General features: G+C 39.4%; 54 protein-coding genes, 1 pseudogene and 1 riboswitch (2 of these 56 running past the window's edge). Of the genes and pseudogenes, 42 read left to right on the top strand and 13 right to left on the bottom strand.

What is annotated here, in order from left to right; all coding sequences use genetic code 11:
• From DB729_RS06205 to DB729_RS06180, 6 genes are all read left to right on the top strand, one after another.
• Positions 1–1,764 carry the 3' portion of a peptide ABC transporter substrate-binding protein gene (locus DB729_RS06205; protein WP_109289968.1) on the top strand. It extends 213 nt beyond the left edge of the window, so only the last 1,764 of its 1,977 coding nucleotides appear in the window; its start codon lies beyond the left edge, outside the window; the stop codon is at positions 1,762–1,764.
• Between the two features lie 116 nt (positions 1,765–1,880).
• Positions 1,881–3,047 carry an AI-2E family transporter gene (locus DB729_RS06200; RefSeq protein ID WP_109289969.1) on the top strand — a complete coding sequence of 389 codons (1,167 nt, stop codon included), beginning with the start codon at positions 1,881–1,883 and terminating at the stop codon, positions 3,045–3,047.
• Positions 3,037–4,266 carry a tetratricopeptide repeat protein gene (locus DB729_RS06195; RefSeq protein ID WP_165442228.1) on the top strand — a complete coding sequence of 410 codons (1,230 nt, stop codon included), beginning with the start codon at positions 3,037–3,039 and terminating at the stop codon, positions 4,264–4,266. Before DB729_RS06200 ends, DB729_RS06195 begins: the two co-directional genes overlap by 11 nt.
• A 137-nt stretch (positions 4,267–4,403) precedes the next feature.
• Entirely contained in the window at positions 4,404–5,045 is a 642-nt protein-coding gene (locus DB729_RS06190; protein ID WP_000121156.1) for an amino acid ABC transporter permease, read from the top strand.
• A gap of 10 nt (positions 5,046–5,055) precedes the next feature.
• Positions 5,056–5,685, top strand: a complete 630-nt coding sequence (locus DB729_RS06185; RefSeq protein ID WP_109289970.1) for an amino acid ABC transporter ATP-binding protein — start codon at positions 5,056–5,058, stop codon at positions 5,683–5,685.
• 15 nt (positions 5,686–5,700) lie between these two features.
• Positions 5,701–6,540, top strand: coding sequence for an amino acid ABC transporter substrate-binding protein (locus DB729_RS06180; protein ID WP_109289971.1), 840 nt, complete (start codon positions 5,701–5,703; stop codon positions 6,538–6,540).
• A gap of 74 nt (positions 6,541–6,614) precedes the next feature.
• On the opposite strand, the gene lysS is transcribed toward DB729_RS06180, so the two are convergent.
• The 5 genes from lysS to DB729_RS06155 all read right to left on the bottom strand — a co-directional run bounded on the left by lysS (position 6,615) and on the right by DB729_RS06155 (position 11,094).
• Complete coding sequence (gene lysS / locus DB729_RS06175; protein ID WP_109289972.1) at positions 6,615–8,105, bottom strand: lysine--tRNA ligase; 1,491 nt, start codon at positions 8,103–8,105, stop codon at positions 6,615–6,617.
• Positions 8,106–8,241: 136 nt separating this feature from the next.
• Positions 8,242–8,865 (bottom strand): histidine phosphatase family protein, encoded by a 624-nt coding sequence (locus DB729_RS06170; protein WP_109289973.1) that lies wholly within the window; start codon positions 8,863–8,865, stop codon positions 8,242–8,244.
• Positions 8,865–9,347, bottom strand: coding sequence for an aminoacyl-tRNA deacylase (locus DB729_RS06165; protein WP_109289974.1), 483 nt, complete (start codon positions 9,345–9,347; stop codon positions 8,865–8,867). Before DB729_RS06165 ends, DB729_RS06170 begins: the two co-directional genes overlap by 1 nt.
• Entirely contained in the window at positions 9,347–10,204 is an 858-nt protein-coding gene (locus tag DB729_RS06160) for a DUF368 domain-containing protein (protein WP_483025167.1), read from the bottom strand. The genes DB729_RS06165 and DB729_RS06160 overlap by 1 nt, the downstream gene beginning before the upstream one ends.
• A gap of 89 nt (positions 10,205–10,293) precedes the next feature.
• The gene (locus DB729_RS06155; RefSeq protein WP_109289976.1) at positions 10,294–11,094 is read right to left on the bottom strand and encodes a glycoside hydrolase family 25 protein; all 801 of its coding nucleotides are present in this window, start codon (positions 11,092–11,094) and stop codon (positions 10,294–10,296) included.
• A gap of 155 nt (positions 11,095–11,249) precedes the next feature.
• Between DB729_RS06155 and glmU the strand changes: the two genes are divergently transcribed.
• The 7 genes from glmU (at position 11,250) to DB729_RS06120 (ending at position 17,231) form a co-directional block, all read left to right on the top strand.
• A complete protein-coding gene (gene glmU / locus DB729_RS06150; RefSeq protein WP_084851941.1) occupies positions 11,250–12,629 on the top strand; it encodes a bifunctional UDP-N-acetylglucosamine diphosphorylase/glucosamine-1-phosphate N-acetyltransferase GlmU in 1,380 nt (459 codons plus the stop codon).
• A 9-nt stretch (positions 12,630–12,638) separates the two neighbouring features.
• A complete protein-coding gene (locus DB729_RS06145) occupies positions 12,639–13,184 on the top strand; it encodes an NUDIX hydrolase (RefSeq protein WP_033584165.1) in 546 nt (181 codons plus the stop codon).
• Positions 13,185–13,195: 11 nt separating this feature from the next.
• Positions 13,196–13,507 (top strand): cell wall synthase accessory phosphoprotein MacP, encoded by a 312-nt coding sequence (gene macP, locus DB729_RS06140; protein WP_000517856.1) that lies wholly within the window; start codon positions 13,196–13,198, stop codon positions 13,505–13,507.
• Between the two features lie 16 nt (positions 13,508–13,523).
• Complete coding sequence (locus DB729_RS06135) at positions 13,524–14,216, top strand: 5'-methylthioadenosine/adenosylhomocysteine nucleosidase (protein ID WP_033584167.1); 693 nt, start codon at positions 13,524–13,526, stop codon at positions 14,214–14,216.
• A gap of 76 nt (positions 14,217–14,292) precedes the next feature.
• Positions 14,293–14,787, top strand: coding sequence for a chromosome segregation protein RocS (gene rocS / locus DB729_RS06130; RefSeq protein WP_000021249.1), 495 nt, complete (start codon positions 14,293–14,295; stop codon positions 14,785–14,787).
• 81 nt (positions 14,788–14,868) lie between these two features.
• Positions 14,869–15,459, top strand: a complete 591-nt coding sequence (locus tag DB729_RS06125; RefSeq protein WP_057489057.1) for a 3'-5' exonuclease — start codon at positions 14,869–14,871, stop codon at positions 15,457–15,459.
• An 8-nt stretch (positions 15,460–15,467) separates the two neighbouring features.
• Positions 15,468–17,231 carry a glycerophosphoryl diester phosphodiesterase membrane domain-containing protein gene (locus DB729_RS06120; protein ID WP_109289977.1) on the top strand — a complete coding sequence of 588 codons (1,764 nt, stop codon included), beginning with the start codon at positions 15,468–15,470 and terminating at the stop codon, positions 17,229–17,231.
• A 38-nt stretch (positions 17,232–17,269) separates the two neighbouring features.
• Here the strand turns inward: DB729_RS06120 and DB729_RS06115 are convergent, their stop codons facing one another.
• The gene (locus DB729_RS06115; protein WP_049550401.1) at positions 17,270–17,569 is read right to left on the bottom strand and encodes a YbaB/EbfC family nucleoid-associated protein; all 300 of its coding nucleotides are present in this window, start codon (positions 17,567–17,569) and stop codon (positions 17,270–17,272) included.
• 439 nt (positions 17,570–18,008) lie between these two features.
• On the opposite strand from DB729_RS06115, the gene DB729_RS06110 reads away from it, so the two are divergent.
• The 17 genes from DB729_RS06110 to lacG all read left to right on the top strand — a co-directional run bounded on the left by DB729_RS06110 (position 18,009) and on the right by lacG (position 33,517).
• Positions 18,009–18,716, top strand: a complete 708-nt coding sequence (locus DB729_RS06110) for an IspD/TarI family cytidylyltransferase (protein ID WP_109289978.1) — start codon at positions 18,009–18,011, stop codon at positions 18,714–18,716.
• A gap of 4 nt (positions 18,717–18,720) precedes the next feature.
• Entirely contained in the window at positions 18,721–19,743 is a 1,023-nt protein-coding gene (locus tag DB729_RS06105) for a ribitol-5-phosphate dehydrogenase (protein ID WP_000609905.1), read from the top strand.
• A 16-nt stretch (positions 19,744–19,759) separates the two neighbouring features.
• Positions 19,760–20,617 (top strand): phosphotransferase family protein, encoded by an 858-nt coding sequence (locus DB729_RS06100; protein ID WP_000413083.1) that lies wholly within the window; start codon positions 19,760–19,762, stop codon positions 20,615–20,617.
• Between the two features lies 1 nt (position 20,618).
• The gene (locus DB729_RS06095; RefSeq protein ID WP_109289979.1) at positions 20,619–21,497 is read left to right on the top strand and encodes a DMT family transporter; all 879 of its coding nucleotides are present in this window, start codon (positions 20,619–20,621) and stop codon (positions 21,495–21,497) included.
• 11 nt (positions 21,498–21,508) lie between these two features.
• Positions 21,509–22,198 carry a sugar phosphate nucleotidyltransferase gene (locus DB729_RS06090; protein WP_000643950.1) on the top strand — a complete coding sequence of 230 codons (690 nt, stop codon included), beginning with the start codon at positions 21,509–21,511 and terminating at the stop codon, positions 22,196–22,198.
• Between the two features lie 190 nt (positions 22,199–22,388).
• Positions 22,389–22,865: a PTS sugar transporter subunit IIA gene (locus tag DB729_RS06085; RefSeq protein WP_165442227.1), complete on the top strand. Its 477-nt coding sequence runs from the start codon at positions 22,389–22,391 to the stop codon at positions 22,863–22,865.
• A 37-nt stretch (positions 22,866–22,902) separates the two neighbouring features.
• A complete protein-coding gene (locus tag DB729_RS06080; RefSeq protein WP_000590551.1) occupies positions 22,903–23,208 on the top strand; it encodes a PTS sugar transporter subunit IIB in 306 nt (101 codons plus the stop codon).
• A 55-nt stretch (positions 23,209–23,263) separates the two neighbouring features.
• Positions 23,264–24,739 carry a PTS galactitol transporter subunit IIC gene (locus DB729_RS06075; protein WP_000382525.1) on the top strand — a complete coding sequence of 492 codons (1,476 nt, stop codon included), beginning with the start codon at positions 23,264–23,266 and terminating at the stop codon, positions 24,737–24,739.
• A gap of 102 nt (positions 24,740–24,841) precedes the next feature.
• Complete coding sequence (locus DB729_RS06070; RefSeq protein WP_109289981.1) at positions 24,842–25,738, top strand: aldose 1-epimerase family protein; 897 nt, start codon at positions 24,842–24,844, stop codon at positions 25,736–25,738.
• A 275-nt stretch (positions 25,739–26,013) separates the two neighbouring features.
• On the top strand, positions 26,014–26,439 hold the full coding sequence (gene lacA / locus DB729_RS06065; protein ID WP_084873018.1) for a galactose-6-phosphate isomerase subunit LacA: 426 nt from the start codon (positions 26,014–26,016) through the stop codon (positions 26,437–26,439).
• Between the two features lie 30 nt (positions 26,440–26,469).
• A complete protein-coding gene (gene lacB, locus DB729_RS06060; protein ID WP_001216921.1) occupies positions 26,470–26,985 on the top strand; it encodes a galactose-6-phosphate isomerase subunit LacB in 516 nt (171 codons plus the stop codon).
• Positions 26,986–26,995: 10 nt separating this feature from the next.
• Positions 26,996–27,925 carry a tagatose-6-phosphate kinase gene (locus tag DB729_RS06055; RefSeq protein WP_049501489.1) on the top strand — a complete coding sequence of 310 codons (930 nt, stop codon included), beginning with the start codon at positions 26,996–26,998 and terminating at the stop codon, positions 27,923–27,925.
• A gap of 1 nt (position 27,926) precedes the next feature.
• Positions 27,927–28,907 carry a tagatose-bisphosphate aldolase gene (lacD, locus tag DB729_RS06050; RefSeq protein ID WP_109289982.1) on the top strand — a complete coding sequence of 327 codons (981 nt, stop codon included), beginning with the start codon at positions 27,927–27,929 and terminating at the stop codon, positions 28,905–28,907.
• A gap of 235 nt (positions 28,908–29,142) precedes the next feature.
• Positions 29,143–29,979: a PRD domain-containing protein gene (locus DB729_RS06045; RefSeq protein ID WP_109289983.1), complete on the top strand. Its 837-nt coding sequence runs from the start codon at positions 29,143–29,145 to the stop codon at positions 29,977–29,979.
• A 35-nt stretch (positions 29,980–30,014) separates the two neighbouring features.
• Positions 30,015–30,332, top strand: a complete 318-nt coding sequence (locus tag DB729_RS06040) for a PTS lactose/cellobiose transporter subunit IIA (protein ID WP_109289984.1) — start codon at positions 30,015–30,017, stop codon at positions 30,330–30,332.
• A complete protein-coding gene (locus tag DB729_RS06035) occupies positions 30,332–32,026 on the top strand; it encodes a lactose-specific PTS transporter subunit EIIC (protein ID WP_084918455.1) in 1,695 nt (564 codons plus the stop codon). Before DB729_RS06040 ends, DB729_RS06035 begins: the two co-directional genes overlap by 1 nt.
• A gap of 84 nt (positions 32,027–32,110) precedes the next feature.
• Positions 32,111–33,517: a 6-phospho-beta-galactosidase gene (gene lacG, locus DB729_RS06030; RefSeq protein WP_109289985.1), complete on the top strand. Its 1,407-nt coding sequence runs from the start codon at positions 32,111–32,113 to the stop codon at positions 33,515–33,517.
• Between the two features lie 39 nt (positions 33,518–33,556).
• Here lacG and DB729_RS06025 read toward each other — a convergent pair whose 3' ends face one another.
• From DB729_RS06025 to nrdH, 4 genes are all read right to left on the bottom strand, one after another.
• The gene (locus DB729_RS06025) at positions 33,557–34,324 is read right to left on the bottom strand and encodes a DeoR/GlpR family DNA-binding transcription regulator (protein ID WP_109289986.1); all 768 of its coding nucleotides are present in this window, start codon (positions 34,322–34,324) and stop codon (positions 33,557–33,559) included.
• A gap of 139 nt (positions 34,325–34,463) precedes the next feature.
• Positions 34,464–35,426 (bottom strand): class 1b ribonucleoside-diphosphate reductase subunit beta, encoded by a 963-nt coding sequence (gene nrdF / locus DB729_RS06020; RefSeq protein WP_000451372.1) that lies wholly within the window; start codon positions 35,424–35,426, stop codon positions 34,464–34,466.
• A 194-nt stretch (positions 35,427–35,620) separates the two neighbouring features.
• On the bottom strand, positions 35,621–37,780 hold the full coding sequence (gene nrdE / locus DB729_RS06015) for a class 1b ribonucleoside-diphosphate reductase subunit alpha (RefSeq protein WP_109289987.1): 2,160 nt from the start codon (positions 37,778–37,780) through the stop codon (positions 35,621–35,623).
• A gap of 80 nt (positions 37,781–37,860) precedes the next feature.
• The gene (gene nrdH, locus DB729_RS06010) at positions 37,861–38,079 is read right to left on the bottom strand and encodes a glutaredoxin-like protein NrdH (protein ID WP_102210164.1); all 219 of its coding nucleotides are present in this window, start codon (positions 38,077–38,079) and stop codon (positions 37,861–37,863) included.
• Between the two features lie 360 nt (positions 38,080–38,439).
• Between nrdH and DB729_RS06005 the strand changes: the two genes are divergently transcribed.
• From DB729_RS06005 to DB729_RS05985, 5 genes are all read left to right on the top strand, one after another.
• The gene (locus DB729_RS06005; RefSeq protein ID WP_000146948.1) at positions 38,440–38,703 is read left to right on the top strand and encodes a phosphocarrier protein HPr; all 264 of its coding nucleotides are present in this window, start codon (positions 38,440–38,442) and stop codon (positions 38,701–38,703) included.
• A 5-nt stretch (positions 38,704–38,708) separates the two neighbouring features.
• Positions 38,709–40,442 (top strand): phosphoenolpyruvate--protein phosphotransferase, encoded by a 1,734-nt coding sequence (gene ptsP, locus DB729_RS06000; RefSeq protein ID WP_109289988.1) that lies wholly within the window; start codon positions 38,709–38,711, stop codon positions 40,440–40,442.
• Between the two features lie 258 nt (positions 40,443–40,700).
• Positions 40,701–43,259: a pneumococcal-type histidine triad protein gene (locus DB729_RS05995; RefSeq protein WP_061588157.1), complete on the top strand. Its 2,559-nt coding sequence runs from the start codon at positions 40,701–40,703 to the stop codon at positions 43,257–43,259.
• A gap of 195 nt (positions 43,260–43,454) precedes the next feature.
• The gene (locus DB729_RS05990) at positions 43,455–44,372 is read left to right on the top strand and encodes a metal ABC transporter substrate-binding protein (RefSeq protein WP_109289989.1); all 918 of its coding nucleotides are present in this window, start codon (positions 43,455–43,457) and stop codon (positions 44,370–44,372) included.
• A gap of 7 nt (positions 44,373–44,379) precedes the next feature.
• Entirely contained in the window at positions 44,380–47,430 is a 3,051-nt protein-coding gene (locus DB729_RS05985; RefSeq protein ID WP_109289990.1) for a pneumococcal-type histidine triad protein, read from the top strand.
• A gap of 36 nt (positions 47,431–47,466) precedes the next feature.
• On the opposite strand, the gene pepT is transcribed toward DB729_RS05985, so the two are convergent.
• Positions 47,467–48,690, bottom strand: coding sequence for a peptidase T (gene pepT, locus DB729_RS05980; RefSeq protein WP_033584188.1), 1,224 nt, complete (start codon positions 48,688–48,690; stop codon positions 47,467–47,469).
• Positions 48,691–49,048: 358 nt separating this feature from the next.
• Between pepT and pitA the strand changes: the two genes are divergently transcribed.
• The 6 genes and pseudogenes from pitA (at position 49,049) to hemH (ending at position 56,579) form a co-directional block, all read left to right on the top strand.
• The gene (pitA, locus tag DB729_RS05970) at positions 49,049–51,601 is read left to right on the top strand and encodes a PI-2 pilus tip adhesin PitA (protein ID WP_109289991.1); all 2,553 of its coding nucleotides are present in this window, start codon (positions 49,049–49,051) and stop codon (positions 51,599–51,601) included.
• Positions 51,601–52,152 (top strand): annotated as a pseudogene (gene sipA / locus DB729_RS05965) (PI-2 pilus system signal peptidase SipA). Before pitA ends, sipA begins: the two are co-directional and overlap by 1 nt.
• Before the next feature lie 8 nt (positions 52,153–52,160).
• Positions 52,161–53,441, top strand: coding sequence for a DUF7601 domain-containing protein (locus tag DB729_RS05960; RefSeq protein ID WP_279633965.1), 1,281 nt, complete (start codon positions 52,161–52,163; stop codon positions 53,439–53,441).
• Between the two features lie 18 nt (positions 53,442–53,459).
• The gene (gene srtG1 / locus DB729_RS05955; RefSeq protein ID WP_109289993.1) at positions 53,460–54,461 is read left to right on the top strand and encodes a PI-2 pilus system class B sortase SrtG1; all 1,002 of its coding nucleotides are present in this window, start codon (positions 53,460–53,462) and stop codon (positions 54,459–54,461) included.
• Between the two features lie 73 nt (positions 54,462–54,534).
• Complete coding sequence (gene srtG2 / locus DB729_RS05950) at positions 54,535–55,407, top strand: PI-2 pilus system class B sortase SrtG2 (protein WP_081730796.1); 873 nt, start codon at positions 54,535–54,537, stop codon at positions 55,405–55,407.
• A 77-nt stretch (positions 55,408–55,484) separates the two neighbouring features.
• Complete coding sequence (gene hemH, locus DB729_RS05945; RefSeq protein ID WP_109289994.1) at positions 55,485–56,579, top strand: ferrochelatase; 1,095 nt, start codon at positions 55,485–55,487, stop codon at positions 56,577–56,579.
• A 41-nt stretch (positions 56,580–56,620) separates the two neighbouring features.
• On the opposite strand, the gene mscL is transcribed toward hemH, so the two are convergent.
• Positions 56,621–57,001 carry a large conductance mechanosensitive channel protein MscL gene (gene mscL / locus DB729_RS05940; RefSeq protein WP_033584199.1) on the bottom strand — a complete coding sequence of 127 codons (381 nt, stop codon included), beginning with the start codon at positions 56,999–57,001 and terminating at the stop codon, positions 56,621–56,623.
• A 79-nt stretch (positions 57,002–57,080) separates the two neighbouring features.
• Entirely contained in the window at positions 57,081–57,518 is a 438-nt protein-coding gene (locus tag DB729_RS05935; protein ID WP_109290212.1) for a GtrA family protein, read from the bottom strand.
• A gap of 28 nt (positions 57,519–57,546) precedes the next feature.
• Positions 57,547–57,643, top strand: a riboswitch (PreQ1 riboswitch).
• Here DB729_RS05935 and DB729_RS05930 point away from each other — a divergent pair.
• Positions 57,641–57,671, top strand: the 5' end (the start) of a protein-coding gene (locus tag DB729_RS05930; RefSeq protein ID WP_109289995.1) for a QueT transporter family protein. The gene runs 479 nt beyond the window's last position; the window shows 31 of its 510 coding nt (coding positions 1–31); its start codon is at positions 57,641–57,643; its stop codon lies beyond the right edge, outside the window. Its footprint overlaps the riboswitch before it by 3 nt.

Below are 57,671 nucleotides of genomic sequence, written 5' to 3'. Positions count from 1 at the left end.
CAATATGGAAATCTTGTACCGTCTGTAGCAGAGGACTGGAGTGTTTCTAAAGATGGTTTGACTTACACCTATAAAATCCGAAAAGGGATTAAGTGGTACACTAATGAAGGCGAAGAATATGGTGAAGTAAAGGCTCAGGATTTCGTGACAGGTTTGAAACATGCTGTCGCTAAGAAATCACAAGCCCTCTATCTCGTACAGGATTCAATCAAAGGGTTGGATGATTATATTAACGGGAAAACAAATGATTTTTCTACTGTTGGAATTAAGGCGACAGATGATTATACACTCGTTTATACGCTTAATAATCCTGAATCTTTCTGGAATTCCAAGACAACGATGGGTGTTTTAGCACCAATCAATGAAGACTTTTTAGCCTCTAAAGGGGATGATTTTGGTAAACCTACTGATGTTACAAGTATTCTATACAATGGTCCTTACCTTCTGAAAGGTCTCACATCGAAATCTTCAATCGAGATGACAAAAAACCAAAACTATTGGGATAAAGGAAATGTCTTCATTGATGATATAAAATTGACCTTCTTTGATGGTCAAGATGCAGACTCTCTTGGTCGTGGTTTTGATGAAGGCCACTACCCAGCAGCTCCGCTCTTTAAGAATTCTGCAAACTATGAGCGATTCAAAGAAAAATACAAAGACAACATTGTGTATGGTCAACAAAGAGGAGGTAGCTACTACATTTCAACTAATATTGACCGTGTAGCCTATAACCATACTTCTAAAACAACGGACGAAGAAAAGACATCTACTAAGAAAGCTTTGTTGAACAAAGATTTCCGCCAAGCCTTGGCTTTTGGAGCAGATCGTAAGGCTGCTGTCTCTCAAGTATTTGGTGATGAAGTTGCCCCTCGTAAATTACGTACTAGCTTTACACCTCCAACATTTGTTCAAATTGGAGATCAATCTTTTGGTCAAGTAACAAAAGCAGAACTTGACAAGTTGGATACTGCTTGGAGCGATGTTAGCCTAGATGATGCACAAGATTCACTTCATAATGTAGATAAAGCTAAAACTAAACTTGAAGCGGCTAAGAAAACTCTTCAAGCTGACGGTGTTCAGTTCCCTATTCATTTGGACTTGCCAGTTTCCTCTACTCAAACAGATTTTGTACGTCAAGCTCAATCGTATAAACAATCAATAGAGGAAGCTCTTGGAGTTGAAAATGTCGTGGTTGATATCCAACAAGTTTCTGATGATGAATTGGGAAGTATGACCGTTCTTGCAACTTCAAAAGACAATATCGACTGGGATATCAATCCAAACAGTGGATGGAGCCCAGACTATGCAGATCCATCAACCTATCTTGATGCATTTGATCCAACATCTGGACCAACTCTTCTTGGAGCACTTGGTATTGCACCAGGATCAGATAGTTCAGCCATTAAGGCAGTAGGATTGGATAAATACAAAGAATTACTTGATGATGCAAACGGTGAGAAAACAGATCTCGAAAAACGCTATTCAAAATATGCTAAAGCTCAAGCATGGTTGACAGATAGTGCTCTAGTTATTCCTGTACACTCAGACGGTGCCCAAATGCTTGTTACAAAGAAAGTCCCAGGAACAGGAGCAGATGGTTGGGTCGGTGATAAAACAGGTGAAAACAGTTATAAATATCTGAAGATTCAAGATAAGATTGTGACAAGTAAAGAAATGGAAGAATTCCGCAAGAAATTTGCTGAAGAAAAAGCAAAATCAAACGAAGAATACCAAAAACAACTATCAAGTCATATTAAAGATTAAATAAATCTCCTCAATAGAGGAGATTTTTCTTTTTGTCTATTCATGTAAGCACTTTAAAAAAGAGTTATTTTAGTCTAAAAATGGTATAATGAGAGAATGACAGAAAGGATGTATTTATGGAACATAAAGAGAAACATTTTAGCCTATCTTGGTTCTTCAAGTGGTTTTTAGATAATAAAGCTATTACTGTATTCTTGGTGACCTTGTTATTGGGCTTGAATCTTTTCATTCTAAGTAAGATTAGTTTTATTTTTTTACCAGTTTTAGATTTTCTAGGAGTTGTCATGTTGCCAGTTATTTTATCTGGTTTACTTTATTACCTCCTCAATCCGATTGTTGACTGGATGGAGAAACACAAAATCAATCGTGTTCTTGCCATTAGTATTCTCTTTGTTATAATTGGCCTCTTTATCATTTGGGGGCTGGCTGTTGCTATTCCAAATCTGCAACGTCAGATCTTAAATTTTGCGAAGAATGTGCCAACATACCTGGAAGACGCTGATAAGGTGATCAATGATCTTGTAACCAAACGTTTACCAGATGATTTTAGACCGCAATTGGAGCAGGTTCTTGCGAATATTTCTACTGAGGCGACCATGTGGGCGAGCAAAATCTCTTCCCAAGCCGTTAACTGGGTGAGTGCCTTTGTCAGCAGTGTATCCCAGGTTATTGTAGCGGTCATTATCGTACCTTTCATGCTCTTTTATCTTTTACGCGATGGGAAAGGTTTGCGAGATTATTTGACTAAGTTTATTCCCACGAAGTTAAAGGAACCAGTAGGACAAGTTTTGTCAGATGTTAATAAACAGTTATCAAACTACGTTAGAGGACAGGTTACAGTTGCTATTATAGTGGCGATTATGTTTATTATCTTCTTTAGGATTATTGGTCTCAGATATGCTGTGACCCTGGGGATTACGGCTGGTATCCTCAATCTAGTACCTTACCTGGGTAGTTTTCTAGCGATGTTGCCTGCTTTGGTTTTGGGCTTGATTGCAGGACCTGTCATGCTTTTAAAAGTAATTATTGTCTTTATTGTTGAACAAACGATTGAGGGTCGCTTCGTTTCCCCACTTATTTTAGGTAGTCAGCTAAATATCCATCCGATCAATGTCCTCTTTGTTCTCCTAACTTCAGGGTCTATGTTCGGTATTTGGGGAGTTTTGCTGGGAATTCCTGTCTATGCCTCTGCTAAGGTCGTTATCTCAGCTATCTTTAACTGGTATAAAAAAGTCAGCGGTTTGTATGAAGAAGAAGGGGAGGAAATCAAGAGTGAACAATAGTCAACGCATGCTCCAAGCTTTGGATGACCAAGATTTAAGCAAAGCGGATCAGTATTTTCACAAAGCCCTTGAAACAGATTCAAGTGAGGTTCTCTATGAACTAGCAAGCTATCTAGAGGGAATTGGCTTTTATCCTCAAGCAAAAGAAATTTACCAAAATATCGTTACAGAATTTCCAGAAGTGAATCTGAACTTAGCTAGCATTGCTAGCGAGGATGGCAATGTTGAGGAAGCCTTTGCTTACCTTGAGGAAATCAAACCTGAAAGTGACTGGTATGTATCGGCCTTGGCCTTGAAGGCAGACCTCTATCAGTTGGAAGGATTGACAGATGTAGCACGAGAAAAGTTACTGGAAGCCTTAAATTACTCAGACGATCCCTTATTAGTTTTTGGTTTGGCTGAATTGGATAGCGAGTTAGGGAACTATCAGGAAGCTATTCAGGGTTATGCTCAATTAGACAATTGCTCTATCTATGAGCAAACGGGCGTCTCAACTTATCAGCGAATTGGCTATGCTTATGCCCAGTTAGGTAAGTTTGAAGCTGCAACAGAATTCTTAGAAAAAGCTTTAGAATTAGAATATGATGACCAAACTGCCTTTGAACTGGCTAGTCTTTACTTTGACCAAGAAGAGTATCAAAAATCTGTTCTTTACTTTAAGCAGATTGATACCATTTCACCAGATTTTGAAGGATATGAATATGGTTATAGTCAAGCCTTGCATAAGGAACATCAGGTGGAAGAGGCCCTTCATATCGTTAAAAAAGGACTGGAGAAAAATCCATTTGAGACTCGGCTCTTACTAGCTGCTTCTCAGTTCTCGTACGAATTGCATGATACTAGTGCTGCAGAGCAGTTTCTCCTTACTGCTAAGGATGATGCAGAGGATACAGAAGAAATTTTCCTTCGCCTTGCAACTATTTATATGGAACAAGAGCGGTATGAAGATATCATTGCTCTCCAAAGTCAAGAACCTGAAAATCTCTTGACTAGGTGGATGATTGCCCGTTCTTACCAGGAAATCGAGGATTTAGATAAGGCCTATGAGCTCTATCAGGAACTATCGTCTGACCTCAAGGATAATCCTGAGTTTCTGGAGCAGTATAGCTATCTATTGCGTGAATTAGGATATTTTGAAGAGGCCAAGATACAAGTTGAAGCTTATTTAAAACTCGTTCCAGATGATGTTCAGATGCAAGAACTCTTAGAAACACTTTAAAAGTTATCTCTCTAAAAGAACGTATCCGTCAATTTGGCAGATACGTTTTTTTTGAAAAATAGAATTTTTTTACAAAAAGACTTGCTAAATTGTTTATTTATGCTATAATAGGAACAATTATTTTTAGGAGGTGCAGTATGTCTTATATGTTTGAGATATTACCAAGTTTGTTAAACGGTGCAAGTATGACACTTCAAGTCTTTGCTCTGGTTTTAATTTTTTCAATTCCCTTAGGTATTGTCGTTGCCTTTGCTTTGCAAGTCCGTTGGAAACCCCTCCATTATCTCATTGACCTTTATATTTGGGTAATGCGAGGAACTCCCTTGCTTTTGCAATTAATCTTTATTTACTATGTTCTTCCTAGCATTGGGATACGTTTAGATCGTTTGCCTGCTGCTGTGATCGCTTTTGTATTGAACTATGCAGCCTACTTTGCTGAAATCTTTCGTGGAGGGATTGAAACCATTCCAAAAGGGCAGTACGAGGCTGCTAAGGTCTTGAAGTTTAGTCCTTTTGACACAGTGCGCTATATTATTTTGCCTCAGGTTACAAAGATTGTCTTACCGAGTGTTTTTAATGAGATTATGAGTTTGGTCAAGGATACTTCTTTGGTCTATGCTTTGGGGATTTCAGATTTGATTTTGGCAAGTCGGACAGCAGCTAATCGAGATGCCAGCCTTGTGCCTATGTTTTTAGCTGGAGCAATTTATTTAATCATGATTGGTCTTGTAACCATTGTAGCGAAAAAACTTGAGAAGAAGTACAGTTATTACAGATAGGAGGATTGCTATGTTAGAATTACGAAATATCAACAAGGCCTTTGGTGGCAAACAAATCTTAACCAATTTCAGTCTATCAATTCCTGAAAAGCAAATCCTCGCAATCGTAGGTCCATCAGGAGGAGGCAAGACCACCTTGTTACGTATGCTAGCTGGATTGGAAACCATCGATTCTGGAGAAATCCACTATAACGGCGTATCGCTAGCTATAGACGAACTAGAAAAGCGCAATCTTCTGGGATTTGTTTTCCAAGATTTTCAACTCTTTCCGCATTTGTCAGTTCTAGATAACTTAACCTTGTCGCCCATAAAAACGATGAGCATGGAGAAGGAAATTGCTGAGAAGAAGGCGCGTGGTTTGTTAGAACAACTTGGGTTAGCTGGGCATGCAGATGCCTTTCCTTTCTCACTTTCAGGTGGGCAAAAACAACGGGTGGCCTTAGCACGCGCTATGATGATAAACCCAGAAATTATTGGATATGATGAGCCTACATCAGCCTTAGACCCAGAATTGCGATTAGAAGTAGAAAAACTTATCCTTCAAAATAAAGAGCGTGGGATGACTCAGATTGTTGTGACCCACGATCTTCAGTTTGCGGAAAACATTGCTGATCAGATCCTTAAGGTTGATCCAAAGTAGGAGTAGGAGGTGCCTATGAAGAGAAAGAAAATTGCCCTTGTACTTGCTCTGTTCTTTAGCTTCTTCCTGACGGCTTGTACTCAGAAGGCAAGTGATCCAAATCAGGATAATTGGGCCAAATATCAGAAGCAGGGAAGCATTACTATTGGCTTTGACAATACCTTTGTTCCCATGGGATTTGAGGAAAAGAATGGCCAGTATGCGGGTTTTGATATTGATCTAGCCCAAGCTGTTTCTGAAAAGCTAGGAATTCAGATTAAATTTCAACCCATCGACTGGGATATGAAAGAAACCGAACTACAAAATGGTACCATTGATGCCATCTGGAATGGCTATACAGCTACAGATGAACGGAAAGAGAAGGTTGCTTTTACCATTCCTTACATGGAAAATCAACAAGTTTTGGTCTCTAAAAAGTCTCAAAATATTCACTCAGTTCAGGATATGACTGACAAAGTTTTAGGGGCCCAGGCTGGATCTTCTGGTTATTTGAATTTTGAAGGACAACCCGAACTACTCAAGAATCGAGTAAAAGACCAGAAGGCCAATCAATACCAAAGTTTCAATGAAGCCTTAATTGATTTGAAAAACGATCGGATTGATGCCTTGTTGATTGACCGGGTATATGCCAATTATTATCTCCAGTCTGAAGGAATATTAAATGACTACAATGTCTTTTCAGATGGATTTGAAAGTGAAGCTTTTGCAGTGGGTGTTAGACCTGCTGATAAAACTTTGTTAGCCGCTTTGAACCAAGCCTTTATCTCACTATACCAAGAAGGAAAATTCCAGGAAATCAGCCAAAAATGGTTTGGGGAAGATGTAGCCACCAGTCAAGTTAAAAATCAAGAATAAGAAAAGAGATTGAGGAGAAACTCAATCTCTTTTTGCATCAAAAAATCCTCTGGCAAGTACCAGAGGATAAGAGTTTATTTCATTGTTGGGAAGAGCAATACATCACGGATAGTAGTTGTATCAGTGAGGAGCATGCAGAGACGGTCGATACCGATACCCAAACCACCTGTTGGTGGCATACCGTATTCAAGAGCCTCGATGTAGTCGTAATCGATACCTGTTGCTTCATCGTCCCCAAGTTCTTTAGCTTTGGCTTGAGCTTCGAAACGGCTAAGTTGATCGATTGGGTCGTTCAACTCAGAATAGGCATTACCGTACTCCTTAGTCATGATAAAGAGCTCAAAACGGTCAGTAAAGCGCTCGTCTTCAGGGTTTTTCTTAGCAAGTGGAGAGACAGCTACTGGATGCCCATAAACGAAGGTTGGTTGGATCAAGGTTTCTTCGACAAATTCTTCAAAGAAGGCATTGATGATGTGACCAACTTCAGTGTAGTGTTTCTCAACTGGAACTTTCTTCTCAGCAGCGATAGCTTTGGCTTCCTCGAAAGTCATATCTTTCCAGAAGTCTACACCAGTAATTTCTTTGATAGCATCCACCATGTGAACACGTTTAAATGGTTCATTGATTTTGATTTCAGTACCTTGGTAGTTGACTGGACCATCACCTTTGACAGCCTTTGCAGCATGCTGGATAATACCTTCTGTCAAATCCATAATATCATGGAAATCGGCATAAGCTTGGTAAACCTCAATCATAGTAAATTCAGGATTATGAGTTGCATCCATTCCTTCGTTACGGAAGATACGGCCAATCTCATAGACGCGTTCCATACCACCGACAATTAGACGTTTGAGATGAAGTTCTAGAGCTATCCGAAGCACCATGTCAATATTTTGAGCATTGTGGTGTGTAATAAATGGTTTGGCAGCAGCACCACCGGCCTCGTTGTGAAGTACAGGTGTTTCCACTTCAAGAAAATCATGTCCATCTAGATAACGACGAATTTCAGAGATGATTTTTGAACGAGTGACAAAACGTTCAAAGCTTTCACGATTAGAAATCAAGTCAAGGTAACGTTTACGATAAATTGTTTCAACGTCAGTCAAACCGTGGAATTTCTCAGGAAGCGGGCGAAGTGCTTTAGACAAGTGTGTAATGTGAGTTGCCTTGATAGAGAGCTCTCCCATATCTGTACGCATGACTTCACCTTCGACACCGAGGAAGTCACCGAGATCAGCCTTCTTAAAGATTTCATAGTTTTCTTCACCAACAGCATCTTTACGAACGTAGATTTGGATTTGACCTTCTCGGTCTTGAAGATGGGCGAAGCCGACTTTACCTTTACCACGTTTACTAACTAAACGTCCAGCGATAGTAGCAGTTTCGTTTAATTCATGTAATTGTTCTTTATCGAGTTCTGCAAATTTGTCTTTTAGTTCTTGAGAGTTAGCAGTACGTTCAAAACGTTTTCCGAAGGGATCAATTCCTTGTTCACGAAGCGCAGCCATTTTTTCACGGCGAACGATCTGCTGGTCATTTAGTTCTTCCATATGTTCTGTAGACATGAAATCCTCCTAATTTTACTCAAAATTTGATACGATGAGTCTTTTTGCGATACTCCCATTTTATCATAAATAGTCAAGAAATTCACGGATATTCTTTGAAAACTAAAAAGAACTTGACCATTAAGATCAAGTTCCATTATTTTCCTTGATAGGAAGTGTCATTCCACCTTTCCAGAGTGAAAGTTTCAAAATCCTCGGTTTCTAAAATTGTTAGACTAGCATTTGCTAAACCACCATCTTTTCGAAGAAGGGGCTCTTTATAACCTAGAAGGGTACGAAGACTAGCAGTGAGATTTGCACCATGACCAACGATTAGAACTCTCTTAGCCTGACTCCCCTTCAGAGATTTGATAAATTGAATGGTACGTTGAGTTGTACTGTAGAGGGATTCCGCTTCAAACATTCTTGTATCGAACTTAGCTAAGTTTGTACGAAAAGCCTCGATTTGTTGTGGGTAGATGGCCTCTAATGTTGCAATTTTTAATCCCTCTAGTTTTCCGAGATGCCATTCACGCAGGTCAGGAATAGTCTCTAAAGGACATTGCGTCTGGAGTTGACTTTGGATAATTTCAGCAGATTTGACCGCTCTTGGTAAATCACTTGAATAAATCTCATCGAAAGGAATATTGCTGAGATATTGACCGAGCACCTTTAAGGTATCAATAGACTCAGGAAGAAGAGGTGAGTCCCCTCCGGCACCTTGGAAACGTCCTTCAAGATTCCAGATAGTTCGGCCGTGACGCACAAAATAGAGTTTCATCAGTTGTTTTCCTCCAAGATATCTGCAAAATCTGCTTTCACAAAGCTAGCCAAGTCCTGTGGAGCAATAATGATACTATGCCCGACTTCCCCAGCAGAGACGATTATTTTGTCTAAATCTAAAGCTGTTTTATCAATAAAAATAGGATAGTTGTGTTTTTGGCGAATGCCGACGGGGTTATTTGCCCCATGAATATAGCCTGTCGTTTTTTCTAGGTCTTTTTGTGGAATCATACTCACTTTTTTATTACCAGAAACCTTTGCTAGTTTTTTTTCAGCGAGGTGTTCTGTTATGGGAACGATTCCGATAATTGGGCCTGTCTTGTCCCCCAGCAGAGCCAAGGTTTTAAAGATATGTGTTCGATCATATTCCGAAGGAAGTTCTCCCTCAAGCGCATTGATTTGAATCCCTGTGTTCTCAATTCCTGCTTTGGTCAAGATTTGTTCGACCAAGGTTTTCTTAATCTTAACTTTCTTTGCCATTATTTATACTTATCCTCCAATTGACTCATCCAGATACCAAGCCAAATGCCAAGTGCAAAGAAGAAGGCGATGAGAACATAGCTTACGATGGAAAGTCCAGTGTATTGGATACTTTCAGCACTTCCAGCATTTGGAATCAAAATCAAGAGGGTACTTGATAGCACAATTCCAATAATAAAGTGATAAACACGGGAGTGGTAGTTGTTCAAGGCATGGTCCATTAATTTTGAAAAGATAATAAGAGTTGCTCCTGCACCAATCCCGATAGGAAGGAAGGTACCAAATAAATCGAAGGTCTTAAAGCCAGTTAGCATTGGAGCGTACAGTCCCAAAATCAAGAGTAGATTTGATGGACTTAAACCAGGCACCAAGACACCTAGAGCTAAAAGAACACCTGCCAAGATGAAACTAGCGAAACTGGCGCTGAGAGAACCAACAACAAAGTTTAGCGCGTAGAGCCCTAGACCTGAAAGGATAAAGGTAGCCCAGAACCAGGCTAGGTCAACCTTGTCACGATCAGATTCTCGAGTAGATTCTCTAAGGAGGCTAGGAACTGTACCGATGATAGCTCCAGCAAAACTCCACAAAACATAGACTTGGTAATTTTCTAGCAAATACTCAATCGGATAAGAAAATAAACCAATACCTAGCAACATCCCGATGGCTACTGGGATAAAGTATAGGACATTCTCTTTAAAATCTTTAAAGGGATGAGCAAGAAAGCCAATCATTCGCTCGTAGATCCCCAAAATCGCTGCTAGAACACCACCAGAAATTCCAGGTAGGATAAATCCTAAGGCGATGACGATTCCTTTAATAACTCTTGCAATCCATGAAAACATATTAGACTCCTCAATTTCATAAATTTCTTTCTCTGTCTTATCATTATAACACAGACAGCAAAAAAATGAAAAAGCAAGTGAAAAAGTTGCGATTTTCACTTGCTTTATGGTCTTAAAAATAGCTTTCTGAAGGTTTCTTCTTTTTCCTTATCAGTAGAAATGAGATTGATGTCTAGGTGATGTTCAAATCCTGCAATTTTTCCTTTGGAAGTATACTGATGGAGGTCATAGTCTAAATCAGTATTGGGTGTGGACTCAAGGTAGCCTGAGTTTGTCCCATAAGAAGGAATCCAGACGGCAGAGAAATTCTTCGTATTGATGCTATGTTCTTGCATGAAATAAACACCAATGTAAATCCCGATATTTTTAGCGCCCAGCGATTCAAGTTTAGCTCGAAAAGCTTCGACTCCGTCATTCATATCTGCCATTGTTTTTTCCTCAACGTCAAGCCAGTAATAACTAGGATTGTATGGAGAAGCAGAATTGTAGAAAACTTCAGCCGCTTTTTCCATTTCTTCTTTGTTCGTACCAGCTAGATAAGCATAAACGGCTACGGGGACATTGCGCTTTTGAAATTCTGAAATGTGATTTTTATAGGATTTATCGACCCCGTTGATAAAGGCTGCATCATTTGCTTCCGTGTGTTGAGTACCACTGTGCACACGAACAATAGCTCCAGAAATATTTTGAGATAAAATATCGTAGTTTATCTCCTCCGGTCTTTGCCAGCCAGAAATGTCAATAATGGGTTTATCAAGATTATGCAAGGCCTGGTTTTCAACTTGGACAGTGTTGCTTTTTGACTTGACTGAATGGTCCTCATAAGCTGGTTTATTAAAGATTAAAATAGCTATAACAATGGTGAATAGACTAAAAATAATAGCTGGATGAATCTTTTTTCTCATATCTAATTAGTTTAACGTAAATAGATAAAAAAATCAAAGAAAACGTTGAAAAGATGAATGAACTAGCATGTTTTCCCCTCTTTCTCTGTTTGTTTACTCCTAAGGAAGTAAATTATGGTATAATATAAGGGAATTTTTACAGAAAAGAGAATAGTATGTCAAATTATGCCATTATCTTAGCAGCGGGTAAAGGTACTCGCATGAAATCAGATCTTCCAAAGGTACTTCATAAGGTAGCAGGAATTTCGATGTTGGAGCATGTTTTTCGTAGTGTTGGTGCTATTCAACCTGAAAAAACAGTCACTGTTGTGGGACACAAGGCGGAGCTAGTTGAGCAAGTCTTGGCTGGACAGACAGACTTTGTCACCCAATCGGAACAACTAGGAACTGGGCATGCTGTCATGATGGCAGAACCCATTCTCCAAAACCGCTCTGGCCACACCTTGGTTATTGCTGGGGATACTCCTCTGATTACAGGTGAAAGCTTGAAAAACCTCTTGGATTTCCATATCAATCACAAAAATGTGGCGACGATTTTAACAGCTGAAGCAGCTGATCCTTTTGGGTATGGTCGTATTGTCCGTAACGATAACGCTGAAGTTCTTCGCATTGTGGAGCAGAAAGATGCCACAGACTTTGAAAAGCAAATTAAGGAAATCAATACAGGAACATATGTATTTGACAATGAACGTCTTTTTGAGGCTCTTAAAAACATCAACACCAACAATGCCCAAGGTGAATACTATATTACTGATGTGATTGGTATTTTCCGTAATGCGGGTGAGAAGGTTGGCGCCTATACTCTCAAGGATTTTGATGAAAGTCTTGGGGTAAATGACCGTGTAGCTCTTGCTACTGCGGAAGCAGTGATGCGCCGTCGTATCAACCAAAAGCATATGGTTAATGGTGTTAGCTTTGTCAATCCTGAAGCAACATACATCGATGTTGATGTTGAGATTGCTCCTGAAGTCCAAATCGAAGCCAACGTTACCTTGAAAGGTCAAACGAAGATTGGGGCGGAAACTGTTTTAACAAATGGAACTTATATCGTGGATAGTGCTATCGGAGCTGGAGCTGTGATTACGAATTCCATGATTGAGGAAAGTACAGTTGCAGATGGTGTGACAGTCGGTCCGTATGCTCATATTCGTCCAGGCTCAAGTCTAGCTTCCCAAGTTCACATTGGAAACTTTGTTGAAGTAAAAGGATCTTCAATCGGTGAAAATACCAAGGCAGGTCATTTGACCTATATCGGAAACTGTGAGGTAGGTAGCCATGTTAACTTTGGCGCAGGCACGATTACAGTTAACTACGACGGGAAGAATAAGTACAAGACTGTCATTGGTAACAATGTCTTTGTTGGATCAAACTCAACTATCATTGCTCCAGTGGAACTTGGTGATAATTCACTAGTTGGAGCTGGTTCAACGATTACAAAAGATGTTCCAGCTGACGCCATTGCTATTGGACGTGGACGTCAAGTTAATAAAGATGAATATGCATTACGTTTGCCTCATCATCCTAAGAATCAGTAGGAGTCTATCATGGAATTTGAAGAAAAAACGATTAGCCGGAAGGAAATCTATCAAGGTCCTATTTTTAAGCTAGTGCAAGATCAGGTGGAACTACCCGAAGGGAAGGGAACTGCCCAACGTGATCTGATTTTTCACAATGGAGGCGTATGTGTTCTAGCTGTGACAGCTGAGGATAAAATCGTCCTTGTTAAGCAATACCGGAAAGCTATTGAAGCTATCTCTTATGAAATTCCTGCTGGTAAACTGGAAATTGGTGAAAATGCAGATCCCATGTCGGCGGCTCTTCGTGAATTGGAGGAGGAAGTTGCCCATACGGGTAAGTTAGAGCTTCTATATGATTTCTACTCTGCTATTGGTTTTTGTAATGAAAAATTAAAACTCTATCTTGCAAGAGATTTAACTAAGGTGGAAAATCCTCGTCCGCAAGATGATGATGAAACCTTGGAAGTTCTAGAGGTCAGCCTTGAGGAAGCAAAAAACTTAATTCAGTCTGGCCATATCTGTGATGCTAAGACGATTATGGCAATCCAGTACTGGGAATTGCAAAAGAAATAGAGGAGTAGCCCATGGGAAAACCTTTGTTAACAGATGAAATAATCGAACGTGCCAATCGTGGGGAGAAAATCTCTGGGCCACCTCTTCAAGATGATGAGGAAACTAAAATTTTATCAACTTCTTCACAAAACTTTGGTTATTCACGTTCTAGAGACTATAATTCTATTCAAGATACTTTAACAATTGAAGTAGAGCCAACGATTCATAAGAGCCGTCGCATTGAGAATACTAAGAGGAATGTTTTTAACTCGAAACTAAACAGAATCTTATTTACAGTCATCCTTCTCTTGATTTTACTTGTGTTGGCGATGAAACTTTTGTAATAGAAAAGGAAATAAAATGAAAATTGGAATCATTGCAGCAATGCCAGAAGAGCTCCTACACTTGACTCAGAATTTAGATCGAGCGCAAGAAGTCCAAGTCCTCGGAAATACTTACTACACTGGCACTGTTGGCAAGACAGAAGTTGTTCTGGTTCAGAGTGGGATTGGAAAGGTCATGTCAGCTATGAGTGTAGCGGTGTTAGCTGACCATTTCCAAGTGGATGCCGTTATCAATACAGGATCAGCAGGTGCAGTTGCAGAAGGGATTGCCGTTGGAGATGTAGTGATTGCGGATAAATTGGCTTACCATGATGTGGATGTAACTGCTTTTGGCTATGCTTATGGTCAGATGGCTGGTCAACCTCTTTACTTTGAATCCGATAAGAACTTTATCGCTAGGATTAAAGAGAATTTATCTCAATTAGAACAGACCTGGCACCTAGGATTGATTGCCACAGGGGATAGCTTTATAGCTGGAGATGATAAGATTGCTAGTATCAAATCCCACTTTCCGGATGTTTTAGCAGTTGAAATGGAAGGGGCAGCGATTGCACAGGCAGCTCAGGCTCTTGGCCTACCTTTCCTAGTCATTCGTGCCATGAGCGACAATGCCAATCACGAGGCTTCTATCTCTTTTGATGAGTTTATCATTGAAGCTGGACGTCGTTCTGCCCAAGTTTTACTGGCCTTTTTAAAGGTTATGGATTAAGCGGAAATTTGACAGTTTATCTAGCTTATGATAAGATTTAAGTAAAGAAAAGCTAGAAAACGTTTCAGAGGATATTATGAGTATTGAAATGACCGTCAGTGAGATTGCAGAGGTCCTAGGACTCTCTCGTCAAGCAATCAACAATCGTGTCAAAGAACTTCCAGAAGAGGACACGAAAAAAAATGACAAAGGTGTAACTGTAGTTACTCGAAGTGGCTTGATTAAGCTAGAAGAAATCTATAAAAAAACGATTTTTGAAGATGAACCAGTCAGTGATGATGTCAAACAACGCGAACTGATGGAAATCTTAGTCGATGAGAAAAATGCTGAAATTCTTCGTTTATATGAGCAGCTCAAGGCCAAAGACCAGCAGTTGGCAGAAAAAGATGAACAGATGCGTGTTAAAGATCGACAGATTGCTGAAAAGGACAAACAATTGGACCAACAGCAACAATTAACTCTTCAAGCTATGAAGGATCAAGAAAGTTTGAAACTAGAGTTGGACCAAGCAAAAGAAGAAGTTCAAGCTACCAAAAAAGGCTTTTTTGCTCGCTTATTTGGAGGAAAATAAAGAAGCTGTTTGGGTTATTCACTAACCTGATAGCTTCTTTTATTATTTATGGTTTAAATTGAGTCGGAACTGAGGTAAAAGATGGAAAAATTAAGAGATTACATTGCCTTTGATTTGGAGTTCAATCAATACGAAGGGGTTACCCATTTGATTCAAGTATCAGCAGTTCGCTTTCAAAATGGTCAAGAAATAGGTGCCTTTGATTCTTATGTTCATACTACAGCACCTTTGAAGAGTTTTATCAATGGCTTGACTGGAATCACAGCTGAAACCTTAAAAGATGCGCCAATGGTGGAGCAAGTTTTAAGGGATTTTCAGATTTTTGTTGGTAATTTACCTATGGTTGGATACAATGCGGCCAAAAGTGATCTGCCTATTCTCTTGGAGCACGGTATTGATTATCATGACCAGTATAAGGTTGATTTATATGATGAGGCTTTTGAACGGCGTAGTTCTGACTTACACGGCATAGCCAATCTTAAATTACAAACTGTTGCGAATTTTTTAGGTTTTCATGGGAAGTCTCATAATAGTTTAGAGGATGCCCGCATGACGGCGCGTGTTTACGAAGCATTTTTGGAATCGGATGAAGGAAAGCTATTATTAGAAGACCAGAGTAGTTTTTCTATGAATCCCTTTAATAGCTTAGACTTATCTCAATTTTTAGACTAGGAGTGCCTATGAAACCTGAAAAACCTAAAAAGCTAGGTTTTAGGAAGATTTACTATAACCTAGATAAGATTTTATTTCTATTTTTCTTGATTTTCATGATGGTAGAGTTTGTTTGGTTGCCATTGAATTCATGGATAGCTGGCATACTTCTAAGACAAACAGGTTACTTGTTTATCTCCTACAATAACTTTTGGGCGATTATACAAGGCTCGCCCTTTGTCAGTTTAGCCTTTCTCATTTTAATAGCAATCAATCTTTTAGTGGCTTATTTTCAAATCTGTCTTTTGTTTATCGGGGCGCGTCACCTTCTCTACCATGAAAAGAGAACCCTGATTGAATATAGTCGAAAAGTCTTTCACCAGAGCTTTCTATTTGTCAAACGATTGAGCTTTTGTAAGATGGCCTTTGTCTTCTTTTATGTAGCTCTACTTTTTCCTTTTATTAGGAAAATTTTAAAAATCTACTATCTCAATAAGATTATTATCCCTGATTTTATCGTTACATACCTAGAAGATAAGAACTGGCTGGTAGGGCTGTTGATCATAGCATCCGCTTGGATCTTTCTCTACATTTCTGTTCGTTTCATGTTTGCCCTTCCTAAGGTTCTCTTTGAAAGAAAGACAGTAAGAGAAAGTGTGAAATATAGTCTCCAAAAGACGAAGAAAAACGTCCTTTTCTTCTCTTGGCATCTCCTACTCATTATCATTAAAACCTATCTCTTCTTCTTTGTCTTGTTAATTCCCTTGCTCTTTGCTCAGGCGGTAATGGATAACTTTACTCAAAAAGAATCCTTGATTCTTGGTGTGATTAATTTTATCTTGATTAAAAACCTCCATTACATGACTCTGACTTATTTCCTAGTGAAGTTTGTTTCCTTCCTGACGGGAGAAGAGTTGGAGATCATGCCAAGGCGAAAAAAAGATCATCTGATGAGATGGGGTGTCATGGGGTGTGCAAGTATCTTTTTTGCTTTAGAAGGTTATATCTATCTGGAGTCTCCGGACACCAATACACCTTTAGTGATTTCACACAGAGGAGTAAGTAATAAAAATGGTGTTCAAAATACGGTACAGTCTTTAGAAAAGACAGCCCAACTAAAACCAGACCTCGTCGAGATGGATGTGCAAGAAACGAAAGACGGTCAGTTCGTGATGATGCACGACGCTAACCTTAAATCGCTAGCAAGAATTAATGCTGCACCGCAAGACTTAACTCTGGATGAATTAACAAATACAGATATTTACGAGAATGGTTATCAAACAAAGATTTCAAGTTTTGATGATTATTTAGAACGTGCAAATACATTAAACCAAAAATTGCTGATTGAGATTAAAACCAGTAAAAAAGATAGCCCACAAATGATGGACCATTTTCTCGAAAAGTATGGAGCTACTATCAAGAAATATGGTCACCAGATGCAGTCACTAGACTATCATGTGATTGATAAGGTCTTGGCTTATGATTCTGAAATTCCAGTGTACTTCATTCTGCCATATAATAGTGTGTTTCCGAGAACCAAGGCGACTGGTTATACCATGGAATATTCAACTTTGGATGAATACTTTGTCAATAAACTCTGGACAACTGATCAGAGACTCTATGTTTGGACAGTAAATGGTTCGGAGGCATTTGATAAAGCCGTTCGCCTCGGCGCAGATGGCATGATTACTGATGATCTTGAAATGGTCCAGTCACAAGTCACAATGGCTCAAGACGATCCGGAATATACGGAATTACTCTTAAAGAAAGCAATGGAATTCTTTGATTTCTAAGAAAAAAAGAGAAACATCTGTTTCTCTTTTTTTGTGGATTAGAAAGGCAATTTTCCAGCGAAAGCTCCTAGTTTCTTCTTAGTCGTTTCATCAATTTGTTCAAGAGCAGCGTTAACTGCTTGAACAGTCATATCTGAAAGTGTTTCGAGATCTTCTGGATCTACAACTGCTGGGTTGAAGTCAATGCTGACAACTTTTTTGTCTCCAGTCAAAGTTGCTTGGACAAGGTCCTGAGCTGATTTTCCAACAAATTCCATGGCAACGAGTTCTGCTTGGCTTTGTTCCATTTGTTTTTGAAGTTTTTGTGCTTGGCGCATCATGTTTTGCATGTTCATCATGGCGGTTTACAGTTTCCTTTTTCTATTATTTTCTTTTTTATTTTATCAATTTTAGGGGCAAAAGTCTATTATTTGTTTAATTCATGAGATATATAACCTTTTATAATGAGTCTCTCAAACAACTTTTAAGAAATTTACTATGCACACCTAGTATTCTTTGATAAACAAATAATTTCATTTAAGCTTTCTTTAAGGTTTCTATTATATCCTAAAGAACTCTATATTAACCGAACGTTGAGAGGAGAATATAGAGGATAACCTATTTTTATTTCTTAATTTGTTATGGTCTTTCCAAATTTAGTAAGGCATTGTTCACTTTTTGCCTTAAATGGTGTGTTGATTAGACTAAATGACACTCTGTCTTTTCTTCATGATGGAGACAGATTGTGATATAATAGATGGTAATGAGTTTTTTAGAATAAACTAAAGGAGAATATAAATGATCTATGCAGGAATCCTAGCCGGAGGAACTGGCACACGCATGGGAATCAGTAATTTACCAAAACAATTTTTGGAGTTGGGTGATCGACCTATTTTGATCCACACAATTGAAAAATTCGTCTTAGAACCAAGTATTGAAAAAATTGTAGTTGGAGTTCATGGAGATTGGGTGTCACACGCTGAGGACCTAGTTGACAAGTATCTTTCTCTCCACAAGGATCGCATCATCATTACCAAAGGTGGGGCTGATCGCAATACCAGTATCGAGAAGATTATTGAAGCTATTGATGCCTATCGTCCAATCACTCCAGAAGATATTGTGATTACCCACGACTCTGTTCGTCCATTTATCACACTTCGCATGATTCAGGACAATATAAAACTGGCTCAAAATCATGATGCGGTTGATACAGTAGTAGAAGCAGTTGATACCATTGTTGAAAGTAATAATGGTCAGTTTATCACTGATATTCCAAATCGTGCTCACCTCTATCAAGGTCAAACGCCTCAGACTTTCCGTTGCAAGGATTTCATGGATTTGTATGGTTCCCTATCTGATCAAGAAAAGGAAATCTTGACGGATGCATGTAAGATTTTTGTTATCAAAGGAAAAGACGTTGCACTAGCTAAAGGGGAATATTCAAATCTTAAAATCACAACTGTGACAGACCTGAAAATCGCGAAAAGTATGATTGAGAAAGACTAAGGCTATGATTAATCAAATTTATCAACTGACCAAACCAAAGTTTATCAATGTAAAATATCAAGAAGAGGACATTGATCAGGAGAATCATATCCTGATTCGTCCAAATTATATGGCGGTTTGTCATGCAGATCAACGTTACTATCAAGGGAAACGCGATCCAAAGATATTGGCTAAAAAGCTTCCTATGGCCATGATTCACGAGTCTTGTGGAACTGTTATCTCAGATCCAACTGGTACTTATGAAGTCGGTCAAAAGGTAGTTATGATTCCCAATCAACCGCCTATGCAGAGTGACAAGGAGTTCTACGAGAACTACATGACAGGGACCTACTTCCTATCTAGTGGTTATGATGGCTTTATGCGAGAATTTGTCTCTCTTCCAAAAGACCGAGTCGTTTCTTATAATGAGATCGAAGATACAGTTGCAGCCATTACTGAGTTTGTGAGTGTTGGAATGCATGCTATGGATCGATTCCTGCATCTCGCTCATAGCAAGCGAGAGCGCATCGCTGTCATCGGAGATGGTAGTTTGGCCTTTGTGGTTGCCAATATTATCAATTACACTCTACCAGAAGCAGAGATTATCGTTATTGGTCGCCATTGGGAAAAATTGGAGCTCTTCTCTTTTGCAAAAGAGTGCTACATCACGGATAATATCCCAGAGGATTTGACCTTTGATCATGGATTTGAGTGTTGCGGTGGTGATGGTACAGGACCAGCTATCAATGACCTGATTCGCTATATTCGTCCACAGGGAACGATTCTCATGATGGGAGTGAGTGAATACAAGATCAATATCAATACGCGAGATGCTTTGGAAAAAGGATTGTTATTAGTAGGCTCATCTCGTTCAGGACGCGTCGATTTTGAGAAGGCTATTCAAATGATGGAAGTCAAAAAGTTTGCGAATCGTCTGAAGAATATCCTTTATGTTGAAGAACCTGTGAGAGAAATCAAGGACATTCACCGTGTCTTTGCTACAGACCTAAATACTGCTTTCAAAACAGTATTTAAGTGGGAAGTGTAGAAGATGGAGGTTAATTGTGGAGAAACTCATCAAAGAAAAAATTTCTTCTTTACTATCTGATGAAGAGGAAGTACTCAGTGTTGAACAGCTGGGAGGCATGACCAATCAAAACTATTTGGTTAAAACAACCAACAAACAGTATATTGTGAAATTTTTTGGTAAAGGGACTGAAAAACTCATCAATCGTCAAAATGAAAAGTACAATCTTGAACTTTTAGAGGATTTAGATTTAGATGTCAAAAATTATCTCTTTGATATTGAGTCAGGGATTAAAGTAAATGAATACATCGAATCAGCAGTAACTCTTGATTCAACATCAATTAAGTCCAAGTTTGAAAAGATTGCACCAATTTTACAAACCATACACGCTTCAGGGAAAGAATTAAGAGGAGAATTTGCTCCTTTTGAGGAAATCAGCAAATATGAATCCTTGATTGAAGGACCTATCCCTTATGAAAACTATGAAGCTGTAAGAAAAGATGTATTTTCACTAGAAAAGAGATTGGCTGATTTGGGTGTTGATAGAAAGTCCTGTCACATCGATTTGGTACCAGAAAACTTTATCGAGTCACCACAAGGTCGTTTGTATTTGATTGACTGGGAATACTCTTCTATGAATGACCCGATGTGGGATTTGGCAGCTCTCTTTTTGGAGTCTGACTTTACAAATCAGGAAGAAGAAGATTTCCTTGCTTATTATGAGAGTGACAAAACTCCTGTATCACGTGAGAAGATTCGTATCTATAAAATCTTGCAAGATACTATATGGAGTTTGTGGACAGTGTACAAAGAAGCTCAAGGGGCTGATTTTGGAGATTACGGTGTCAATCGTTACCAAAGAGCTGTCGAAGGTTTGACTTATTATGGAGGTTAGGATGAAGAATAAAAATGGTGTTTCCTTTGGTCTGCTCTCTGGTATCTTCTGGGGATTAGGTCTAACAGTTAGTGCTTATATCTTTTCAATTTTTACAAATCTTTCACCTTTTGTGGTGGCTGCTGCTCATGATTTCTTGAGTATCTTTATCTTGTTAGCTTTTCTTTTGGTAAAAGAAAGAAAAGTTCGTCTTTCGATTTTCTTAAATATTCGAAATGTAAGTGTAATTATCGGGGCTTTACTAGCAGGACCAATAGGTATGCAGGCCAATCTTTATGCGGTTAAATATATCGGTAGTTCACTAGCTTCATCTGTATCAGCTATTTACCCAGCAGTTTCAGTTTTGCTAGCCTTCTTCATTTTGAAACACAAGGTTTCAAAGAATACAGTATTCGGTGTTTTCTTGATTATTGCAGCTATCATTGCTCAAACCTACAAGGTTGAACAAGTAAACTCGTTTTACATTGGGATTCTTTGTGCCCTTATCTGTGCCATTGCCTGGGGGAGTGAAAGTGTTCTCAGCTCCTATGCTATGGAAAGTGATTTAAGTGAAATTGAAGCCTTGTTAATTCGACAAGTAACCTCATTCTTGTCCTATCTAGTGATTGTGCTCTTTTCTCACCATTCATTTGCAGAAGTGGCAGATGGGCAATTATTCGGCCTCTTGATTGTCTTTGCGGCCTTTGATATGATTTCCTACTTAGCTTATTATATCGCTATTAATCGTTTGCAACCTGCGAAAGCGACAGGTTTGAATGTGAGCTATGTAGTTTGGACTGTCTTATTTGCAGCTATTTTCTTAGGTGCACCGCTAGATATGCTGACAATTATCACTTCACTTATTGTTATGGCTGGTGTTTATATTATTATTAAAGAATAAAGGAGATTCATGTGAAAGCGATTATTTTAGCAGCGGGATTAGGAACTCGTCTGCGCCCTATGACTGAAAATACCCCAAAAGCTTTGGTTAAGGTTAATCAAAAACCTTTGGTAGAATACCAAATCGAGTTTTTGAAAGAGAGAGGAATTGATGAGATTATCATCGTTGTCGGTTACCTCAAAGAACAATTTGACTACCTAAAAGAAAAATATGGTGTCCGTTTAGTCTTTAACGACAAGTATGCTGATTACAATAACTTTTACTCACTTTATCTAGTAAAAGAAGATTTGGCTAACAGCTACGTCATCGATGCAGATAACTATCTTTTCAAAAATATGTTTCGAAACGATCTTAAACGTTCTACCTATTTTAGCGTTTATCGTGAAGATTGTACGAACGAGTGGTTCTTGGTTTACGGTGATGACTACAAGGTTCAAGATATTATTGTTGACAGCAAAGCTGGTCGCATTCTGAGCGGAGTTTCATTCTGGGATGCACCAACTGCTGAGAAGATTGTTGGCTTTATTGACAAAGCTTACGAAAGTGGTGAATTTGTTGATCTCTACTGGGACAATATGGTTAAGGATAATATCAAAGAATTGGATGTCTATGTCGAAGAATTAGAAGGCAATAGCATTTATGAAATTGATAGTGTAAAAGATTACCATAAGTTAGAAGAGATTTTATCTACTATTGAGTAAGGAAAGAGAAGAAGGCTTGAGCCTTCTTTTTTTGTAGATTTTAAAACAGAAATGTTTGATATTGATTATATTCTTGAAACAAAACAAAAATTACAAAAAAATGAACAAAATGAAACAAAAAATATTGACAACGATTTCATATAGTGTTATACTTATACCATAAAAGATAATTGAAAGAAGGGAAAAGGTTATGGGATTAGATCATTTCTTTGACAAAAACCTGGTGTTTTGCTTAGAAGCGGATAATCAAGAACAACTTTTTAATCAGGTGGCAACCTTATTGGAAGAACGAGAAATCGTTACTCCAACTTATCGTGAAGCCTTGATCGCGCGTGAGAAGTCATTTCCAACTGGTTTAGATATGGAATTTTTGGGGAAAGATTTACCAAATGTGGCTATTCCTCATACAGATATTGTTCATAATCTAGCTGAGAAAGTAGTGGTTGTTCGATTAGAAAAACCAGTAACTTTTCACAACATGATTGCTCCTGATAGAGAGGTTGAAGTTTCACTGATCTTCTTTATCATTAACAACTCAAGTTCAAGTCAAACGAATATTCTGGCTCAGTTGATGGATTTCTTTACAGGGAAGGATCATCTAGAAGATTTATCAAAAATTTCTGAACCAGAAAAACTTTATGCTTATATTGCTGAAGCAACAGCTTAATCTTGTCTATTAAAATATAAAATCGGAGGAAATCCAAATGATTAAAATTCTTGCTGCCTGCGGTGCAGGTGTTAACTCAAGTCACCAAATTAAAAGTGCTCTAGAAGAAGAACTCTCAAATCGTGGTTATGACGTTCACTGTGATGCAGTCATGGTGAAAGATGTAAACGAAGACCTTATCAAGGGCTACGATATCTTTACTCCAATCGCTGCAACTGACCTTGGTTTTGAACCAGGAATTCCAGTAATTGAAGCTGGACCAATCTTGTTCCGTATTCCAGCGATGAGTGCTCCAGTATTTGACAATATTGAAGCAGCTATCAAAGAACATGGACTAAGCTAATTCATTCTTTATCTTGTTAACATTCATATAACTTAGAAAAACGGGAGGAACTATTATGGATGTCATTATCAATCTGGCCAACGATATCTTCAAACCTATCTTGGCTATGGGTGGCCCTATCATCATGCTGATCATTTTGACAGTATTGGCCCTACTTTTTGGAGTGAAATTCTCCAAAGCGCTTGAAGGTGGTATCAAACTTGCTATCGCCCTTACTGGTATCGGTGCTATTATCGGTATGCTCAACGGAGCTTTCTCAGCATCACTTGCAAAATTCGTTGAAAACACTGGTATTCAATTGAACATCACTGACGTTGGTTGGGCACCACTTGCTACCATCACTTGGGGTTCTGCCTGGACACTTTACTTCTTGCTTGTGATGTTGATTGTCAACGTTGTGATGCTTGCAATGAAGAAAACTGACACACTTGACGTTGATATCTTCGATATCTGGCACTTGTCAATCACTGGTCTTTTGATCAAATGGTACGCAGACAACAATGGAGTTAGCCAAGGGGTTTCACTTTTCATCGCAACTGCAGCAGTTGTCCTTGTAGGTATTTTGAAAATCATCAACTCTGACTTGATGAAACCAACATTCGACGACCTTCTTAACGCACCAAGTTCATCTCCAATGACTTCAACTCACATGAACTACATGATGAACCCAGTTATCATGGTTTTGGATAAGATTTTTGATAAAGTATTGCCTGGTCTTGATAAATACGACTTTGACGCTGCTAAATTGAACAAAAAAATCGGTTTCTGGGGATCTAAATTCTTCATCGGTTTCATCCTTGGTATCGTTATCGGTTTGATGGGAACTCCACATCCAGTTGCTGGAGTAGAAGAAGCAGCATCTTGGGAACTTGTTATTAAAGGTTGGTTGAGCCTTGGTTTGACAGCTGGTGTCTCCTTGGAGCTCTTCTCACTTATCGGATCTTGGTTCATTGCAGCCGTAGAACCACTTTCACAAGGTATTACAAACGTTGCTACTAAACGTCTCCAAGGACGTAAATTCAACATCGGTCTTGACTGGCCTTTCATCGCTGGTCGTGCTGAAATCTGGGCTTGTGCCAACGTACTTGCTCCAATCATGCTAGTAGAAGCTGTACTTCTTTCTAAAGTCGGAAATGGTATCTTGCCACTTGCAGGTATCATCGCAATGGGTGTAACTCCAGCTCTCTTGGTAGTTACTCGTGGTAAATTGCTCCGTATGATCATCTTTGGAACTCTCTTGTTGCCACTCTTCCTTCTTTCAGGTACACTTATTGCACCATTTGCAACTGAACTTGCTAAAGGTGTAGGTGCCTTCCCAGAAGGTGTGAGTCAAACTCAATTGATTACTCACTCAACTCTTGAAGGACCAATCGAAAAACTTCTTGGTTGGGCAATTGGTAATGCCACAACAGGTGATATCAAAGCAATCCTTGGTGCAGTAGTCTTCCTTGTATTCTATGTAGGTATCTTTGCTTGGTATAGAAAACAAATGATTAAACGTAACGAAGAATATGCAGCAAATGCTAAATAATTCGCTCCTATAAAATGTAAATTGTGAAAACTAGGTTGTCAGTTTCCTAATGGGGAGTGACAGCCTAGTTTTTTATAAACTATCAAGAAATCGGAGAAAATAATGGTAATTGAAATAAAATCAGAGCAATTGACGGTCCAATCTAAAACTTTTGGTGGTGCCTTGTCGTCAATCAAGGATCGAGATGGCGTTGAGTACTTGTGGCAAGGAGATGCCACCTATTGGAGTGGGCAAGCTCCAGTACTTTTTCCAATCTGTGGCTCTTTAAGAGAGGATACAGCCTTCTACAGTCACGCAGATGGACCTGAGACGAAAGGAACTATTCCTCGACATGGTTTGGTTCGCAAAAAAGAATTTGAATTAGTTGATCAAACAGAAAACAGCGTAACCTTTGCTATCGAAGATGATGAGAATACTTATCAGAACTATCCTTATCATTTCCGCCTTGAAATCACTTATAAGGTTACTGGCAAGACAGTTCGTACTCAATACAAGATTTTCAATAAAGAAACCAATAAAGTAATGCCATTCTTTATAGGAGGACATCCAGGATTTAATTGTCCTCTTCTAGATGGCGAAACTTATGAAGATTACTATTTAGAGTTTGAGAAAGAAGAGACTTGCTCTGTTCCGCGTTCATTCCCAGAAACAGGTATGTTGGATTTTCAGGATAGAAGTCCATGGTTGGATTCACAAAAGGAAGTGGATCTCAGTTACGATTTGTTTCGTGTTGATGCAGTGACTTTGGATGAGTTGCAATCCAGAACAATCGCCCTTCGTTCTCGTAAGCATGAGAAGGGATTAAAAGTACACTTCCAAGAGTTCTCAAATCTCATCATTTGGTCAACTTTGAATAAGGGACCTTTCATCGCTTTTGAACCCTGGTCAGGCTTATCAACTTCACTTGAAGAAGGAAATCATTTAGAAGATAAGAAGAATGTTCGTCTCTTAGAACCAGGTCAAGTTGATCAGATTGGTTTTGATATTGAAATATTTTAGATAAAAAACCACAAAAACAAACATTTACTGTTGACTTTTTCTATAAATAGGAGTATATTATGTTTGTAAACAACAAATGGTGTTTGTAACAAACAAATAATCACTTGTTATGTTCTCTTTGACGGAGAAAGTTTGTTTCCAGGAGATTGATTTCCTGGACTTGGATAAGGTGTTATTCATCTCATTCAATAAAATTTGTCACTAAACTGCTAGAAAGTCTTTTATAGGTTATAAAAGTCTTTACTAGCCTAGAAAAGTAAAAAGGAGTAAACAATATGTCTATTGTTATCGGTGCAGATGCTGCAGGTTTGAGATTGAAAGAGGTTGTGAAAGACTTCTTGGAAAAAGAAAACTTCCACGTTGTGGATGTTACAGCTGAAGGTCAAGACTTTGTTGATGTGACTCTTGCTGTTGCTACAGAAGTAAACAAAGAAGAACAAAATCTTGGTATCGTGATTGATGCTTATGGTGCTGGTCCATTCATGGTCGCAACTAAAATCAAAGGAATGGTTGCTGCAGAAGTTTCAGATGAACGTTCAGCATATATGACTCGTGGACACAACAACTCACGTATGATCACTATGGGTGCAGAAATCGTTGGTGATGAATTGGCTAAAAATATTGCTAAAGGCTTTGTTAACGGTAAATACGACGGTGGCCGTCACCAAATTCGTGTTGATATGTTGAACAAAATGTGCTAATTAGATTACAGTAAGAAAGGTAAGTTAAAAATGAGAATTGCAATTGGATGTGACCACATCGTAACAGATGAAAAAATGGCGGTTTCAGAATTTTTGAAATCAAAAGGATATGAAGTCATCGACTTTGGTACCTATGACCACACACGTACTCACTACCCAATCTTTGGTAAAAAAGTTGGTGAAGCCGTTACAAGCGGTCAAGCTGATCTTGGGGTATGTATCTGTGGTACTGGTGTTGGTATCAACAACGCTGTAAATAAAGTTCCAGGAGTTCGTTCTGCCTTGGTTCGTGATATGACAACAGCTCTTTATGCAAAAGAACAATTGAACGCTAACGTTATCGGTTTTGGTGGTAAAATCACTGGTGAATTGCTTATGTGCGATATCATTGAAGCTTTCATCAATGCTGAATACAAACCATCAGAAGAAAACAAAAAATTGATTGCGAAAATTGAGCACGTTGAAACTCACAATGCTCATCAAGCAGATGCAAACTTCTTTACAGAATTTCTTGAAAAATGGGATCGCGGTGAATACCACGACTAAGAGGTGACGCATGATTTTAACAGTCACAATGAATCCATCCATTGATATTTCTTATCCTTTGGATGAATTGAAAATTGACACTGTCAACCGTGTGGTGGACGTGACCAAGACAGCTGGTGGTAAAGGGCTCAATGTTACACGAGTTCTTTCAGAATTTGGTGATTCTGTTGTTGCTACTGGTTTGGTCGGTGGTAAACTTGGTGAGTTTTTAGTAGAGCATATCGATGATAAAGTAACGAAACGTTTCTTCTCCATTCAAGGAGAGACTCGTAACTGTATCGCTATTCTACACGGAGACAATCAAACAGAAATCCTTGAAAAAGGTCCCGAAGTTCTTGAACAAGAAGGGCAAGATTTCTTGGCTCATTTCGAAAATCTTCTTGACACTGTGGAAGTAGTTGCTATCTCTGGTAGTCTGCCAGCAGGTCTTCCAGTTGACTACTATGCAAGCTTAGTAGAACTTGCTAATCAAGCAGGCAAACCAGTTGTTCTAGACTGTTCAGGTGCAGCTCTTCAGGCTGTCCTTGAATCACCACACAAACCAACAGTTATTAAACCAAATAACGAAGAATTGTCTCAGCTTCTTGGGAAAGAAGTTTCTGAGGATTTGGATGAATTAAAAGAAGTTCTTCAAGAGCCTTTATTTGCAGGGATTGAGTGGATTATCGTTTCACTTGGTGCAAATGGTGCTTTTGCAAAACATGGTGATACTTTCTACAAGGTAGATATTCCGAGAATTCAAGTAGTTAATCCTGTCGGATCTGGAGATTCTACTGTTGCAGGTATTTCATCAGGACTTCTTCATAAGGAATCGGATGCAGAACTCCTCATCAAGGCTAATGTTCTTGGTATGCTCAACGCTCAAGAAAAGATGACAGGTCATGTCAATATGGCCAACTATCAGGCTCTATATGATCAATTAATAGTAAAAGAGGTATAAAATGGTTTTAACAGAACAAAAACGTGCACGCTTAGAAAAACTTTCAGATGAAAATGGAATCATTTCAGCTCTTGCCTTTGACCAACGTGGTGCTTTGAAACGCCTCATGGCTCAATACCAAACAGAAGAGCCAACAGTTGCTCAAATGGAAGAACTCAAAGTCTTGGTTGCAGATGAATTGACAAAATACGCATCCTCTATGCTCCTTGACCCTGAGTATGGACTTCCGGCTACAAAAGCGCTTGATGCCAATGCTGGACTTCTCCTTGCTTATGAGAAAACTGGTTACGACACAACTAGCACTAAACGCTTGCCAGACTGCTTGGATGTTTGGTCTGCCAAACGTATCAAAGAACAAGGCGCAGATGCTGTCAAATTCTTGCTTTACTACGATGTAGACAGCTCTGACGAACTCAACCAAGAAAAACAAGCCTACATCGAACGTATCGGTTCTGAGTGTGTGGCGGAAGACATTCCATTCTTCCTTGAAATCTTGGCTTACGATGAAAAGATTGCGGATGCAGGTTCTGCAGAATACGCTAAAGTAAAACCACACAAGGTTATCGGTGCTATGAAGGTCTTCTCAGACCCACGCTTCAACATCGATGTCTTGAAAGTAGAAGTTCCAGTCAACGTCAAATACGTTGAAGGCTTTGGTGATGGTGAAATCGTCCATACTCGCGAAGAAGCAGCAGCCTTCTTCAAAGCGCAAGACGAAGCAACAAATCTTCCATACATCTACTTGAGTGCAGGTGTATCAGCTAAACTCTTCCAAGAAACACTTGTCTTTGCCCACGAATCAGGTGCAAACTTCAACGGCGTTCTTTGCGGCCGTGCAACCTGGGCTGGATCGGTTGAAGCTTACATCAAAGACGGTGAAGCAGCAGCTCGTGAATGGCTACGTACAACAGGTTTTGAGAACATTGACGAACTCAACAAGGTTCTTCAAACAACAGCGACTTCATGGACTGAACGTGTATAAGTTTTCCCCTAATCTTAGGAACATCGATCTAAATAAAAATTTTTAAAAAAGTTGAATGTAAAGGTTTACAAAAAAAATTACTTGTGCTATACTTAAATCACAAGTTAATACAAGGTGAGTGTTACTAAGTAATATTAGGCATGATCACAGGTGGATTAGAAATCAAAGGATTTTCTAGTTCATTTGTGGTCATTTTTTTTACTCATATACCTTTAAGAGATAAAAGGAGGTTGCCATGTATCGAATTCTAAACCCAATGAATCATAACGTCTCGCTTGTCAGAAATGACAAAGGAGAAGAAGTGATTGTGATTGGTAAGGGGATTGCATTTGGAAAAAAGAAGGGGGATTTGATTGCTGAAGATCAAGTTGAGAAAATCTTTCGAATGAAGACCGAAGAGTCAAGAGAAAACTTTATGGCTCTCCTCAAAGATGTTCCGCTTGATTTTATCACAGTGACTTATGAGATCATTGACAAGCTATCAAAGAAATATCATTATCCGATTCAAGAGTATCTCTACGTAACCTTGACAGATCATATTTACTGTTCCTATCAAGCTCTAGCACAAGGAAGGTACAAGGATAGTAATCTGCCAGATATTTCTGCCAAGTATCCTGTCGCTTTTCAAATCGCAAATGAAGCCTTTGAAATCTATCGTCAGAAGTTGACAGATCATTTCCCTGAGGATGAAATTATTCGGATCGCTTATCATTTCATCAATGCCGAAGGGGAGCATGAAGTTCAAGTGGTTGAGTCGATTGATAAGAGGAAAGAAATTCTCAGGAATGTTGAAGAAGTGCTAAAGGGTTATGCAATTCAACGAACCAAAGAGAATAATCATTTCTATGATCGTTTTATGATTCATTTGAATTATTTCTTGGATTATTTAGACAGATCTAGAGATGATAACCAATCACTTCTGGATATGGAAGATCATATTAAACAATCCTATCCAAAAGCGTTCGAGATTGGTTCCAAGATCTATGATGTGATTACGCAACATACGGGTCTTGATTTGTATAAAAGTGAACGAGTTTATCTAGTTCTACATATCCAACGTTTATTGTCATAAAAATTTAATTAAAAATACATAAGGAGAATTCTATCATGAATAGAGAAGAAGTAACATTATTAGGTTTTGAAATCGTAGCCTATGCTGGCGATGCTCGTTCAAAACTATTGGAAGCCTTGAAGGCCGCTGAAGCTGGTGATTTTGAAAAAGCGGATAGCTTAGTAGAGGAAGCTGGTGGTTGCATCGCTGAGGCACACCACGCGCAAACAAACCTTTTGACTAAGGAGGCAGCTGGTGAAGATTTGGCCTATAGTGTAACCATGATGCACGGTCAAGACCACTTGATGACTACCATTTTGTTAAAAGATTTGATGCACCATTTAATCGAACTCTACAAGAGAGGAGTTAAGTAATGAACAAACTAATTTCATTTATCGAGAAAGGGAAGCCTTTCTTTGAAAAACTGTCTCGTAATATCTACCTTCGCGCTATTCGTGATGGCTTCATTGCAGGGATGCCAGTCATTCTCTTCTCAAGTATCTTTATCTTGATTGCCTTTGTTCCTAACTCATGGGGCTTTAAATGGTCTGATGATGTTGTTAATCTCCTCATGAAACCGTATAGCTATTCAATGGGGATTCTAGCTCTCTTGGTAGCTGGTACAACAGCTAAATCTTTGACGGACTCAGTTAACCGTAGCATGGAGAAAACTAACCAAATCAACTATATGTCAACACTTTTGGCTGCGATTGTTGGTTTGTTAATGTTAGCAGCTGATCCGATTGAAGGTGGCTTTGCGACAGGTTTCCTTGGGACAAAAGGTTTGCTTTCAGCCTTTCTTGCTGCCTTTGTTACTGTAGCCATCTATAAGGTTTGTGTTAAGAACAACGTCACTATTCGTATGCCTGACGAAGTTCCACCAAATATCTCACAAGTCTTTAAAGATGTGATTCCATTCACTCTATCAGTGGTTTCTCTTTATGCTCTTGATTTACTAGCTCGCCAGTTTGTTGGAGCCAGCGTTGCAGAATCAATCGGTAAATTCTTTGCACCATTATTCTCTGCTGCTGATGGTTATCTAGGTATTACCATTATCTTTGGGGCCTTTGCCTTCTTCTGGTTTGTAGGTATCCACGGTCCTTCCATCGTCGAACCTGCAATCGCAGCTATTACCTATGCAAATGCTGAAGTCAACTTGAACCTTCTCCAACAAGGGATGCATGCAGACAAGATCCTTACTTCTGGTACACAAATGTTTATTGTTACCATGGGTGGTACAGGTGCGACACTGGTTGTTCCATTCATGTTCATGTGGTTGACCAAATCGAAACGAAACCGTGCAATCGGACGTGCTTCAGTAGTTCCAACTTTCTTTGGTGTAAATGAACCAATCTTGTTTGGTGCACCACTTGTCTTGAACCCGATTTTCTTTATTCCATTTATCTTTGCGCCAATTGCCAACGTATGGATCTTTAAATTCTTTATTGAAACGCTTGGCATGAACTCATTTACTGCCAACCTTCCTTGGACAACACCAGGTCCGCTCGGTATTGTTCTCGGTACAAACTTCCAATTCTTGTCATTTGTACTTGCTGCTTTGTTAATCCTTGTTGACGTAGCCATTTACTATCCATTCCTCAAGGTTTATGATGAACAAATCCTTGAAGAAGAGCGATCAGGTAAAGCCAATGATGAATTGAAAGAAAAAGTAGCAGCAAACTTCAATACTGCCAAAGCAGATGCTATTCTTGAAAAAGCAGGTGTAGAAACAGCGCAAAACACAATCACAGAAGAAACAAATGTTCTCGTTCTCTGTGCAGGAGGAGGTACAAGTGGTCTCCTTGCAAATGCTCTAAACAAGGCAGCTGCAGAGTACAAAGTTCCTGTTAAAGCAGCAGCTGGTGGCTATGGTGCTCACCGTGAAATGTTGCCTGAGTTTGATCTAGTTATCCTTGCTCCTCAAGTTGCTTCAAACTTTGAAGACATGAAGGCCGAAACCGACAAACTTGGTATCAAACTTGCCAAGACAGAAGGTGGTCAATACATTAAACTGACTCGCGATGGAAAAGGCGCTCTTGCCTTTGTTCAAGCGCAGTTCGAAGAATAAAAGGTAAAGAGCAAAGAAGTGAGATGGAGGAATTCCTCCCAACTCTATCTCCATCTCATTTCTATTTCTTGAAAGGTGAATCAAATGACAAAAACACTTCCAAAAGACTTTATTTTTGGCGGGGCAACAGCAGCCTATCAAGCAGAAGGTGCGACCAATACCGATGGTAAAGGACCAGTTGCCTGGGACAAATACCTCAAAGATAACTACTGGTACACTGCTGAACCAGCCAGTGATTTCTACCACAAATACCCAGTTGACCTCAAACTAGCAGAAGAGTATGGTGTCAATGGTATCCGTATTTCAATCGCTTGGTCACGTATCTTTCCAACTGGTTATGGGAAGGTTAATGACAAGGGGGTTGAGTTCTATCATAATCTATTTGCAGAGTGCCACAAACGTCATGTTGAGCCCTTTGTAACTCTTCATCACTTTGATACACCAGAAGCACTTCATTCAAATGGAGATTTCCTGAACAGAGAAAACATTGAACACTTTGTAGACTACGCGGCTTTCTGTTTTGAAGAATTCCCAGAAGTAAACTATTGGACAACCTTTAATGAAATTGGGCCGATAGGAGATGGTCAGTATTTGGTCGGGAAATTCCCTCCAGGTATTCAGTACGACCTTGCCAAAGTTTTCCAATCGCACCACAATATGATGGTGTCTCATGCGCGTGCAGTCAAGCTATATAAAGATAAAGGTTATAAAGGTGAAATTGGTGTGGTTCATGCCCTGCCTACTAAATATCCTCTAGATCCTGAAAATCAAGCAGATGTTCGCGCTGCTGAGTTAGAAGATATTATTCACAATAAATTTATCTTGGATGCAACTTATCTAGGACGATATTCTGAAGAAACGATGGAAGGTGTCAACCATATCTTAGCAGTCAATGGTGGGAGCTTAGATTTGCGTGAAGAAGACTTCGCAGTCCTAAAATCTGCAAAAAACTTGAACGACTTCCTTGGAATCAATTACTATATGAGTGATTGGATGCAAGCCTTTGATGGCGAAACAGAAATCATTCATAACGGTAAGGGTGAAAAAGGAAGCTCTAAGTATCAGATTAAGGGAGTTGGACGTCGAGTAGCGCCTGACTATGTCCCACGTACGGACTGGGATTGGATTATCCATCCTCAAGGTTTGTATGATCAAATCATGCGCGTGAAACAAGATTACCCAAATTACAAAAAAATCTACATCACAGAGAATGGTCTCGGATACAAAGACGACTTTGTGAATGGGACAGTCTACGATGATGGGCGGATTGATTATGTTAAGAAACATATGGAAGTGATTGCAGATGCAATCACTGATGGAGCCAATGTCAAAGGCTATTTTATCTGGTCGCTAATGGATGTCTTTTCTTGGTCAAATGGCTATGAAAAGCGTTACGGTCTCTTCTATGTTGATTTTGAAACTCAGGAGCGCTATCCAAAGAAATCGGCTCACTGGTACAAGAAACTAGCTGAGACACAACTTATTGATTAAAATTCAACAAAAATTCCCCGCCAAAAGGCAGGGGAATTTTTATGATTTTGATAAAAGAATGGTTGTTTGTTTTGACAGCTCTTCAAATGTCTCCTGACTCAGTTTGGAATCTGAAACGATGGTATCAATCTCTGAGATATTGTAGAACGTGTAAAAATCAAACTTATTAAACTTACTGTGGTCTGCCAGTAAGTATTTTTTATTGGCATTGTTCAAGGCGATTCGATGTACCTCGCCCTCTTCCTCGCTGAAAGTAGCAATTGCCTTATCCTTAATACCATTACAGCTTACAAAAGCTTTAGAAAACTGAAGATTGGTCAAATCCTGTAAGGTAAGTGTCCCTACAAAAGCACCAGTGATAGAACGATAATTTCCACCAATCAAGATCAAATCTGTTAGTTTTCGTTCGTTTAGGATGAGAAAGACTGGAAGACTGTTTGTTACAACACGAATATTATCAATTGGGAGCTCACGAGCAAAACATTCTAAGGTTGTTCCTGGCCCGATAAAAATGGTTTCACCTTCGTCAATCAAATGACCAGCAAAACGGCTAATTTCTTGTTTTTCAGCAATCTGCAAGCCTTGTTTTTCAACATTTGAGCGTTCGTTGTTTAAGAGAGAACCTGTACGAAGTTTTTCAGCGCCACCGTGCACACGAACCAGCAAATCCTTGTCTGCCAATTCTTGTAAGTAGCGGCGAGCTGTCATATCTGACACATCAAGACTCTCCATAATCTCTTTTACAGTAATAGTGCCTTTTGTGTTTACTGCTTCTAGAATACTATCTAGTTTTTCTTGCTTTAGCATCCTTATCACCTCGATTTCTACTATTATTATCTTACCATAAAACGCTCAATCAATCAAATAGAAAAAAACAAAAGAAAACAAAAACAAAAATATCATGGTTATTTTAAACAAACCATGATATTTTGAATGATTGGTCAAATTAGTCCAAACCGTAGTTGTAATCCTCGTCTTGCATGGCTTCAACTTCACCAAGGAGGTATCCATTTCCGACTTGAGAGAAGAAGTCGTGGTTAGAAGTTCCTGTTGAGATTCCGTTCATGACGATAGGATTGACATCATCAGCTGAATCTGGGAAGAGCGGATCTTGTCCTAGGTTCATAAGCGCCTTATTGGCATTGTAACGAAGGAAGGTTTTAACTTCCTCAGTCCAGCCAACACCGTCATAGAGGCTTTCTGTATAGCCCTCTTCGTTCTCGTAGAGAGTGTAGAGCAGGTCGTACATCCATTCTTTGAGCTTTTCTTGCTCTTCTTCAGGTAATTCATTGAAACCAAGTTGGAATTTGTAACCAATGTAGGTTCCGTGAACAGACTCATCACGAATGATCAGTTTGATGATTTCCGCAACATTAGCCAGTTTGTTGTTACCAAGATAGTAAAGCGGTGTAAAGAAACCAGAGTAGAAGAGGAAGGTTTCAAGGAAAACGCTGGCAACTTTCTTTTCTAGAGGGCTACCATTGAGGTAGATCTCATTGATAATTTCCGCTTTTCTTTGTAGGTAGGGGTTAGTGTTGGTCCATTCAAAAATTTCTTCAATCTCAGCCTTGGTATTCAAGGTAGAGAAGATAGAAGAATAAGATTTTGCATGGACAGATTCCATAAACTGGATGTTGTTGAAAACAGCTTCCTCATGCGGCGTACGGATGTCTGCGCGAAGCGCTTGAACCCCTGTTTCAGATTGCATGGTATCCAAAAGGGTCAAACCACCAAAGACTTTTCCAACCAAGTCTTTTTCTTTGTTTGATAGTTTTCTCCAGTCGTCTAGGTCATTTGACAAGGGGATACGCGTATCGAGCCAGAATTGCTCTGTCAGCTTTTCCCAAGTTGATTTGTCGATGACATCTTCGATGGCATTCCAGTTAATGGCTTTGTAGTAAGTTTCCATTTGAAATCTCTTTCTGTATGTAATAATGCGATTGTCGAATCATCTCTATTTTATCATAGTCTGAGAAGAGTATCGCACAAAAAGTCGGAAGCCCGACTTTTTAGTTTTTCATGGTATTTAAGATACTTATCAAGTTTTGTCTGGCGGGTAACTTAATCAGTAGTCTGAGAAAATGTAGTTTCCTCAAGCAAAAATTAAATCACACAGCTTTCACATTGGTTAGCACCAACTTCCCCACCGTCGTCTGTAAAGGTACGGACGTAGTAGATAGACTTGATACCCTTGTTAAAGGCATAGTTACGAAGGATAGACAAGTCACGTGTCGTTTGTTTGTTTTCTTTCTTCCATTCGTAAAGACCTTTTGGAATGTCACTACGCATGAAGAGAGTGAGTGAAAGTCCTTGGTCCACGTGTTCAGTTGCAGCCGCGTAAACATCAATCACCTTACGCATATCCATGTCGTAGGCAGAAGTGTAGTAAGGAATCGTATCTGTTGACAAGCCTGCAGCTGGATAGTAGATTTTACCGATTTTCTTCTCTTGACGTTCTTCGATACGTTGCGTAATCGGGTGGATAGAAGCAGAAACATCGTTGATGTAGCTGATAGAACCATTTGGAGCAACAGCTAGACGGTTTTGGTGATAAAGACCATCTGCTTGAACCTTTTTGCGAAGTTCAGCCCAGTCAGCAGCGCTTGGAATAAAGACATCTTTAAAGAGTTCTTTAACACGATCTGATTTTGGAACAAACTCGCCTGTCACATACTTGTCAAAGTAGCTTCCGTTAGCATAGTCTGATTTTTCAAAGTTGTGGAAGGTGATACCGCGTTCACGCGCGATGTTATTAGATTCTACCAAGGTCCAGTAGTTCATAAGCATAAAGTAGATGCTAGTGAATTCAACAGACTCAGCTGATCCATATTCGATGAGTTGTTGGGCAAGGTAACTATGAAGCCCCATGGCACCAAGACCAAAGGTGTGAGCCAAACTGTTTCCGTGGTCGATAGTAGGAACAGCTACGATGTGTGAACTATCTGTAACGAAAGTTAAAGCACGAACCATCGCACGGATAGAACGACCAAAGTCAGGTGACGTCATCATGTTGACCACGTTGGTTGAACCAAGGTTACATGAAACGTCCGTTCCCATTTGAAGGAATTCTTGAGCATCGTTGATCAAGCTTGGTTCTTGAACTTGAAGAATCTCAGAACACAAGTTACTCATGATAATCTTTCCATCAACAGGATTCGCACGGTTAGCCGTATCAATATTGACTACATATGGATAGCCAGATTCTTGTTGCAATTTAGAAATTTCAGTTTCCAAATCACGAGCTTTGATTTTTGTCTTGCGGATATTTGGATTTGCGACCAATTCATCGTATTTTTCAGTGATGTCGATGTAGTTGAATGGCACACCATACTCAAGCTCTACGGAGTAAGGGCTGAAGAGGTACATTTCTTCATTTTTACGAGCCAATTCGTAGAATTTATCGGGTACTACAACACCAAGTGAAAGAGTCTTTACACGAACTTTTTCATCGGCATTTTCTTTCTTAGTTGAAAGGAAAGCGATGATATCTGGGTGAAAGACGTTGAGGTAGACAACACCAGCACCTTGACGTTGACCAAGTTGGTTTGAGTAGGAGAAACTGTCTTCGAAGAGTTTCATAACTGGAACGACACCAGAAGCTGCTCCTTCATAACCTTTGATAGGTGCGCCAGCTTCACGAAGGTTGCTTAGAGTAATACCTACACCACCACCGATACGTGAAAGTTGAAGAGCTGAGTTGATGGAACGTCCGATAGAGTTCATATCATCAGTTACTTGAATCAAGAAACAAGATACCAACTCCCCACGACGAGCACGGCCTGCGTTCAAGAAGGAAGGAGTAGCTGGTTGGTAGCGTTGGTGGATGATTTCATTGGCAATATCAGTCGCAATCGCTTCATCCCCGTCAGCAAAATAAAGTGCGTTAAAGAAGACGCGGTCTTCCATGCTTTCAAGATAGTATTCCCCGTCGTTAGTCTTCAAGGCGTACTGGTTGTAAAATTTATAGGCAGCCATGAATGATTTGAATTGGAAGTTTTGGTCCTTGATAAATTGATGCAATTCTTCCAAAAACTCTGGACGGTATTTCTTGAGAAATGCAGTTTCGATATAGTTGTGTTCAATAAGGTAGTTGATTTTATCAGTAATTGAATCAAAAACCATAGTGTTTGGAACTACATTTTCTTTAAAAAAAGCATCCAAGGCTTCTTTATCTTTATGAAGCATGATTTGTCCATTGACAGGACGGTTGATTTCGTTATTGAGACGGAAGTAGGTCACGTCTTCAAGATGTTTTAATCCCATAAAATTTCCCTTATCTAATTACAAAAGAAAGGCCTCTAAGTTAGCCCTAGAAGCAGTTTCTTCTGGATGATGTACTAAGATTATGCTAATTGTTTCAGTTTTCCTGGTTGGAAACCTGAAAAGACTTCAGTTGGTGTTTGGATAACAGGAGCAGCGCTGAAACCAAGCTCTTTAACTTGATTGATGTACTCTGGTTGCTCGTCGAGATTGATCTCACGATAAGCGACATTATTACTGTCCAAGAAACGTTTGGTCATTTTACATTGGACACAGTTATTTTTAGAATAAACGGTTACCATTTTTGTAACTCCTCTTCAAAATTTAATACTATCTTAGTATATCAGAAAAAAAAACTTTGTCAATCATTTTAAACTAAATCTTGTGCTAAAAAGTTACGGTTTTAAAATCAAAACACAAGATATAGTGTTTTTGAAAACATAAATTTTGACTTCCGTTGAACTGTCAAACTTTCTCAAAATAAAAAAACTACATACTGTATATTGGCAATATAAATAGAAGATTTTCAGCAAGTTATCAGAAAGGAAAACGAAGAAAATCCATAAAATGCTTGAAAAATTATCTAGAAGGTGATATAATACAGTCTTGTAAGGGTTATCACATATAATCCAAAAAAGAAATAATTAAAGGAGAGTCAAACTATGGCTTCTAAAGATTTCCACGTAGTGGCAGAAACAGGTATCCACGCACGTCCAGCAACATTGTTGGTTCAAACAGCTAGCAAATTTGCTTCAGATATCACTCTTGAGTACAAAGGTAAATCAGTAAACCTTAAATCTATCATGGGTGTTATGAGTCTTGGTGTTGGCCAAGGTGCTGATGTTACAATTTCAGCTGAAGGTGCAGATGCTGACGACGCAATCGCTGCTATCACTGAAACTATGGAAAAAGAAGGATTGGCATAAGGAAAATGACAGAAATGCTTAAAGGAATCGCAGCATCAGACGGTGTTGCAGTTGCAAAAGCATATCTACTCGTTCAACCGGATTTGTCATTTGAGACTATTACAGTCGAAGATACAAACGCAGAAGAAGCTCGCCTTGATGCCGCTCTAAAAGCATCACAAGACGAGCTTTCTGTTATTCGTGAGAAAGCAGTAGGTACGCTCGGTGAAGAAGCAGCTCAAGTTTTTGACGCTCACTTAATGGTTCTTGCTGACCCAGAAATGATCAGCCAAATCAAGGAAACAATCCGTGCGAAGAAAGTGAATGCAGAAGCAGGTCTGAAAGAAGTGACAGACATGTTTATCACTATCTTTGAAGGTATGGAAGACAACCCATACATGCAAGAACGTGCAGCGGATATCCGCGACGTGACAAAACGTGTATTGGCAAATCTCCTTGGTAAGAAATTGCCAAACCCGGCTTCTATCAATGAAGAAGTGATCGTGATTGCGCATGACTTGACTCCTTCAGATACAGCTCAATTGGACAAAAACTTTGTAAAAGCTTTTGTAACCAACATCGGTGGACGTACAAGCCACTCAGCTATCATGGCGCGTACACTTGAAATCGCGGCAGTATTGGGTACAAACAACATCACTGAAATTGTTAAAGATGGTGATATCCTTGCTGTTAACGGTATCACTGGTGAAGTGATTATCAACCCAACTGATGAGCAAGCGGCAGAATTCAAGGCTGCTGGTGAAGCTTATGCGAAACAAAAAGCTGAATGGGCTCTCTTGAAAGATGCTAAAACAGTAACTGCTGATGGTAAACACTTTGAATTGGCTGCTAATATCGGTACTCCAAAAGACGTTGAAGGTGTCAATGCCAACGGTGCCGAAGCTGTTGGTCTTTACCGTACAGAGTTCTTGTACATGGATTCTCAAGACTTCCCAACAGAAGACGAGCAGTACGAAGCATACAAAGCTGTACTTGAAGGAATGAACGGTAAGCCTGTTGTTGTTCGTACAATGGATATCGGTGGAGATAAGGAACTTCCTTACTTCGATATGCCTCATGAAATGAACCCATTCCTTGGATTCCGTGCCCTTCGTATCTCTATTTCTGAAACTGGAGATGCTATGTTCCGCACACAAATCCGTGCTCTTCTTCGTGCGTCTGTACACGGTCAATTGCGTATCATGTTCCCGATGGTTGCGCTCTTGAAAGAATTCCGTGCAGCGAAGGCAGTCTTTGACGAAGAAAAAGCAAACCTTCTTGCTGAAGGTGTTGCAGTTGCGGATAATATCCAAGTTGGTATCATGATCGAAATCCCAGCAGCAGCAATGCTTGCAGACCAATTTGCAAAAGAAGTTGACTTCTTCTCAATTGGTACAAACGACTTGATCCAATACACAATGGCAGCAGACCGTATGAATGAGCAAGTTTCATACCTTTACCAACCATATAACCCATCAATCCTACGTTTGATTAACAACGTTATCAAAGCAGCTCACGCTGAAGGTAAATGGGCAGGTATGTGTGGTGAGATGGCTGGTGACCAAAAAGCTGTTCCACTTCTTGTCGGAATGGGCTTGGATGAGTTCTCTATGTCAGCAACATCTGTCCTTCGTACACGTAGCTTGATGAAGAAACTCGACACAGCTAATATGGAAGAGTACGCAAACCGTGCCCTTACAGAATGCTCAACAATGGAAGAAGTTCTTGAACTTCAAAAAGAATACGTTGACTTTGATTAATTGAAAGGTCCTTGCAACTCAGTTGCAGGGATTTTTTGTTTTAAAAATTTGGTGATTGATTTTCAATATAGGATTCTCAAATCAGACTGTTCAGATAGAAGATAGTGTAGAAAACAAAAAAATCGTTAACTGGTTCATAAAATTCTTGACAAGTTGAAAATTTAGGAGTAAACTATTAACCAGTTAACTTTTAGAGAGGAGTTTCTGCAATTTAGAAATGAATTGCAACTAGAAATATCAAAAAGAAAGAGAGTTTCGATGAAAATTAATAAAAAATACCTTGCTGGTTCTGCGGCAGCTTTAATTTTAAGTGTTTGCTCTTACGAGTTGGGACTGTATCAAGCCAGAACGGTCAAAGAAAATAACCGTGTGTCTTACGTTGATGGAAAACAGGCTGTGCAAAAAACAGAGAATCTGACTCCTGATGAGGTCAGCAAAAAAGAAGGCATCAATGCCGAACAAATCGTCATCAAGATTACAGACCAGGGATATGTCACTTCACACGGTGACCACTATCATTATTACAATGGTAAGGTTCCTTACGACGCTATCATCAGTGAAGAGTTGCTGATGAAGGATCCAAACTATACACTAAAAGATGAGGATATTGTCAGTGAAATCAAGGGTGGTTATGTCATCAAGGTAGATGGGAAATACTATGTCTACCTTAAGGATGCGGCCCATGCGGATAATGTCCGTACGAAAGAAGAAATCAATCGACAAAAACAAGAGCATAGTCAGCATCGTGAAGGAGGAACTTCAGCAAATGATGGTGCGGTAGCCTTGGCACGTTCACAAGGACGCTACACCACGGATGATGGCTACATCTTTAATGCCTCTGATATCATTGAAGATACTGGTGATGCTTACATCGTTCCTCATGGCGACCATTATCATTACATTCCTAAAAGTGAGTTATCAGCCAGCGAATTGGCTGCAGCAGAAGCCTTTCTATCTGGTAGAAGTGGTCAATCGAATACGCCTACTTATCGCCGTAGCAATAACAACAGTGCTAGCAGCGATGTAGATAGATGGACTCCATCCTATAATAATCAAGGCAACAGCTATAACAATCAAAGCAACAGCTATACGAACACGAACACAGCTAACAACAGTAGCGACGATAACCAAGCAAGTCAGAGTGATGAGGATATTGATAGCCTTCTGAAACAACTTTACGCCTTGCCACTCAGCCAACGACACGTAGAATCTGATGGCCTTGTCTTCGACCCAGCACAGATTACAAGTCGAACAGCTAGAGGAGTTGCTGTACCTCATGGGAACCATTACCATTTCATCCCTTATTCACAGATGTCTGAATTGGAAGAACGAATCGCTCGTATTATTCCTCTGCAGTACAGTTCGAACCATAGGGTGCCAGATTCAAGACCAGAACAACCAAGTCCACAACCGACTCCGGAACCTAGTCCAAGCCCGCAACCTGCACCAAATCCTCAACCATCTCCAAGCAATCCAATTGACGAAAAATTGGTCAAACAGGCAATTCGAAAAGTAGATGATGGTTATGTATTTGAGGAGAATGGAACATCTCGTTATATTCCTGCCAAGGAATTATCAGCTGAAACTACTGCAGCCATTGATAGTAAGCTAGCCAAGCAAGAAAGTTTAGCTCATAAGCTCGGAGCTAAGAAAACCAACCTCCCATCTGGTGATCAAGGATTTTATAATAAGGCTTATGATTTACTAGCAAGAGTTCATCAAGACTTACTTGATAATAAAGGGCGCCAAGCTGATTTTGACACTTTGGATAAACTGTTGGAACGTCTCAATGATACCTCAAGTGATAAAATCAAGTTGGTGGATGATATCCTGGCCTTCCTAGCACCGATTCGTCATCCAGAACGTCTAGGAAAACCAAATGCGCAAATTACCTACACTGATGATGAGATTCAGGTAGCCAAGTTGGCAGGCAAGTATACAACAGAAGATGGCTATATCTTTGATCCTCATGATATCACCAGTGATGAGGGGGATGCATATGTAACTCCGCATATGACCCATAGTCATTGGATTAAGAAAGATAGTTTGTCTGAAGCCGAAAGAGCGGCAGCCCAGGCTTATGCTAAAGAGAAAGGTTTGACTCCTCCTTCAACAGACCATCAGAATCCAGGAAATACTGAAGCTAAAGGAGCAGAAGCTATCTACAACCGCGTGAAAGCAGCTAAGAAGGTGCCGCTTGATCGTATGCCTTACAATCTCCAACATACCGTGGAAGTTAAAAACGGTAGTTTAATCATTCCTCATTATGATCATTACCATAACATCAAATTTGAGTGGTTTGACGAAGGACTTTATGAGGCACCTAAGGGTTATAGTCTAGAGGATCTCTTTGCGACTGTCAAGTACTATGTCGAACATCCAAACGAACGTCCGCATTCAGATAGTGGTTGGGGAAATGCAAGTGACCATGTTCAAAGAAACCAAAACGGTCAAGCTGATACCAATCAAACGGAAAAACCATCAGAGGAGAAACCTCGGACAGACAAACCTGAGGAAGAAAAACCTCGCGAAGAGAAGCCTCAAAGTGAGAAACCAGAATCTCCAAAACCAACTGAGAAGCCGGAGGAAGAATCACCAGAGGAACCAGAAGAACCTCAGGTCGAGACTGAAAAGGTTGAAGCGAAGTTGAGAGAGGCTGAAGAGCTACTTGCAAAGATCCAAGACCCCATTATCAAGTCCAATGCCAAAGAAACTCTCACTGGCTTAAAAAATAACCTGCTATTTGGTGCTCAGGATAACAATACCATTATGGCTGAAGCTGAAAAGTTGTTGGCTTTATTAAAGGAGAGCAAGTAAAGGTAGTAGCATTTTCTAGATCCTAAAAACAGGATAGGAGAACTAGAAAAGTTAAAATCGAAAATGAGAACAGAATGTAAGTTCTAGTTCTCATTTTTTTCATGAAAATATGTAAAATATCTTGACATATAGTGTAAATAAAGATAAACTATTTACTAGTTAATTGAATGGTTAAATACTAGTTAAGGAGTAACAATGAAAAAAAGAACATTTCTATTATTAGTGGTAGGTCTCTTGGTTCTTGTCTTAGGAGCATGTAGTCAAAAAGAAAAACAAGAAGCAAAAGGAATGAAGATTGTAACAAGTTTTTACCCAATCTATGCCATGGTCAAAGAGGTATCAGGTGACTTGAATGACGTACGGATGATTCAGTCAAGTAGTGGGATTCACTCCTTTGAACCGTCAGCAAATGACATTGCTGCTATCTATGACGCGGATGTCTTTGTCTACCATTCTCATACGCTCGAATCTTGGGCGGGAAGTCTAGATCCAAACTTAAAAAACTCAAAAGTTAAGGTTTTAGAAGCTTCTGAAGGAATGACGTTGGAGCGTGTACCAGGTTTGGAAGATGTTGAAGCTGGTGACGGCATCGATGAAAAAACACTCTACGACCCTCACACTTGGTTAGATCCAGAAAAAGCAGGTGAAGAGGCACAGATTATTGCAGATAAACTTTCGGAACTTGATAGTGCCAATAAGGAAACGTATCAAAAGAATGCTAAAAACTTTATTACTAAAGCCCAAGAATTGACTAAGAAGTACCAGCCTATTTTTGAAAAAGCGAGTCAAAAGACCTTTGTTACGCAACACACAGCCTTTTCTTATCTCGCTAAACGGTTTGGATTGAAACAACTTGGTATAGCAGGGATTTCCCCTGAACAAGAGCCAAGTCCGAGACAGTTGACAGAAATCCAAGAATTTGTCAAAACTTATAATGTCAAAACCATCTTTACTGAGAGCAATGCGTCCTCTAAAGTTGCTGAAACCTTAGTCAAATCAACAGGAGTTAGTCTGAAAACTCTCAATCCTTTGGAAGCAGACCCTGAAAATGACAAAACTTACTTAGAAAATCTAGAAGAAAATATGAATGTTCTTGCAGAAGAATTAAAATGAGGAGATTATGAAAATTAAGAAAAAATATCTTGCAGCAGGATCGGCTCTAGTCCTTTCCTTAAGTCTTTGTATCTATGCATTAAATCAACACCAGGTAGAAGGAAACAAAGATAAAAATCGTGTGTCTTATGTCGATGGAAAACAAGACTCTCAAAAAACAGAGAATCAGACACCAGAACAAGTTAGCAAAAAAGAAGATATTCAGGCTGAGCAAATTGTCGTGAAAATCACCGATCAAGGTTATGTGACTTCACACGGTGATCATTTCCATTATTACAATGGGAAAGTTCCTTTTGACGCGATTTTCAGCGAAGAGCTTTTGATGAAAGATGCCAATTATCAACTGAAAGACGCTGACATTGTCAACGAAATCAAAGGTGGCTATATTATCAAGGTGGATGGCAAGTATTATGTCTACCTTAAAGATGCAGCTCATGCTGATAATATTCGTACGAAGGACGAAATTGAGCGCCAAAAACAAGGTCATACTCATGATGCACCAACTTCTAACAGTGCAGTGGCGCTTGCTCAATCTCAAGGACGCTATACTACCGATGATGGCTACATCTTTAATCCATCTGATATTATAGAGGATACTGGTGATGCTTATATTGTCCCTCACGGTGGACATTACCACTATATTCCTAAGAGTTCCTTGTCAGCTAGCGAATTAGCTGCTGCCCAAGCTTACCTCTCTGGAACTAGAAATCAGCCGAGTGTGACTAACTATCGTCCTAGTCCAAACGAGACTGGTCAAACTACCAACCCAAGTCAACAGGCTGAAATACCAAGTAATCAAGCTGAGAGTCTTCAGAGTCTATTACAACAGCTCTATGCTCTTCCACGTAGTCAACGTTATGCTGAATCAGATGGCTTGATTTTTGACCCTGCTAAGATTTCAAGTAGAACACCGAGTGGCGTAGCGATTCCTCATGGAAATCACTATCATTTTATTCCATATACAAAGCTTTCTGCTTTGGAAGAAAAGATTGCTCGTATGATTCCTTTAAATAGCGACAGTGGGAAGCCAACACCTTTGGGAAATCCAAGTAAACCAGCAGAGCATCCAGCTCAGCCAAATCATTCTCATGACCAAGACGGCGACCAAGGAAGTCAAGATACCAACCATGAAGATCATGACCATGATGGAGAGGAGCATGACCACCACGGTGAAGAACATGATCATGGTTTTGCAGCTGACCGTGTTATTAGTGAAGATGAGCAAGGGTTTGTAGTTTCTCATGGAGATCACGCTCATTATTTCTTTAAGAAGGACTTGACTGCAGCCCAAATCAAAGCTGCCCAAGATCACTTGAAAGAAAATCATCAGCCTCAGCACGTTCAACCACTTGCAAAGACTGTGGAAAGTTTCTCAAGAGATGCTAGCGATGAAGAAAAAATCAAGTATATCTCACAGACCTACGGAGTACCGCTCGAAGCGATTCGTATTTCAAATGGATTCTTTGTCTTTGGAAATCCGGATCAAGCCTATGATCCAACCCATATCCATCCCTATGCTGTTCGAAAAGAACATGTTCGTATTCCTCTCCAAACTGGAAATCCAGAACTGGATTTCCTAAATGAACTTTATACGACTGCCCTACGTGATGGGGTGTCTCCTTATAGTTTGCAAGTAGAGAATGGTAGCTTTGTGATTCCTCACGGTGATCACAATCACTACATTAAGGTTCAGACAAAGGGCTATGAAGTAGCTTTGAAAAATAAGATTCCGGCCCTACAATCGACCTATCAACCTGGAGCATTTGATGAACAAACAGTTCTATCTAAGGTGGATCAACTTTTAGCAGATAGCAGAAGTCTCTACAAAGACCAGCCAATCATGCAGAGACGGGTTGAACTTGCTTTGGGGCAATTCACCGAAAATATGAAAAAACTGGCAACAAACTCAACTGCTGGATATCTAGCAGCCTTGGATCTCTTTGATAAACAGTATATCCATGTGGATCAAAGTGTGGCACCGGTTGAAACTTCACCTTTAGATAAGAAGTACCAAGCCCTAGTAGATAAGATCAATACATTGGATACAGATACTTATGGCTTGCCTAAGAAAGATCTTTTGGTACATTTGCAAGAAGCAAAACTAGCACAGGATGAGACAGAGTTGGCTGCAATTGAAGCGAAACTTCAGGCTTTGCAAGATTTCCGAGATCGGACAGGAGTCACAACAGTTGAGTACATCAAGTATTTCTATGAACATGTGTCTGATGGTCGTTTGAGAGAAGAACTTCGGAACCGTGTTGCCAAGTTGACATGGGAACTTTACCAGTCACAATCTTTCCTCAAAGCAACCGACTTGAACAAGTTATTCCCAACTATTTACCAAACTAAGCTAGAAGTAGAAGAAGCTCTCAAAGAAGAACCCGTTTCTACAAAAGCTGGTAAGACTATTCTAGATACGGAAAAAGTAGATAGTCAAACTGCTAAGACAGCCATCTATGAATTCCTAAAAGAACTCTACGGTGATTTTATGCCAGAAGAGCGGGTTAGCCATGTTAAGAAGGAAGAAGTGGATGCTCTCCTAACTAAAGCTGCCCAACTCCTAGCACGTGTCAAAGAAGATGGTGTCAAACAATCCCTAGCTGAAGAAGCAGCTAATATCAAAGCGGCTACTGAAAAGGAAAATGCAGACCTTGACGAAGCTAAAACACAACTTGAGGATCTCTTGAATCGTATTGCAGCGACTATCCAACGAGAGAAAAAAGAAGCGGAACAAGATCCACAAACGGTGATCATCTACCAAAAACTCTATAATGTCTTGCTCTCTCTTCACAAGTACTTAGAGGATAACAAAGGAACAGATGCTGACTTTGAACGTGTTGATGCCCTATTTGATCAACTTGCAGCCAAAAGCAGTGATAAAGAAGGTCTCCTCACTCTAGCTAAAGAAATCATTAGCTTGAACCAGGAACTCCGTTCAAAAGCAAGTGAAACTGATAGCCAATCTAAGTCCGAGAAAGACAGTGAAACAGCTGCTTCTCAACCAACAGAAAAGCAAGCACAAAGTGAGTCTGAGCCAAATGCTCAACCAAACGAATAAAAAGAAAGGCGAAGTAGCTGAGCTACCTCGTCTTTTTTAGTCTTTATAAGATACAATGCCAATGATGGTATCCACCGCACGCTCCATAGTTTGAAGGCTGACGTATTCAAAACGTCCGTGCATGTTTTCACCACCTGCAAAGATATTTGGAGTTGGGATACCCATAAAGGAAATCTTAGAGCCATCTGTTCCGCCACGGATTGGTTCGATAATAGGCGTGATCCCTAAATCTTCCATAACAGCTTTAGCAATGGTAACAGGCGTCATGTCTTTCTCAATGACTTCCTTCATATTGTAGTACTGGTCGGTCAGAGTTAAGGTCACGCGATCATTCCCAAGTTCTTGATTCATCTTGTCAGCAATAGACTGCATAGCTGCTTTACGTGCTTCAAAGGAATCCTTTTCAAAGTCACGAATGATGTAGCTTGCACGCGCCTCCTCGACACTACCTGACACATCCATAAGATGATAGAAACCTTGGTAACCATCTGTCAGTTCAGGTCGGTCATTCTCTGGAAGTTGATTATGAAAATCAATCGCTAACTGTAAAGCGTTGACCATCTGTCCTTTAGCAGTACCAGGGTGAACATTGCGCCCTTGGAAATGGAGTTCAGCAGCAGCTGCTGAGAAAGTTTCGTATTGAAGCTCACCTAGCGGACCGCCATCAACAGTATAGGCAAAGTCAACATCAAAGTCTTCTGCATCAAATTGATTAGCACCGACACCAATTTCTTCATCTGGTCCAAAACCGACACGGATTTCACAGTGTTTGATTTCAGGGTGAGCAGTCAGATATTCGATAGCAGTCATAATTTCAGCAATCCCTGACTTGTCATCAGCCCCCAGCAAGGTCGTGCCATCAGTTGTGATAAGCGTTTGGCCTGTATATTTCTCAAGACTCTTAAAGTCAGCCGGATCTAGTTTAAATCCAGAATCACCTAAGTTGATAGCTTCACCATCGTAATTTTCGATGACTTGCGGATTAACACCCTCAGCATTAAAGTCAGCTGTATCCATGTGGGAGATAAATCCAATCTTACGTGTCAAGCTCGGATCATTAGCTGGCAAGGTCCCAATAGCAAAACCATTTGGTAGGTAGTAAACATTTTGCAGGCCGACACGTTTCATTTCAGGAAGAAGAACATTGGTCGCAAAATCTACCTGGCTCTGCGTACTTGGAGTAGTAGTAGAGTGTTCATCAGAACGCGTGTTGACCTTAACGTAGGTTAAAAAGCGTTCCAAAAGGTTCGGATAAGACATAAAAACTCCTTTTTTTATCATAAAATAGAATGCAAAACTTCGGAAAAATATGATTTGAGAAATTTCATGAATTTTGAAAAAATATAATAATTCAAATTCAGAAGACTTTCAAAAGAAATTTTCGAACAATTAGAATAAAATATATGCATCTTTATTTTATGAAATTTTTTACTATTTTTTCCATTTTACCACAGAAAACATTGAAAAACAAAGAAGAATCATACTTTTTTGCGATTTATAATAACATGTTTTCAAACACATTGATTGACATGAGTTCAACATTATTATATAATTAACCTATGGATGTTTCAGATTTATATAGTAACAGATTTAAACATATTCTAGTAAGGGAGATAGCATGAACATTCAATATGATTTTAAGAAAATTCAATGTTTCACTAGTCGTTTAGTTATCTTTCTAGCTATTCTTTTTTTGTGTGCACCGATTAATTCTTTACATGCAGATTCAACAACCGAACCTCAGACAACCCTTCGCAAAACGATTACTCCGATATCAGGGCAGGAAGACCAGTATGAATTGTCACTGGATATCACATCTAAACTGGGGACGGAGACCCAGTCAGAACCCTTGGATGTTGTCCTAGTCGCCGATCTTTCAGGAAGTATGGAAAATCAAGATGTGTGGTCTTACTCTAGTGGAAGATACATCAGTAGGATTGAAGCGTTAAAAAACACACTTCGTGGCACAAATAATCAAAAAGGTTTAATTGATACAATTCTTTCTAATTCTCAAAACCGTCTATCTATAGTTGGTTTTGCTGGAAAGATAGATAATCAATATGAAAGTTACAATTATAATTTGCGCCGATATTATAGGTGGCCAGATGACTTTGCTGGATATTATAGTTGGGCTGCTAAATATGATGATTCTAAACAAATTTTAGGATGGAGTAGTGATAGAAATGCGGCAATATCTTCAGTAAATGACATGTCAATACCTCAAAATGCTTCTCAAGGAATTGGTACTGGAACAAACATTGGAGCTGGTTTGTGGGAGGCAGATACACTCCTTAATAATGCGAGAAGCAATGCGAAAAAGGTTGTTATTTTACTATCAGATGGTTTCGCTAATATGTATTACGATAATCAAGGATATACAATATATAACTGGAATAATATCGATGCTAAAACAGAAACAGCTCCCGACTGGTTTAATGACTATCTCAAGCAATTCGTATTAGGGCTTTCATCAAGCTTAGCACCTAGAATTGATGGATTTTACTCGATTAAGTTTAGGTATACTAATAATAGAGACAGTATTTCCAATATTAAATCATACATAGGGCAATATAATCCCAATATTCCTAACGAAATATTTTCTGCAAATAATGAAAATGACTTGCAACAAAAATTTAAAGACATCACTGATAAAATTCTACCTTTAGGCGTACACCATGTGACTATTAAGGATGTACTATCCAAATATGTTCAATTATTACCTAATAGTTCTTCAGGTTTTCGTGTCGTCAAAATAAAGGATGGTAATGAGGAAGAACTGACAACTAATCAAGTGACGATTGAAAGTAAGAAGAGCGAACAGGGATTAGTGGAAGTAACAGCCAAGTTTGATCCGAGTTACACTTTGGAGGATGACGCCAAGTACGTTCTCAAGTTTACTGTCACCTCTACCCAAGAAGCCTTTGATGCGATTGCAGGTGATAAGACACTTACTAGTGATGATGCCGAAGGTGCCGATGCTACTAAACTCTATTCCAACAAGGGGGCAAGTGTTGCTTACTCCTATGGTATTGGGACTTCACATACCAAAACAAAAGACTATTCTGAGAAGCCCACTTTCAAGCCGTCAGATCCATTGGCGGTTCCTGTAGAGATTGAATGGAAAGGTGTGGATGGGAAATCAAATCCATCAGCAAATCGTCCACCTAGTGTCGAATTAAAATTAAACCAAAAGAAAGATGGAAGTACAAAGGATTCCTATCGAAAGGTCACTAGTTCAGTTCAAACGAATAGTTTTACTGAAAATGCTAGTTTTGCAAAGGTAGCCAAGGGATATGACTACGAACTGAAAGCACCAGACGCTCCGGGCTACACAGTCGAAGTTCAAAAGACAGGTACGAAAGAGAAACCATCCTTCAAAGTTATTTACCGACAGCTTCCAAGCCTCACCATAAAGAAAATCCTAGAAGGTGAGCAATCACCTAATAAGTCTTTCACAATTAATGTTACCCTTTCAGATAAGGATGGCAAACCGATTAACGGCAAGTTTGGGAATACAACAGTGACTAACGGGAAAGTACAGATTTCTCTCAAAAATGGTCAGGAAACTGTCCTCAAATACCTGCCTCGTGATACCCACTATAAGGTAGAAGAAGTAGAGACATCTAGAGCGGGATATCATGTTACCTATGAAAAACAAGAGGGAACCTTGTCAGAGGATGTTCAAACAATCGTCACCAACCACAGACTTCCGACACTTTCAGTTACAAAAAAAATTACAGGTGCCTTTGCTAATCTTTTGCAATCCTTTAAGATTACCATTAACGTAAAGGATGCGCAAAATAAACCATTGAATGGATCGTATAGTGCAATAGTAAATAATCAAAAAACAACCCTGAAATTTACAAATGGTAAGGCGACAGTCGATCTAAAGAAAGATAAAACTGTTAAGATTCTCGACCTTCCTCTAAATGCTCGTTACAGTATCGAAGAAGAAGCAAGTTCGTCTCGTGGATATCGGGTTTCTTATGAAAATAAAGAAGGCAAGCTTGATGGGGATAAGTCCGCGACGGTCACGAATAATAAAAACAGCGTACCTGAAACGGGAATTGACTTCTTGAGTAGCACTCTCATGCTTGGAGTCGTTCTTCCTCTAGGAGGAATCTTCTTTATCATCTTACTTGGTCACCTTGTGGTGAATAGGAGGAAGTGATGCTGCTTAAAAAGAAACATAAGAAACCAGTAACACAAGTCAATCGGGATAAGTCTCCGCCGAGTGTCTGGGGAGATATCCTATACTTAGTCAGTAAACTTCTGATGGTTGGATTTGTACTAGCCACCCTTTACTTTTTCGTCTTTGGACTATTAAGATACAATGACGATGGCATGAAGCCAGCCTTAAAAGATGGCGACCTGGTCGTCTATTATAGGTTGGATAAACGCTATTAGATTGGTGATTTGCTAGTCTATAGTTATAAAGGCAAGGAAAGAGTGGCGCGTGTCATAGCAACCGAAGGAAGTACAATCGATATAAACGAAAATGGTCTCATCATCAACGGTTCTCCTCAACAAGAGCAAGATATCTACAAAGAAACGCTGCTCTATAAGGAAGGAGCTACCTTCCCAATGAAAGTCCCAGCAGGACAACTCTTTGTCCTCGGGGACAATCGAACAACGGCTGTAGACAGTCGTGCTTTTGGAACCATCCCTATACAGGATACCCATGGCAAGGTGGTAACAGTCCTAAGGCGACGGGGCTTTTGATGATCATAATGAAAAAAGAAAATAAAAAAACAAAAGGAATAATCATGAAAAAAACATTCTTTAAAAAGCTATTCACTGCAAGCATTGCAGCTATAACCGCTTTGTCCGTATTCAGAGGTGTCCCGACCTTTGCGGATGATAATTCAGCGACTGCTAAAGCCAATGGGGAAACCAATGCGAAAGTAGCGATTAACAAAACATTGAATATCGCGCAAGGTATTACAACACCAACTGCGACTTTCAAATTTACTTTTAAACCCAAAGATGGCGAATCTTCAAACCACGCTCCGTATCAAATCGCTTCTAGTACAGAAATGGATAAAGGTTATATTCCAGAGCGAACGATTTCCTACACAAAAAATGATAGCGCAACTAATGAGCAGATTAAAAAAGATACAGGTGATATCTTTAATGGTGTATCCTATGATCATGCAGGTGAATATGTATATACCGTAGAAGAAACTCCTGACACCTACACTACTATCAAAGATAAGAATAATCAAGAGATTGATGCTATTAAATATGATGCGCGCAAATATGAAATGCATGTTATAGTTAAAAATAAAAAAACTACAGGCACTTATATTTTCTCAGTATATTTTAAAGAAATTAAACAAGGAAATTCTGGAAAGGTTGAACCATCTTCTAGTTCTGAAATTTATAAATATGATTTATTTGAAAATACCTATACTAAAGATGGTGGGAAAATAGATCCTGATGATCCAAATCCAAACAATCCTGATAAAGAAAAATTTGATAAAACAAGAAAATCACTTACAATTACTAAAATTGTGGACGGGGCATCAGGAGATAGAACTAAAGATTTCAGTTTCCACGTTACAATCACTCTCCCTAAAACCAACAAAACAGCTAAAGAACCTGTAACATCATTAGCAATTACACATGGTACTTCATCTGAAACTAAAGCTGTACCTGAAAATGGTGTTGTTGATTATGATTTCACACTCAAACATAATGAAACGTTTACTATTGATAATCTCCCTGCTGGTTCAAAATATACAGTTAAAGAAACTGGTGTTCCTGGATATACTGCATCAGCAAGTTATCTTGAAAATGGTGTACAAAAGGCTCAAACTGGTCAACTAAATACAGAGTTTTCTGTAGCTAATGTCCTAGTAGGTGAAAAAACAAACAACAACACCGTTACCAACAAAATTAATGACGTGACTCCTACTGGTCTCTTGATTGATAACCTTCCATTCATCTTGATGATTGGTCTTGGTTTAGCTGGATTTGTTGTCTTGTCTAAAAAACGTAGAGAAGCCTAAACGGTTGGGGGATAGACGATGAAAACCAAGCGTGAGAAGCCAAAAAAGAGTCTGTCTAGGCGTCTCGTTCTTGCTGTAGATGGGACGATCAATCACTTGTTGCTCATTTTTGCAGCTTTGATCTTTCTCTTTGGTTTCTATGCCCTTTGGGATTCCAACCAAGTCTACTCCTTGGCTTCGTCAAGTGAGTACGAAGCTTATCGACCTGTTACGACGCAACAGGATGAGCTAGCTAGCTTTTCAGGCTTCAGCAAACTCCAAGAACTCAATCCCGAAGTCCTCGGTTGGATCAATGTCTATGGTACCAATATCGACTATCCCTTAGTCCAAGCCAAGGACAATGAAAAGTATCTCAACAAGGACTCCAAAGGTGAGTTTGCAGCGACAGGCGCTATCTTTCTCGATGCACGAAATAATCCCAAGTTCGAAGACTTTAATACCATTATCTACGGGCACCACGTAGAAAACGGGGTCATGTTTGGTGATGTGGCTAAGTTTGCTGATCAGGAATTTTTTGACCAGCATCGTTACGGTAGTATATATTACAATGGTGTGGAAAAAGGGCTCGAGATCTTTGAGATGTTGGAGGTCGATGCCTATGACTTTAACATCTATGATCCAGGAATACAGGGTGAGGACCGTCAGCAGGTCTATCTAGATCACTTGCTCTCAGTAGCAATGCACAAGCGGGATATCTCGCTCTCACCGAGTGATCGTATCATCCTACTCAGCACCTGTTTTCTCGATGTGACTAATGGTCGTCATATCGTGGTCGCAAAGATTACAGACACTGTCCCTAAAAATACCTTCCATACAAAAAAATCAAAACCATTCCCATACAGTGTCTTTGATGACTCGTCTCTTGGACGTTTCCTCTCATCAATCCCACTATGGATTTGGTACCTTATCTTGTTTGTATTGTTCTTGCTCTTGATTTTCTTACTCCTTGTCCTCTACTTGATCCTACGTCGTAGAAGAGAGAGTAAAATAATGCAAGAAGCAGACCCTTTTACTGACTAAGGGTGAATAGAAAAGAGGCGGTTTTGTCCCGCCTCCTTTCCTTTTAAGAAATCTCGCATAGAAAGGAGTGCTGATGACGGTTCAAAAAAGAGCGCGATTTAAAAACGTGTTTCTGGTATTCTTCTGTGTTTTTGTAGCTCTTTTTAGTTGGCAGAGAGTGGAAGCGAGTGACTATGATCACTATAATCCTATTGAAAAGGATGCTTCGAGCACAGGATTTGAAACCCTGCAACAGCTTAATCATGATGTTTGCGGTTGGATTAGCCTTGATGGGACAAAGGTGGACTATCCACTTCTACAAAGTCAGGATAATGTCAAATACCTTGACCGCAATGCCTTTGGCGATTATACGATAACAGGATCAATTTTTCTCGACTATCGCTTTAATCCCAACTTTACTGATTTTAATACCATCATCTACGGTCACTCTATGGCTTCAGGGGCTATGTTCGGTGAGATTAAGAAATTTGCTGATAAGGAATTCTTCGACCAGCATCGCTATGGTTCTATCTACTATAATGGTCGAGAACGTGGTCTTGAGATTTTTGGGATTTTAGAAGTGGATGCCTATGATACGGAAATTTACCGAACCTTGAGTTCCAACGATGAGGAACACCAGGCCTATTATCAGTATCTGTTGAGTAAAGCCAAGTACAAGCGAGATGTTTCCTTGACTTCAACGGACAAGATTGTTTTATTAAGCACCTGTTTTCTTAATATTACCAACGGCCGCCATATTCTTTTAGCAAAAATAACGGATGCACCAGTAAAAGCAGCACAGGATAAAAGTGGAGAAAGCGTAGGAACACGTTATTTTGACCAAGGGATTCCAACGCATTGGATTTATATCCTAACCTTACTCCTTCTTATCATTGTCATTTTGCTTCTAATAGTTATTATTCTAATCATAAGACGAGATAGAAATACAAAAGAACAAAAGAAATAGTAGACGTCGGAAGCGTTTACTATTTTTGTTTTTCATGATAGAATGGATGGTGAAAATAATATCATAAGGATGATAATATGAAAAAAGCCCTGTTAATGATGACCTTTGGATCTCCAGAGGAGATTACCTTTGAGAGTGTAGCGGATTTTTTTACCAATATTCGTCGTGGGGTTAGACCCCAGGATCACGAGATTCAGACCCTCTATGACAACTATGTCCGTATAGGTGGAACACCGCTTCAGAAGATTACCCGTGAGGAAGTTGCTTTAGTAAGAGAGCGATTAGGAGAAGAGTATGGCATCTACTTTGCTAACAAATTTTCTCGCCCCTTTATCCCTGATGTGATTAAGCAGATGGAAGCTGATGGCGTTGAAGAATGTATCTGCTTGATTTTGGAACCTCATTATTCCTTTTACTCGGTGATGGGATATGAGAAGTTTCTGGAGAGCAAGCAAATACGCTTTTTAGTCATTAAGGACTGGTATAAAGAACAGTCTTTACTGAACTACTGGACAGATGAGGTTGGTAAAATCTTGAGAGACGAAGTGGGAGGAGAGTCTTTTAAGGTGATCTTCTCAGCTCATAGTGTTCCAATTTTTGCTTTGGATTTTGGAGATCCTTATATCGACCAGATTTTCGACAATAGCAAACTCATTGCGGACCAACTCGGATTAGTGGCAGATCAGTACACCAATACTTGGCAGAGTGAAAGTGATATTGGAATCCCTTGGATCAAGCCAGATGTACTCGAGTATTTGAGAGAACAGAAACAACATCCAGAGCATTATATTTTTGTACCAATTAGCTTTATCAGTGAACATATTGAAGTTCTTTTTGATAATGATGTAGAATGTTATGAGTTATGCCAAGAATTAGGGGTAAATTATCATCGCCCACCAATGCCAAACACAGATTTCCGTTTAATTGATGCTTTAGTTGATACTGTAAGGGCCAATGAACAAAAAGAATTTAAGGAATTTCTCCCAGAAGAAGAAACCTTTGACGAATTAGCTCCTTCAGCAACCACTAAGGATATTATGGAGGAAACAGCCGATCTCCAAATGCCAGAATTTGTGAAAAAACTGATTGAGAAAAAAGGCCGTGAAAATGTGAAGATGCCTTACTTGATTAAGAAAATGCTCGAAAAGGCTGGTAAGTTACCAAAAGAGTAAAGAAAAAAGGATTTAGCTTAGAGCTAAATCCTTTATCTGTTTTATTTTTTCTCAAGAAGAGCTTTAATTTCTTGAAGAACTTCAAGTTCAGTTGGAGCAGCAGGTGCTTCCTCAACCACTTCCTCTTTCTTGCGAAGGTTTTGCGCTTTTTCCATAGCTTTAATAACGAAGAAAAGCACAGTACCTACAACGAGAAAGTTGATAATAGCACTCAAGAATTTACCATATGTAACACCATTCCATGCAAGCTCAGCGATGTTTTGTACTTTCGCAGCTTCCAAAGCTGGGTTCAAGATAAGTGGAGTGATGATATCGTTAACGAGTGAAGTCACGATAGCACCAAAAGCAGAGGCGATGATTACACCGACAGCAAGGTCAACGACATTACCACGAAGCAAGAATTCTTTAAGATCCTTTAACACTTTCATAAATTCCTTTCCTAATTTTCTAACTTATTATATCCTAAATTGTGACAAAAGGCAACCTGGATGCCTAAGGAGATCAGTTGCTCCTTTTAAAAATATAGATTTTACTGAAAATATAATTAAGCACAATAATCAAGATTTGTGCTAGGATGGTTTCAACCACATTAACCCTGTCTATATTATATTCGACAAACTGACCAATAAGATCAGGAAAGGTTGTAACAATGATATAAGTTAAAAGAACGTCAAGACCAAGAGTAGAGAGACGAGCTAAGAAAAACTTAGCCAGGCGGGTTGGCCAGTTCCTTCTCTCTTGTTTAAAGACTATTGTATCATTTGTGAGAAAGGCAAAGAGAATCCCGATAAGATTTGCGAGTACGGTTGCTAGGATTTCCTGGTGGCTGATGTGATAAATAACCAAACGTGATAAAATAGAAACCAGAGTAGTAGCAGCACCGAAAAATAGGTAGGAGAGGATTTCGTTATCGAAGAATGCCTTTATTATTCTTTTCATGGTTTTAGTATAGCATAATGTCATATATTGTGCTATACTGGTAAGGTTGATAATCTCAACCCTTGGTGCTTAACTTCTTTCACCAAGCATATTTTACGCGGGAAACCGCTAAAGGAGAAAACATGAAAAAATTAACTGTTCGTGATATGGCAG

The sequence above is a fragment of the Streptococcus halitosis genome, from assembly GCF_003143695.2.
Taxonomy (GTDB): Bacteria; Bacillota; Bacilli; order Lactobacillales; family Streptococcaceae; genus Streptococcus; species Streptococcus halitosis.
This window is presented reverse-complemented; position numbering and strand designations above follow the sequence as displayed.

Excerpts from the sequence above, each read along its gene's own strand:
- srtG1 (WP_109289993.1), top strand. The coding sequence starts at position 53,460 with ATGAAAACCAAGCGTGAGAAGCCAAAAAAGAGTCTGTCTAGGCGTCTC.
- pitA (WP_109289991.1), top strand. The coding sequence starts at position 49,049 with ATGAACATTCAATATGATTTTAAGAAAATTCAATGTTTCACTAGTCGT.
- srtG2 (WP_081730796.1), top strand. The coding sequence starts at position 54,535 with ATGACGGTTCAAAAAAGAGCGCGATTTAAAAACGTGTTTCTGGTATTC.
- DB729_RS06025 (WP_109289986.1), bottom strand. The coding sequence starts at position 34,324 with ATGCTAAAGCAAGAAAAACTAGATAGTATTCTAGAAGCAGTAAACACA.
- DB729_RS06120 (WP_109289977.1), top strand. The coding sequence starts at position 15,468 with ATGAAACCTGAAAAACCTAAAAAGCTAGGTTTTAGGAAGATTTACTAT.
- DB729_RS06085 (WP_165442227.1), top strand. The coding sequence starts at position 22,389 with ATGGGATTAGATCATTTCTTTGACAAAAACCTGGTGTTTTGCTTAGAA.
- DB729_RS06080 (WP_000590551.1), top strand. The coding sequence starts at position 22,903 with ATGATTAAAATTCTTGCTGCCTGCGGTGCAGGTGTTAACTCAAGTCAC.
- nrdE (WP_109289987.1), bottom strand. The coding sequence starts at position 37,780 with ATGGGATTAAAACATCTTGAAGACGTGACCTACTTCCGTCTCAATAAC.
- glmU (WP_084851941.1), top strand. The coding sequence starts at position 11,250 with ATGTCAAATTATGCCATTATCTTAGCAGCGGGTAAAGGTACTCGCATG.
- DB729_RS06070 (WP_109289981.1), top strand. The coding sequence starts at position 24,842 with ATGGTAATTGAAATAAAATCAGAGCAATTGACGGTCCAATCTAAAACT.
- DB729_RS06110 (WP_109289978.1), top strand. The coding sequence starts at position 18,009 with ATGATCTATGCAGGAATCCTAGCCGGAGGAACTGGCACACGCATGGGA.
- lacA (WP_084873018.1), top strand. The coding sequence starts at position 26,014 with ATGTCTATTGTTATCGGTGCAGATGCTGCAGGTTTGAGATTGAAAGAG.
- DB729_RS06045 (WP_109289983.1), top strand. The coding sequence starts at position 29,143 with ATGTATCGAATTCTAAACCCAATGAATCATAACGTCTCGCTTGTCAGA.
- DB729_RS06075 (WP_000382525.1), top strand. The coding sequence starts at position 23,264 with ATGGATGTCATTATCAATCTGGCCAACGATATCTTCAAACCTATCTTG.
- ptsP (WP_109289988.1), top strand. The coding sequence starts at position 38,709 with ATGACAGAAATGCTTAAAGGAATCGCAGCATCAGACGGTGTTGCAGTT.
- DB729_RS06095 (WP_109289979.1), top strand. The coding sequence starts at position 20,619 with ATGAAGAATAAAAATGGTGTTTCCTTTGGTCTGCTCTCTGGTATCTTC.
- DB729_RS06165 (WP_109289974.1), bottom strand. The coding sequence starts at position 9,347 with ATGGCAAAGAAAGTTAAGATTAAGAAAACCTTGGTCGAACAAATCTTG.
- DB729_RS06170 (WP_109289973.1), bottom strand. The coding sequence starts at position 8,865 with ATGAAACTCTATTTTGTGCGTCACGGCCGAACTATCTGGAATCTTGAA.
- hemH (WP_109289994.1), top strand. The coding sequence starts at position 55,485 with ATGAAAAAAGCCCTGTTAATGATGACCTTTGGATCTCCAGAGGAGATT.
- lacG (WP_109289985.1), top strand. The coding sequence starts at position 32,111 with ATGACAAAAACACTTCCAAAAGACTTTATTTTTGGCGGGGCAACAGCA.
- rocS (WP_000021249.1), top strand. The coding sequence starts at position 14,293 with ATGAGTATTGAAATGACCGTCAGTGAGATTGCAGAGGTCCTAGGACTC.
- DB729_RS06145 (WP_033584165.1), top strand. The coding sequence starts at position 12,639 with ATGGAATTTGAAGAAAAAACGATTAGCCGGAAGGAAATCTATCAAGGT.
- DB729_RS05960 (WP_279633965.1), top strand. The coding sequence starts at position 52,161 with ATGAAAAAAGAAAATAAAAAAACAAAAGGAATAATCATGAAAAAAACA.
- DB729_RS05995 (WP_061588157.1), top strand. The coding sequence starts at position 40,701 with ATGAAAATTAATAAAAAATACCTTGCTGGTTCTGCGGCAGCTTTAATT.
- DB729_RS06035 (WP_084918455.1), top strand. The coding sequence starts at position 30,332 with ATGAACAAACTAATTTCATTTATCGAGAAAGGGAAGCCTTTCTTTGAA.
- macP (WP_000517856.1), top strand. The coding sequence starts at position 13,196 with ATGGGAAAACCTTTGTTAACAGATGAAATAATCGAACGTGCCAATCGT.
- DB729_RS06180 (WP_109289971.1), top strand. The coding sequence starts at position 5,701 with ATGAAGAGAAAGAAAATTGCCCTTGTACTTGCTCTGTTCTTTAGCTTC.
- DB729_RS06135 (WP_033584167.1), top strand. The coding sequence starts at position 13,524 with ATGAAAATTGGAATCATTGCAGCAATGCCAGAAGAGCTCCTACACTTG.
- DB729_RS06005 (WP_000146948.1), top strand. The coding sequence starts at position 38,440 with ATGGCTTCTAAAGATTTCCACGTAGTGGCAGAAACAGGTATCCACGCA.
- DB729_RS06055 (WP_049501489.1), top strand. The coding sequence starts at position 26,996 with ATGATTTTAACAGTCACAATGAATCCATCCATTGATATTTCTTATCCT.
- DB729_RS06185 (WP_109289970.1), top strand. The coding sequence starts at position 5,056 with ATGTTAGAATTACGAAATATCAACAAGGCCTTTGGTGGCAAACAAATC.
- nrdH (WP_102210164.1), bottom strand. The coding sequence starts at position 38,079 with ATGGTAACCGTTTATTCTAAAAATAACTGTGTCCAATGTAAAATGACC.
- DB729_RS05990 (WP_109289989.1), top strand. The coding sequence starts at position 43,455 with ATGAAAAAAAGAACATTTCTATTATTAGTGGTAGGTCTCTTGGTTCTT.
- DB729_RS06115 (WP_049550401.1), bottom strand. The coding sequence starts at position 17,569 with ATGATGAACATGCAAAACATGATGCGCCAAGCACAAAAACTTCAAAAA.
- DB729_RS05935 (WP_109290212.1), bottom strand. The coding sequence starts at position 57,518 with ATGAAAAGAATAATAAAGGCATTCTTCGATAACGAAATCCTCTCCTAC.
- DB729_RS06190 (WP_000121156.1), top strand. The coding sequence starts at position 4,404 with ATGTCTTATATGTTTGAGATATTACCAAGTTTGTTAAACGGTGCAAGT.
- lacD (WP_109289982.1), top strand. The coding sequence starts at position 27,927 with ATGGTTTTAACAGAACAAAAACGTGCACGCTTAGAAAAACTTTCAGAT.
- DB729_RS05985 (WP_109289990.1), top strand. The coding sequence starts at position 44,380 with ATGAAAATTAAGAAAAAATATCTTGCAGCAGGATCGGCTCTAGTCCTT.
- lacB (WP_001216921.1), top strand. The coding sequence starts at position 26,470 with ATGAGAATTGCAATTGGATGTGACCACATCGTAACAGATGAAAAAATG.
- DB729_RS06200 (WP_109289969.1), top strand. The coding sequence starts at position 1,881 with ATGGAACATAAAGAGAAACATTTTAGCCTATCTTGGTTCTTCAAGTGG.
- nrdF (WP_000451372.1), bottom strand. The coding sequence starts at position 35,426 with ATGGAAACTTACTACAAAGCCATTAACTGGAATGCCATCGAAGATGTC.
- pepT (WP_033584188.1), bottom strand. The coding sequence starts at position 48,690 with ATGTCTTATCCGAACCTTTTGGAACGCTTTTTAACCTACGTTAAGGTC.
- DB729_RS06155 (WP_109289976.1), bottom strand. The coding sequence starts at position 11,094 with ATGAGAAAAAAGATTCATCCAGCTATTATTTTTAGTCTATTCACCATT.
- DB729_RS06105 (WP_000609905.1), top strand. The coding sequence starts at position 18,721 with ATGATTAATCAAATTTATCAACTGACCAAACCAAAGTTTATCAATGTA.
- DB729_RS06125 (WP_057489057.1), top strand. The coding sequence starts at position 14,869 with ATGGAAAAATTAAGAGATTACATTGCCTTTGATTTGGAGTTCAATCAA.
- DB729_RS06040 (WP_109289984.1), top strand. The coding sequence starts at position 30,015 with ATGAATAGAGAAGAAGTAACATTATTAGGTTTTGAAATCGTAGCCTAT.
- lysS (WP_109289972.1), bottom strand. The coding sequence starts at position 8,105 with ATGTCTACAGAACATATGGAAGAACTAAATGACCAGCAGATCGTTCGC.